General features: G+C 64.0%; 46 protein-coding genes and 3 pseudogenes (1 of these 49 running past the window's edge). 32 read left to right on the plus strand and 17 right to left on the minus strand.

Annotated features, from left to right (window positions below; translation table 11 throughout):
• From BLU17_RS33750 to mqo, 3 genes and pseudogenes are all read right to left on the minus strand, one after another.
• Positions 1-87, minus strand: a pseudogene (locus BLU17_RS33750) (succinate dehydrogenase, cytochrome b556 subunit); the annotation flags it as partial.
• 111 nt (positions 88-198) lie between these two features.
• The gene (locus tag BLU17_RS11770; protein WP_091997067.1) at positions 199-501 is read right to left on the minus strand and encodes a DUF3579 domain-containing protein; all 303 of its coding nucleotides are present in this window, start codon (positions 499-501) and stop codon (positions 199-201) included.
• Between the two features lie 98 nt (positions 502-599).
• Positions 600-2,171, minus strand: a pseudogene (mqo, locus tag BLU17_RS11775) (malate dehydrogenase (quinone)); the annotation flags it as partial.
• Between the two features lie 553 nt (positions 2,172-2,724).
• Here mqo and BLU17_RS11780 point away from each other — a divergent pair.
• Together BLU17_RS11780 and BLU17_RS11785 are read left to right on the plus strand one after the other, a co-directional pair.
• The gene (locus BLU17_RS11780; RefSeq protein WP_091996912.1) at positions 2,725-2,949 is read left to right on the plus strand and encodes a hypothetical protein; all 225 of its coding nucleotides are present in this window, start codon (positions 2,725-2,727) and stop codon (positions 2,947-2,949) included.
• Positions 2,950-3,488: 539 nt separating this feature from the next.
• The gene (locus tag BLU17_RS11785; RefSeq protein WP_091996913.1) at positions 3,489-4,277 is read left to right on the plus strand and encodes an MlaA family lipoprotein; all 789 of its coding nucleotides are present in this window, start codon (positions 3,489-3,491) and stop codon (positions 4,275-4,277) included.
• Between the two features lie 6 nt (positions 4,278-4,283).
• Here the strand turns inward: BLU17_RS11785 and BLU17_RS34725 are convergent, their stop codons facing one another.
• The gene (locus BLU17_RS34725; protein ID WP_483874359.1) at positions 4,284-4,796 is read right to left on the minus strand and encodes a four-helix bundle copper-binding protein; all 513 of its coding nucleotides are present in this window, start codon (positions 4,794-4,796) and stop codon (positions 4,284-4,286) included.
• Between BLU17_RS34725 and BLU17_RS32335 the strand changes: the two genes are divergently transcribed.
• Complete coding sequence (locus BLU17_RS32335) at positions 4,719-5,069, plus strand: ShlB/FhaC/HecB family hemolysin secretion/activation protein (RefSeq protein ID WP_143189234.1); 351 nt, start codon at positions 4,719-4,721, stop codon at positions 5,067-5,069. The two genes, BLU17_RS34725 and BLU17_RS32335, sit on opposite strands and share 78 nt — an antisense overlap.
• 88 nt (positions 5,070-5,157) lie before the next feature.
• Here BLU17_RS32335 and BLU17_RS11800 read toward each other — a convergent pair whose 3' ends face one another.
• Positions 5,158-6,741 carry an isocitrate lyase gene (locus BLU17_RS11800; protein WP_091996915.1) on the minus strand — a complete coding sequence of 528 codons (1,584 nt, stop codon included), beginning with the start codon at positions 6,739-6,741 and terminating at the stop codon, positions 5,158-5,160.
• 646 nt (positions 6,742-7,387) lie between these two features.
• A complete protein-coding gene (locus BLU17_RS11805) occupies positions 7,388-7,744 on the minus strand; it encodes a SpoIIAA family protein (RefSeq protein ID WP_091996916.1) in 357 nt (118 codons plus the stop codon).
• Positions 7,745-8,528: 784 nt separating this feature from the next.
• On the opposite strand from BLU17_RS11805, the gene groES reads away from it, so the two are divergent.
• Together groES and groL are read left to right on the plus strand one after the other, a co-directional pair.
• Positions 8,529-8,819 (plus strand): co-chaperone GroES, encoded by a 291-nt coding sequence (gene groES, locus BLU17_RS11810; RefSeq protein ID WP_091996917.1) that lies wholly within the window; start codon positions 8,529-8,531, stop codon positions 8,817-8,819.
• A gap of 43 nt (positions 8,820-8,862) precedes the next feature.
• Positions 8,863-10,503, plus strand: a complete 1,641-nt coding sequence (gene groL, locus BLU17_RS11815) for a chaperonin GroEL (RefSeq protein WP_091996918.1) — start codon at positions 8,863-8,865, stop codon at positions 10,501-10,503.
• Between the two features lie 131 nt (positions 10,504-10,634).
• On the opposite strand, the gene BLU17_RS11820 is transcribed toward groL, so the two are convergent.
• Positions 10,635-11,480, minus strand: a complete 846-nt coding sequence (locus BLU17_RS11820; protein ID WP_091996919.1) for a hydroxymethylpyrimidine/phosphomethylpyrimidine kinase — start codon at positions 11,478-11,480, stop codon at positions 10,635-10,637.
• Between the two features lie 283 nt (positions 11,481-11,763).
• On the opposite strand from BLU17_RS11820, the gene BLU17_RS11825 reads away from it, so the two are divergent.
• The 9 genes from BLU17_RS11825 to BLU17_RS11865 all read left to right on the plus strand — a co-directional run bounded on the left by BLU17_RS11825 (position 11,764) and on the right by BLU17_RS11865 (position 19,603).
• Positions 11,764-11,934: a rubredoxin gene (locus BLU17_RS11825; protein WP_091996920.1), complete on the plus strand. Its 171-nt coding sequence runs from the start codon at positions 11,764-11,766 to the stop codon at positions 11,932-11,934.
• A 235-nt stretch (positions 11,935-12,169) separates the two neighbouring features.
• Positions 12,170-13,672 (plus strand): hypothetical protein, encoded by a 1,503-nt coding sequence (locus BLU17_RS11830; RefSeq protein WP_091996921.1) that lies wholly within the window; start codon positions 12,170-12,172, stop codon positions 13,670-13,672.
• Positions 13,673-13,897: 225 nt separating this feature from the next.
• Entirely contained in the window at positions 13,898-14,476 is a 579-nt protein-coding gene (locus tag BLU17_RS11835; RefSeq protein WP_091996922.1) for a YqgE/AlgH family protein, read from the plus strand.
• Positions 14,473-14,907 (plus strand): Holliday junction resolvase RuvX, encoded by a 435-nt coding sequence (gene ruvX / locus BLU17_RS11840; RefSeq protein WP_091996923.1) that lies wholly within the window; start codon positions 14,473-14,475, stop codon positions 14,905-14,907. Before BLU17_RS11835 ends, ruvX begins: the two co-directional genes overlap by 4 nt.
• 41 nt (positions 14,908-14,948) lie before the next feature.
• Positions 14,949-15,470 (plus strand): bifunctional pyr operon transcriptional regulator/uracil phosphoribosyltransferase PyrR, encoded by a 522-nt coding sequence (gene pyrR / locus BLU17_RS11845; protein ID WP_091996924.1) that lies wholly within the window; start codon positions 14,949-14,951, stop codon positions 15,468-15,470.
• Positions 15,471-15,581: 111 nt separating this feature from the next.
• Positions 15,582-16,601, plus strand: coding sequence for an aspartate carbamoyltransferase catalytic subunit (locus BLU17_RS11850; protein ID WP_091996925.1), 1,020 nt, complete (start codon positions 15,582-15,584; stop codon positions 16,599-16,601).
• Positions 16,602-16,624: 23 nt separating this feature from the next.
• Positions 16,625-17,914 (plus strand): dihydroorotase, encoded by a 1,290-nt coding sequence (locus BLU17_RS11855; RefSeq protein ID WP_091996926.1) that lies wholly within the window; start codon positions 16,625-16,627, stop codon positions 17,912-17,914.
• A gap of 55 nt (positions 17,915-17,969) precedes the next feature.
• A complete protein-coding gene (locus BLU17_RS11860; protein ID WP_091996927.1) occupies positions 17,970-18,773 on the plus strand; it encodes a lysophospholipid acyltransferase family protein in 804 nt (267 codons plus the stop codon).
• Positions 18,774-18,787: 14 nt separating this feature from the next.
• Entirely contained in the window at positions 18,788-19,603 is an 816-nt protein-coding gene (locus BLU17_RS11865; RefSeq protein ID WP_091996928.1) for a 2OG-Fe(II) oxygenase, read from the plus strand.
• A 21-nt stretch (positions 19,604-19,624) separates the two neighbouring features.
• On the opposite strand, the gene BLU17_RS11870 is transcribed toward BLU17_RS11865, so the two are convergent.
• Positions 19,625-20,476 (minus strand): symmetrical bis(5'-nucleosyl)-tetraphosphatase, encoded by an 852-nt coding sequence (locus BLU17_RS11870; protein ID WP_091996929.1) that lies wholly within the window; start codon positions 20,474-20,476, stop codon positions 19,625-19,627.
• A 409-nt stretch (positions 20,477-20,885) separates the two neighbouring features.
• On the opposite strand from BLU17_RS11870, the gene rfbB reads away from it, so the two are divergent.
• The 4 genes from rfbB to rfbD are packed head-to-tail and all read left to right on the plus strand — an operon-like array spanning position 20,886 to position 24,277.
• Entirely contained in the window at positions 20,886-21,947 is a 1,062-nt protein-coding gene (gene rfbB, locus BLU17_RS11875; RefSeq protein ID WP_091996930.1) for a dTDP-glucose 4,6-dehydratase, read from the plus strand.
• A gap of 8 nt (positions 21,948-21,955) precedes the next feature.
• Positions 21,956-22,849, plus strand: coding sequence for a glucose-1-phosphate thymidylyltransferase RfbA (rfbA, locus tag BLU17_RS11880; protein ID WP_091996931.1), 894 nt, complete (start codon positions 21,956-21,958; stop codon positions 22,847-22,849).
• Positions 22,834-23,385, plus strand: coding sequence for a dTDP-4-dehydrorhamnose 3,5-epimerase (rfbC, locus tag BLU17_RS11885; RefSeq protein WP_091996932.1), 552 nt, complete (start codon positions 22,834-22,836; stop codon positions 23,383-23,385). The genes rfbA and rfbC overlap by 16 nt, the downstream gene beginning before the upstream one ends.
• A complete protein-coding gene (gene rfbD / locus BLU17_RS11890) occupies positions 23,378-24,277 on the plus strand; it encodes a dTDP-4-dehydrorhamnose reductase (protein ID WP_091996933.1) in 900 nt (299 codons plus the stop codon). The genes rfbC and rfbD overlap by 8 nt, the downstream gene beginning before the upstream one ends.
• A gap of 315 nt (positions 24,278-24,592) precedes the next feature.
• On the opposite strand, the gene BLU17_RS33500 is transcribed toward rfbD, so the two are convergent.
• Positions 24,593-25,186 (minus strand): hypothetical protein, encoded by a 594-nt coding sequence (locus tag BLU17_RS33500; RefSeq protein ID WP_218137002.1) that lies wholly within the window; start codon positions 25,184-25,186, stop codon positions 24,593-24,595.
• Between BLU17_RS33500 and BLU17_RS11895 the strand changes: the two genes are divergently transcribed.
• The 6 genes from BLU17_RS11895 (at position 25,160) to BLU17_RS11920 (ending at position 32,827) form a co-directional block, all read left to right on the plus strand.
• On the plus strand, positions 25,160-25,987 hold the full coding sequence (locus BLU17_RS11895; RefSeq protein WP_218137003.1) for a rhamnosyltransferase WsaF family glycosyltransferase: 828 nt from the start codon (positions 25,160-25,162) through the stop codon (positions 25,985-25,987). The two genes, BLU17_RS33500 and BLU17_RS11895, sit on opposite strands and share 27 nt — an antisense overlap.
• A 4-nt stretch (positions 25,988-25,991) precedes the next feature.
• Positions 25,992-28,040, plus strand: a complete 2,049-nt coding sequence (locus BLU17_RS11900) for an HAD family hydrolase (protein WP_091996935.1) — start codon at positions 25,992-25,994, stop codon at positions 28,038-28,040.
• Between the two features lie 68 nt (positions 28,041-28,108).
• Complete coding sequence (locus BLU17_RS11905; RefSeq protein ID WP_091997068.1) at positions 28,109-28,966, plus strand: glycosyltransferase; 858 nt, start codon at positions 28,109-28,111, stop codon at positions 28,964-28,966.
• Positions 28,963-29,946, plus strand: coding sequence for an NAD-dependent epimerase/dehydratase family protein (locus BLU17_RS11910; RefSeq protein WP_091996936.1), 984 nt, complete (start codon positions 28,963-28,965; stop codon positions 29,944-29,946). The genes BLU17_RS11905 and BLU17_RS11910 overlap by 4 nt, the downstream gene beginning before the upstream one ends.
• Before the next feature lie 61 nt (positions 29,947-30,007).
• Entirely contained in the window at positions 30,008-30,928 is a 921-nt protein-coding gene (locus BLU17_RS11915; protein WP_425434085.1) for an MraY family glycosyltransferase, read from the plus strand.
• Between the two features lie 24 nt (positions 30,929-30,952).
• Positions 30,953-32,827 (plus strand): polysaccharide biosynthesis protein, encoded by a 1,875-nt coding sequence (locus BLU17_RS11920; RefSeq protein WP_091996938.1) that lies wholly within the window; start codon positions 30,953-30,955, stop codon positions 32,825-32,827.
• A 137-nt stretch (positions 32,828-32,964) separates the two neighbouring features.
• On the opposite strand, the gene BLU17_RS11925 is transcribed toward BLU17_RS11920, so the two are convergent.
• Positions 32,965-34,368 carry an ABC transporter ATP-binding protein gene (locus BLU17_RS11925; RefSeq protein ID WP_091996939.1) on the minus strand — a complete coding sequence of 468 codons (1,404 nt, stop codon included), beginning with the start codon at positions 34,366-34,368 and terminating at the stop codon, positions 32,965-32,967.
• The gene (locus BLU17_RS11930) at positions 34,358-35,149 is read right to left on the minus strand and encodes an ABC transporter permease (RefSeq protein WP_091996940.1); all 792 of its coding nucleotides are present in this window, start codon (positions 35,147-35,149) and stop codon (positions 34,358-34,360) included. Before BLU17_RS11930 ends, BLU17_RS11925 begins: the two co-directional genes overlap by 11 nt.
• 664 nt (positions 35,150-35,813) lie before the next feature.
• On the opposite strand from BLU17_RS11930, the gene BLU17_RS11935 reads away from it, so the two are divergent.
• Genes BLU17_RS11935 through BLU17_RS11945 form a run of 3 tightly spaced genes read left to right on the plus strand, consistent with a single transcriptional unit; the run spans position 35,814 to position 41,913 of the window.
• Complete coding sequence (locus BLU17_RS11935) at positions 35,814-38,159, plus strand: class I SAM-dependent methyltransferase (protein WP_176929032.1); 2,346 nt, start codon at positions 35,814-35,816, stop codon at positions 38,157-38,159.
• A gap of 33 nt (positions 38,160-38,192) precedes the next feature.
• A complete protein-coding gene (locus BLU17_RS11940; RefSeq protein WP_091996942.1) occupies positions 38,193-39,446 on the plus strand; it encodes a glycosyltransferase in 1,254 nt (417 codons plus the stop codon).
• Positions 39,427-41,913 carry an HAD family hydrolase gene (locus BLU17_RS11945; protein WP_091996943.1) on the plus strand — a complete coding sequence of 829 codons (2,487 nt, stop codon included), beginning with the start codon at positions 39,427-39,429 and terminating at the stop codon, positions 41,911-41,913. The genes BLU17_RS11940 and BLU17_RS11945 overlap by 20 nt, the downstream gene beginning before the upstream one ends.
• A 57-nt stretch (positions 41,914-41,970) precedes the next feature.
• Here the strand turns inward: BLU17_RS11945 and BLU17_RS11950 are convergent, their stop codons facing one another.
• The 6 genes from BLU17_RS11950 to BLU17_RS11975 form a co-directional block, all read right to left on the minus strand.
• The gene (locus tag BLU17_RS11950) at positions 41,971-44,586 is read right to left on the minus strand and encodes a hypothetical protein (RefSeq protein WP_091996944.1); all 2,616 of its coding nucleotides are present in this window, start codon (positions 44,584-44,586) and stop codon (positions 41,971-41,973) included.
• 6 nt (positions 44,587-44,592) lie between these two features.
• Positions 44,593-45,534, minus strand: a complete 942-nt coding sequence (locus BLU17_RS11955; RefSeq protein ID WP_091996945.1) for a glycosyltransferase family 2 protein — start codon at positions 45,532-45,534, stop codon at positions 44,593-44,595.
• Positions 45,524-45,952 (minus strand): GtrA family protein, encoded by a 429-nt coding sequence (locus BLU17_RS11960; protein WP_176929034.1) that lies wholly within the window; start codon positions 45,950-45,952, stop codon positions 45,524-45,526. Before BLU17_RS11960 ends, BLU17_RS11955 begins: the two co-directional genes overlap by 11 nt.
• A 58-nt stretch (positions 45,953-46,010) precedes the next feature.
• Positions 46,011-46,727, minus strand: coding sequence for a class I SAM-dependent methyltransferase (locus BLU17_RS11965; protein ID WP_245746816.1), 717 nt, complete (start codon positions 46,725-46,727; stop codon positions 46,011-46,013).
• Between the two features lie 282 nt (positions 46,728-47,009).
• Positions 47,010-48,041, minus strand: a complete 1,032-nt coding sequence (gene galE / locus BLU17_RS11970) for a UDP-glucose 4-epimerase GalE (RefSeq protein WP_091996948.1) — start codon at positions 48,039-48,041, stop codon at positions 47,010-47,012.
• Positions 48,042-48,073: 32 nt separating this feature from the next.
• On the minus strand, positions 48,074-49,186 hold the full coding sequence (locus tag BLU17_RS11975) for a glycosyltransferase family 4 protein (RefSeq protein ID WP_245746831.1): 1,113 nt from the start codon (positions 49,184-49,186) through the stop codon (positions 48,074-48,076).
• 277 nt (positions 49,187-49,463) lie between these two features.
• Between BLU17_RS11975 and BLU17_RS11980 the strand changes: the two genes are divergently transcribed.
• The 5 genes and pseudogenes from BLU17_RS11980 to BLU17_RS12000 form a co-directional block, all read left to right on the plus strand.
• Positions 49,464-49,814 (plus strand): hypothetical protein, encoded by a 351-nt coding sequence (locus tag BLU17_RS11980; RefSeq protein WP_091996950.1) that lies wholly within the window; start codon positions 49,464-49,466, stop codon positions 49,812-49,814.
• A 205-nt stretch (positions 49,815-50,019) separates the two neighbouring features.
• Positions 50,020-50,275: pseudogene (locus BLU17_RS33755) on the plus strand (glutamine--fructose-6-phosphate transaminase (isomerizing)); the annotation flags it as partial.
• 1,169 nt (positions 50,276-51,444) lie between these two features.
• A complete protein-coding gene (locus BLU17_RS11990) occupies positions 51,445-52,230 on the plus strand; it encodes an SDR family NAD(P)-dependent oxidoreductase (RefSeq protein WP_091996952.1) in 786 nt (261 codons plus the stop codon).
• Between the two features lies 1 nt (position 52,231).
• On the plus strand, positions 52,232-53,764 hold the full coding sequence (locus BLU17_RS11995) for an LTA synthase family protein (RefSeq protein WP_245746817.1): 1,533 nt from the start codon (positions 52,232-52,234) through the stop codon (positions 53,762-53,764).
• Between the two features lie 2 nt (positions 53,765-53,766).
• On the plus strand, positions 53,767-57,671 hold the 5' portion of the coding sequence (locus BLU17_RS12000; RefSeq protein WP_091996953.1) for a type I polyketide synthase. 3,745 nt of this gene lie beyond the right edge of the window; only the first 3,905 of its 7,650 coding nucleotides appear in the window; its start codon is at positions 53,767-53,769; its stop codon lies beyond the right edge, outside the window.

Consider the following 57,671-nt stretch of genomic DNA (forward strand, 5'->3'; position numbering starts at 1 on the left):
GGCCAGAGGCAGGCGGTATGCGAACAATATCTGCCCAAGCCCGATGTTCCGGTATTCCGGCCTCGGTTTTTTTGCGGCTTCTGCCATGCTAGACCTCTCGCAGCATTAAAGCGACTTCAACGTTGAAAACACCAGAATTGCAGCGAATCCTGATAGGCGGAGTTTCTTTTGGACCAATCGGTGTGATATCGCCTGCGCTTATTCCCCGCCTTTCACCACGAGATCGTTGTCTTTGGCGAAATTCAGCACGAAATCGAAAGCGTAGGGCGCGACGTCGCGTAGCCGGGAGTCGAGCACGACGCACTTCAGGTTGTCGATGACCATGGGGCAGACGTAGGGCGAGTAGCCGAGATGCAGGTTTTCCCTTCTGACACCCTGCGCCGACGGCCCAAAGCTCGACATCGCGCCGGCCAGGCGTTCCGACCAGTCGCTGGGCCGAAACGTCTTTCCATTGTGGGTCACGCCTTGAATCACGTAGGTAGTGTGATTCGCGCTTTTCATCTGCAGATCTGTCATGGTCAAGGTGATCCAGGCCTCGATCAGGCGCGCGAATGGAGTGCCATCGCCATGCCGGGGGCGTCCTGTCCCGATGGATGCCACTTTGGCGGTGCGCTCAACTGCAGGATTTCGCTGGTAGCGCTTAGCGACTCGTAAGCCTTGCGCGGGTCCGATGCGAGTTGCGTGCCGTATCCAGGCACGATCTTGCGGATCGTCGCTTGCCACGCGGGCGTGCGAAGCTGGTCCTTGAAGGCCATTTCCAGCAGGTTGAGCATGATCGGCGCCGCCGTGGAAGCGCCGGGCGATGCGCCCAGCAACCCGGCGATGCTGCCGTCCTTCGCGCAGACGATTTCGGTACCGAGTTTGAGGACTCCGCCCTTGAGCTTGTCGCGCTTGATGATCTGAACGCGTTGACCTGCCTGCCACAGCCGCCAGTCTTCCTGGCGCGCGCGCGGCAGATATTCCTGCAGCGCATGCAGGCGATCGGCGTCCGATAGCATCAACTGACCGGCCAGATATTTGATCAGCGAGAACTCGGACAGCCCCACGCGCGCCATCGGCACGATGTTGTTCATCCTCGTGCTCGCAAGCAGATCGCTATACGACCCGTTCTTGAGAAACTTCGTCGAGAACGTCGCAAACGGTCCGAATAGCAGCGCTTTCTTTCCGTCGAGAATGCGCGTGTCCAGGTGCGGAACCGACATGGGCGGCGAGCCGACCGACGCCTTGCCATAGACCTTGGCAAAGTGGCGGCACGTAATGGCGCTGCTCTCGGTCACGAGGAACGAGCCGCCGACCGGAAACCCGCCGTACTCTTTCGCCTCGGGAATGCCCGACGCCTGCAGCAAGGGCAGCGAACCGCCACCGGCGCCGACGAACACGAACCGCGCATCGATGCGCCGGCTGTGGCCGTGGCGTCGCGTATCGCCTACCGTCACGCGCCACGAGCCGTTCTCGTTGCGCGCGATCTGCTGCACATCGCTATTCAGAAGGAGGTTGAAGTTGGACTGGCTGTCGAGATAGCGCACGAATTGATGCGTGATTTCGCCGAAATTCACGTCGGTGCCCATCGACGACCACGTCGCGGCGACCTTCTGGCGCGCGTCGCGACCCTCCATCATGAGGGGAACCCACTCGGCGATTTGCTTGTGCGACTCCGAATACTGCATGCTCTGGAAGAGCGAGTTGTTTCGCAGCGCTTCGTGGCGCGCTTTCAGGAAGCGGACGTTCTCGTCGCCCCAGACGAAGCTCATATGCGGCGTCGTATTGATGAACGATTTCGGCTGCTTCAATATTCCGCGGCTCACGCCCCACGCCCAGAATTGCCGCGAAATCTGAAAATCTTCGTTGATGCGTACGGCTTTGGAGATATCGATCTTGCCCGACGAGCTCTGCGGGGTGTAGTTGAGTTCGGCCAACGCGGTATGCCCGGTGCCCGCGTTGTTCCAGCCGTTCGAGCTTTCCGCGGCGACTTCATCGAGCCGCTCGACCATCGCCATCGACCATCCGGGTTCGAGTTCATGGAGCAGAACGCCAAGCGTCGCGCTCATGATGCCGCCCCCTATGAAGAGGACGTCGACCTTTTCGAAGTCGTTTCCGGATTCGCCGCGAGAGTGGAAGACATTCCCCCGCTCCGATAGTGCGTCTCGTTTTGCATTTTCCTGGATCGTCATTCGCCGCCGCTTACCCGCAAGATGGTTTTTCAATTGCCACACCGTCGTATTTATTCGCTGAAGCGTCACGTTGCCGGATTTCGTTGAGCCGATATTTCGCGGATCGGGGAACGACGGGCAAAACGACGTATTCAGCGAAAATCGCAGAAAATGGTGTGTGGAACCGATAGCCGGTTACTCTGTCAAGCCAGGTGCGAATGCTACGGCTTCGTCTCTGCTACATATAGCCGCAGTGTGGAAACGGACTTTTACCAGTTATCTGCAAATATGCGGCGCCCCCTTCGAAAGGCGCGTTTCGGCGAGATTCGCCCGCTTTCGGCGGCTCGGGCCCGCACCAGTCTTCGATAAACAGGGCTGTCGGCGGACGATTGCTCCCGCAGTCCGCGAATTTCTCCCTCGATCCGCCTGCGAAAAGGAACCACAGGATTCAAGTGCTTCGCCAGCGGGGCGCGTGGAATGGATACTTGCTTCGGCGGCGCTTAATCGGTAAGGAACAACGAACTATAGTTTGTGGTGTCGCGGCATTGTGACGCCGCGAGTAAGGAGATGAGTCGTGAAAGTATTGCACTGCCTCGTGATTGCCATGTCGCTTTGCGCAGCTAGCGCCTATGCACAGGGAAATCATGCCCACCCGTCGGCGGCAGACGAAAATGCCGTGACGAATCAGAATGCGCCGGAAAATCAGGGATTTGGCCGGGTCCAGCATGACAAGCCGGCCGACAAGAAGGATGAATGCGTTGGCCCGGTCTCGTTCTGCAATATCTATTTCGGAAGCTGATCGGCGCAGCACGTCGGCCCGGCACATCGGCGGCGCCGTGCTTCCGGACAGCGGGCTTTCGCCGGTTCGGAAAAGCAAGTCGGGCGACCTGGGTGCACACCGTGTCTGGGCACGCGTGGTGGCGATGCTCGAACAGATATCGTCCGCCGGGCGACGCGCCGGCACAAGACGACAGTCGGGAGTTGAGGAAGAGCAAGGCGCCAGCGCGTGATGGCGGCGCAGTGGATTCCGCAAGACGCTTGTCGATTGTGTTTCCGGGCGTGCAGATTCTGATCTGCCGACGCGATGCCGCTCTTGGGCGTTACGCGGATCAATCCTCGATGAAGAGCGTTGTGCGAATTGCGGGGACGTCGTGTCGGCCGTCGTGGTAGACGGCGCCGTGGCCGGTATCTGCTGGTGCCGACGTCCGACGTTTCCTTGTGCCGCTTTACGTTCGGCTGAATCGCGAGCCGGGCATCATCGGAATTTCCATAAAAAATGAAGGAAAGGGCTTGGGTGTTTGTCTCGCCGGCCTGAATCCCTGTGAGTAATCGAAGTATATGAAGTCGAAGTCCACGACGCGGCTGGCCGCGCGAGCGCTGAGTCTCGTAGCGGTGATCGCGTTGAGCGCCTGTGCCGCCGGAAATGATCGCAATGCGAATGATCCGCTTGAGCCAATGAATCGCGCGATCTTTTCGTTTAACGAAGGGCTTGACCGCACGGTGGCGAAGCCCGTTGCAACGGCTTACGTCGAAGTAATGCCGAAACCGTTGCAAACGGCGGTCGGTAATGTGTTTTCGAATCTTGGCGACATCGGCAATTTCGCCAATGAACTACTGCAGTTGAAAATCACGGCGGCCACGGAAGATCTGGTGCGTGTTGCATTCAACTCGGTATTCGGACTTGGCGGTTTGCTGGACTGGGCGACGGCCGCTGGCCTGCCAAAGCATCACGACGACTTCGGGCTGACGCTCGGTCATTACGGCGTGCCTTCCGGGCCTTACCTCGTTTTGCCGCTCTTTGGCCCGAGTTCCGCGCGCGATGCAGGCGGACTAATCGTGTCGAGCGCCATGAGCCCGACGACGTTTTTCCCGCTTGCTGCAAGCACGCCGCTCTTCGGAGTCAACGTCGTGAGCACGCGTTCGCGCATGCTCGGCGCAACCGATCTGCTGGAACTGGCCGCGCTGGACAAATACAGTTTCGTACGGGATGGCTATCTGCAGAGTCGCGCCAATGCGCTCGACGACGGCAAGGCATTGCCGGACTACGTCGACCCGTCGCGAGCCGACACCGCAGCGGTGGCGCAAGATGCCAGCGAGGCGCAGGCGCAGCCGCAAACGGCGAAATAGCTGAGATCATTCCCGTCGAACGCTTCGCGCTAGCCCGTTAGCGTCGCGACCCGGCGTTGTTATTGCGTGCGGCGCGCCGATGCATGTGCGAGCACGGTCTTCTTGTTGCGTCATAGTCTGACGTTCCTTCGCGCAGATTCGACAGACTTGCGCGCATTGCTTGCCGTGCTCATGCCGATGCTTTTCGCACTCGGCGCAGGCATCGCAGATCGACGCGCACAACGCACAAGCTTCTTTTGTGCGGCCGCTGGAGCGAGCCACAACCGCGGAAGGCCAGGCGGCAAATGTCGGTGCTGCCCATGTCCGACTTGATGCATTCGGCCGTTTCGGCAACGTCGCTTTGCCAAGGCATGCTGTTGCGCGACGCGGGCAAAACTTGTGACTGCACCGCGTTTTTGGGCGGCAGTGGCGCGACGGTCTGCTGGCCGTCGCGGCGAGCAGGTGGAGCGCGAGCTGGACATACGGCCACGTGAGCTTCAGCAAGACGCGGCGCAAGCAGCGGATGCGCTCGCGCGACACTCAGGGCGGCTTCTCAAAGTCAACCTGAGCGCGGCGCGGCTGCAGGAGTTCGGCGGCGACAACCAGCGGTTGGTCCCGGTCGCAGGGCAGGTCGCGTCGGGTAACCTCGATACCTCGCAGCAACTGATCGTAGGCGGCCCGACCTCGGTGCGCGCTTACGACATCAACGCGGTTTCGGGCGACAGCGGTGCGCTCTTCACGCTGGCGTTCCGTCATACGATTGGCTTGTTTTCCGCATCGACGACAAGTACGACGTTCTGTACAACCACGTAGTCGCTGTCCCTCGAACTATCTCGCCGGATAAAAAAAAACGCCAACCCGTATGGGTTGGCGTTTTACTGGCGTACTACCGGAACCAGAATTAGAACTGGTTCATCGTGTTGTCCTTACCCGCCGCCTTCAGCGCCGCTTCGCCGCTGAAATACTCCTTGTGGTCGTCGCCGATGTCCGAACCGGACATGTTCTGGTGCTTGACGCAGGCGATGCCCTCGCGGATTTCCTTGCGCTGCACGCCGGCCACATAACCGAGCATCCCCTGTTCGCCGAAGTATTCCTTGGCCAGGTTGTCGGTCGACAGCGCAGCCGTGTGGTAGGTCGGCAGCGTGATCAGGTGGTGGAAAATGCCGGCTTCGCGCGCCGCGTCGGCCTGGAAGGTGCGGATCTTTTCGTCGGCGGCGATCGCCAGTTCGGTCTGGTCGTATTCCGCGCTCATCAGCTGGCTGCGGTCGTATGCCGACACGTCCTTGCCCGCGGCCTTCATCGCGTCATACGCCTGTTGGCGGAAATTCAGCGTCCAGTTGAACGACGGGCTGTTGTTGTACACCAGCTTGGCGTTCGGGATGACCTTGCGAATCTCGTTGACCATGCCGCCGATCTGGCCGATGTGCGGCTTTTCGGTTTCGATCCACAGCAGGTCGGCGCCGTTTTGCAGCGAGGTGATGCAGTCCAGCACGCAGCGCGCTTCGCCCGTGCCGCTGCGGAACTGGAACAGGTTGCTCGGCAGGCGCTTCGGACGCAGCAGCTTGCCGTCGCGCTTGATGACGACGTCACCGTTGCCCAGCGCGTCGGCCGACAGCTCTTCGCAATCGAGGAACGAATTGTATTGGTCGCCCAGGTCGCCCGGCACGTTGGTCACGGCGATCTGCTTGGTCAGGCCGGCACCCAGCGAGTCGGTACGGGCCACGATGATGCCGTCGTCCACGCCCAGTTCGAGGAACGCATAGCGGACGGCGCGGATCTTGGCGAGGAAGTCCTCGTGCGGCACCGTGACCTTGCCGTCCTGGTGGCCGCACTGCTTCTCGTCGGACACCTGGTTTTCGATCTGGATACAGCACGCACCCGCTTCGATGAACTGCTTGGCCAGCAGGTAGGTGGCTTCGGCGTTGCCGAAACCCGCGTCGATGTCGGCGATGATGGGCACGACGTGGGTGACGTGGTTGTCGATCTTTTGCTGGATGGCGGCCTTGGCGGCGGGGTCGACGGCTGCGTCCAGTTCGCGGAACAGGCCGCCCAGTTCACGGGCGTCGGCCTGGCGCAGGAAGGTGTACAGCTCGCGGATCAACGAGCTGACGGCGGTCTTTTCGTGCATCGACTGGTCCGGCAGCGGGCCGAACTCGGAGCGCAGCGCGGCGACCATCCAGCCGGACAGGTACAGGTAGCGGCGTTCGGTGCTGTTGAAGTGCTTCTTGATGGAAATCATCTTCTGCTGGCCGATGAAGCCGTGCCAGCAACCGAGCGATTGCGTGTACTTCGACGGGTCGGCATCGTAGGCGGCCATGTCGGCGCGCATGATGGCGGCGGTGTAACGGGCGATGTCGAGGCCCGTCTTGAACTTGTTCTGGGCACGCATGCGTGCGGCATATTCGGGATTGATGGCATTCCATGCGCTGCCGTGCTTTTCCTTCAAACCGGCAACTGCCTTGATGTCGTCCTGATATTGGGCCATGTGAATCTCCTAAGAGCAAAGCGCGTTTGGGTAAATGGTTCACCGTGTCGCCCCGTATGCCGAAGCGAACTGCATGACTAGATAGTAGCGCCGTTTGGTTCGCTTCAGTGAAGTCTTATATAAGACATAAGACTAAATTTGTCGTTATATTTCAATAGGATAGGTTTTAGTTTTTGCAATGCAAAACACGTTTTCAAGCCGCGAAAAGATGAGGCTGCAGAAATTCCCGGTGAGTTCCGTAATGTGAAACGTGCTTTCGGTGGCTGGAAGCAGCACAAATGCGGATGGCTCGGGCAACGACAATTGCGGGACGATTCGGTAGATATCCGTTTCGGCGGACCCACGTTCCAGCGAGCGACAAACGCGCATGCGGACGCCGCCTGGCTGACCAGGCGGTCGACATCGCTCTTCATTTCATTCGTTTGAAAAACATCTTCCTGAATCGGGGACGGTGCAGGCGAGGTATCGGCTACGCGCTGCCTGCATCCGCTGAACTGCGGTAGATGTGGCGTCATTTCAGCCATTAACGCAATGAAGCGGGCTCCACGTTCAAAGGGCCGCTATTGGGGATCACCTGGATCGCCAGGTTGGCTCCAGGAACTGAGACTGACCGGCCTCTGGCAGAGGCGGCCGGCTGGAGACGACGTCAGGCGTTGATCCAGGCTCGCGCCTGTTCCAGCTCGTTGACGTGGAATGCCTTGATTTCAGCCTTCGTAAAGAACCGCGCCAAATGCATCGAGGCGCGAATCCAGCCCGCGTCGGCTACCACAGCGGCGCGCGTAACCTTGCGGGCGACGGAGACACCGAGCGTCATATCGGTCCACAGCGCCTTTGGCTCGATGCCGGTGAAATGCTCAATGCGTTCGAGCACACGGGTCTTACCATTCAGTTCAAGATCGCTGCGCATGCGCTCGATGGCTTCGCGCAGTTCCTGGTCGGTGATTTTGCCTTCGACGGAAATTTCGATGACCGACGAGTCGGGGACGGTGTGATAGTGGATCATGGCAGGACCTCTGAACTGGAGAGAACTGCACGCTCAGGCACGGATGAGCCTGGCGTTCGGCGGTTTTCTCATGGTATTCCTTTCCGCGCGCCCGGTAAGTTACGAGTACCGCGTTTCGTTCTGGCGCCTGTTGGCGCTCGTGCATCGCGAACGCCACTCTCGCTTTCATAGGGAGGCGCGGGGGCGTTCGATCCCACACGTCGGACGTTGCTTCGCGGCTGACTAGCGCCACGCGCGACTCGCCCGAACGATTCGGAATGGTCCCGACAACGAGGCCGCTCTGACCTTGCCGACCGCCCGCAATCGCGCCTGGCCGCGATTTGCGCGCCGTAAACAAACCAGCCCGAACTCTAAAATGAGGCGCACGTCGCGCCTCTGGCCCTGGAAATGAGCAGCGTGATCTTCCATAAAGGTTGGGGATTTCCCTCAGGAAGCGTCGCGATGCATCGGCGCACAGGCCTGGAGTTCACGAAATGTCGCAGCTTGCAGTTCCGTTCAATGGCTTGCAAGGACGGCGCCTCTATGGACCTATTGCCTTGATTTCATTGTAAAAATACGCGACTCGATAGTGCCTCCCGGCAAGCCGTAGTTCCAGCCCGACTGAATAAAATTCCAGGCTGAATGAATCTCGACATGCCTGATCGCCCCCTTCTTGAATTTGTCATTCCTCGTCCATATAATTAGCACTCACTGCACGAGAGTGCTAACAACATCTCTGGCTGGCGGTTGTCGGCAGCCAGGTTTTCTTGAGTCTCTTCAAGTCCCAATCAAGAGAGGAACATCCATGAACCTTCGTCCTTTGCATGATCGCGTGATCGTCAAGCGCCTGGATCAGGAAACCAAGACCGCATCGGGTATCGTGATCCCGGACGCAGCGGCAGAAAAGCCGGATCAAGGTGAAGTCCTGGCCATCGGCCCGGGCAAGCGCGATGACAAGGGCGCCCTGATCGCGCTCGACGTGAAGGTCGGCGATCGCGTCCTGTTCGGCAAGTACGCTGGCCAGACCGTCAAGGTAGACGGCCAGGAACTGCTCGTGATGCGCGAAGAAGACATCATGGCCGTGGTGAACAAGTAAGTTCGATCCACCGCTTACATTCAAGAATTCAAGGAGTTAGAAGATGGCAGCTAAAGACGTCGTGTTCGGCGATTCCGCCCGTTCCAAGATGGTTGAAGGCGTGAACATTCTCGCCAACGCAGTGAAGGTCACGCTGGGTCCGAAGGGCCGCAACGTCGTCCTCGAGCGCTCGTTCGGCGGCCCGACGGTCACCAAGGACGGTGTCTCGGTCGCGAAGGAAATCGAGCTGAAGGACAAGCTCCAGAACATGGGCGCGCAAATGGTCAAGGAAGTCGCTTCCAAGACCAGCGACAACGCCGGCGACGGCACGACGACGGCTACGGTGCTGGCCCAGTCGATCGTCCGCGAAGGCATGAAGTACGTCGCATCGGGCATGAACCCGATGGACCTGAAGCGCGGCATCGACAAGGCCGTCGCCGCAGCGATCGAAGAACTGCGCAAGATCAGCAAGCCCTGCACGACCAACAAGGAAATCGCACAAGTCGGCTCGATCTCGGCGAACAGCGATTCGTCGATCGGCGACCGCATCGCCGAAGCGATGGACAAGGTCGGCAAGGAAGGCGTCATCACCGTCGAAGACGGCAAGTCGCTGCAAGACGAACTCGAAGTCGTCGAAGGTATGCAGTTCGACCGCGGCTACCTCTCGCCGTACTTCATCAACAACCCGGACAAGCAAGTCGCCGTTCTGGAAAACCCGTTCGTGCTGCTGCACGACAAGAAGGTCTCGAACATTCGCGACCTCCTGCCGGTTCTGGAACAGGTCGCGAAGGCTGGCCGTCCGCTGCTGATCATCGCTGAAGACGTCGAAGGCGAAGCGCTCGCCACGCTCGTCGTCAACAACATCCGCGGCATCCTGAAGACCGTCGCCGTCAAGGCTCCGGGCTTCGGCGACCGTCGCAAGGCCATGCTGGAAGACATCGCGATCCTGACCGGCGGCCAGGTCATCGCGGAAGAAACCGGCCTGACGCTCGAAAAGGCCACGCTGCAAGAGCTGGGTCAAGCCAAGCGCATCGAAGTGGGCAAGGAAAACACGACGATCATCGACGGCGCAGGCGAAGCCGCGAGCATCGAAGCGCGCGTCAAGCAAATCCGCACGCAGATCGAAGAAGCGACGTCGGACTACGACCGTGAAAAGCTGCAGGAACGCGTGGCCAAGCTGGCCGGCGGCGTGGCAGTGATCAAGGTCGGCGCCGCGACCGAAGTCGAAATGAAGGAAAAGAAGGCACGCGTGGAAGACGCGCTGCACGCAACCCGCGCTGCCGTCGAAGAAGGCATCGTCCCGGGCGGCGGCGTCGCGCTGATCCGTGCACGTACGGCGGTTTCGGGCCTGAAGGGCGCCAACGCCGATCAGGACGCCGGCATCAAGATCGTCCTGCGCGCCATGGAAGAGCCGCTGCGCCAGATCGTCACGAACGGCGGCGAAGAAGCGTCGGTGGTCGTGGCGGCGGTGGCAGCCGGTAACGGCAACTACGGCTACAACGCAGCGACCGGCGAGTACGGCGACCTGGTGGAAGCCGGCGTGGTCGACCCGACGAAGGTCACGCGCACGGCGCTGCAAAACGCAGCTTCGGTGGCCGGCCTGCTGCTGACGACGGACGCAGCCGTCGCCGAAGTGCCGAAGGAAGATGCCCCGATGCCTGGCGGCATGCCCGGCGGCATGGGCGGCATGGGCATGGACATGTAATTTCGGCTTTACGCCGCGATTACATCGAAGTGCAGGGGAACGCGCTGTCAGGCGCGTTCTTCGCCCAAAGAAAAAAACCCGCAGCGATGCGGGTTTTTTTTCGTCTGCGCGGCGTCGGGACAAAAGCCGCCTTATTGCTGCGCCTCGCCCGGCGAGGGCTCGCCTGCGTCCGTGTCGTTGCTGCGCGCCCAGAAGAACCGGTCCGGCAGCCACGCGCCCATGCCCGGCCGGAACGCGTTCTGCACGGCCTGGTACACATACTCCTGTGCTTCGCGCACGGCCTCGGGCGGTTCCTGCCCGTTCGCGAGTAGCGCGGCGATGGCTGCGCCGAGTGTGTCGGTCAGCCCCATCATCGGTTGCGTGGCCCGATCCCACAGATCCTGGCGTAGCTGCCCGTCTTCGCAATAGAGCGTGTTGACCACGCGGTGCGTGCCCGTTTCCATCGCGAGGATGTACTCGCAACCCGTGGCGAGCAGATGCGCGATGGCGGCGTCGACGCTCGGCGCCTCCGCGTCGCCGTCCGGCTGCGCGAGCGCGATCAGCACGGAAGCATCGGCGACGAGCAGCGTGGTCTGCGGCACGAGGAGGTCGGCCATGGCTTCGCGCAATTCGTCGGCGGCGAGCACGTGTTCGTCGTCGAGCGTGAAGTCGGGGGCCAGGATGAGCGGCAGGTCGTCGTAGTCGGCGACCACCTCGGCGATCGCGCTCACGACCTCGGCGCGCGCGCCGGCGCCCACCTTGAAGGCCGCGATCGGCATGTCCTCGAGCAGCATGCGCGCCTGGGTGGCCACGGTTTCGGGATCGAGGCCGGTCACTTCGTCGCAGCCTGCGGAGTCGCGCACGGTGTAGCCGGTCAGCGCGGTCACGCCATGGCAGCCCATGCTGGCGAGCGTGAGCAGGTCGGCTTGCAAACCGCCGCCGCCCGTCGGGTCGGAAAGGCCGAAGGTGAGGACGATGGGAGGGGTGTCGCTGGGCATGAACGTGGCGAGATGGGGTGGACTTCGGGCGCGGCGTGCCGTGCCGTCATATGAGAATGCTTTAATTATGCGGCTTATCTGCGTATCCGGGGGCCGGATGACACTGGCGGGCGCGGTTTTTTGCGCGCCTCGCGGGCGGTTCGTGGCGATGCGTCCCGCTTGCGATCGTGCAGGCCAAAATCTCCTCTTGCTAGGCATGGAAACGGCAACAAGGTACCATCATGGGTCTCGTTTCCCTGAATTTTTCTCCGACTGGTTTCGGACTTTTCGACGCGGCATAAGAATGAAATATAGAAGCTGGATGTGCCTGATCTGCGGCTGGATTTATGACGAAGAAGCCGGTTTGCCAGACGAAGGCATTGCCCCCGGCACGCGCTGGGAGGATGTCCCGATCAACTGGACCTGCCCCGAGTGCGGCGCGCGCAAGGAAGACTTCGAGATGGTCCAGATCTGAGGGCGCGCTCGCGTTGCTTTGCGCCTCTCAGGTTGCCGGCGCGCAGTCTGGCGGCAGATCCCCGAAGTATCGTGGGCATTGATGGCGATGCGGCTTGCACTGGCATCGTATTTGCCTGCGCCGTGAGGCGGCGGGGCGGCCGCGCTGCAACGTTGTGCTCCGCCTGCCGTTGCGCTGGTCGCTGTCGTCGGTATTGTCAGTCTGGTCGGCCCGTACCCGTTTTCGGCGCTGCCCCATGAATCTTCGTTCAACCTCTGTTGCCCGATTCGAGGCGTTGCCCAATCCGCGCGGCGGCCAGGTGCCGTTCGCGCAGGGCGCGCTCGCCCAGGCGCTTGCCGCGCTCGACCAACAGCGCGATGTCGCCCGGCCGCTGCGCCAGGCGGCCCGCACGCTGCGCGACGCCGGCTGGCTCGCGGCCGCGCGATTCGCCGACACGCTGCTTCTCGCTTCGCCGCTGGCGCTTGCCGCGCCGGTCGCCGTGGCGCCGCCGCCGGGCTTGCCAGCGCGTCCGCTTCAAGCACCCGAGGAGCCGGAGGGCGCCGAAATCCGCGCCTTGTTCCGCGAGGCGCTGGAAGACCTCGCCGCCGCGCTCGAGCGCCGCAATCTGCGCGAGCAGGCGTGCTCGCCCGCGCTTTTTGCGCGTCAGCACGCGCTCGTGGCCGCGCTCGCGGAGCATGTGCCGGGCGTCACGCTCGCCTACGAGGACGTGGCGTTGCAGGGCCGGCCGCTTGCGCCCGCAACGCTGCAGCCGCAGCCGGCGCAGCGCTTCGGCCAGGTGCGCGCGCGCTACGAGGCGGCGCTTTTGCATGCGCTGAAGTCGCGCGCCGGCAGCGGTAGCCGCGCGGCCAACGCGCTCTCGCTTGCGGCATTCGACGAAATGGACGCCTGCATGGCCGAACTCGCGGGTCCCGATCCCTACGACTTCTGGCGTCTTGCGGCGGCGTGCGGACGCACGCTGCGGCGCGGCGTGCCGTCGTGGGGCGACGAGGGCGTGCGGCGTCTCTACGCGCGCTGCAATCTGCTGATCGGCGAACACGCGCGCGGACTGCGCTTCGCGCCGCAAACGCTCGTGCGTATGACGCTGGCCTTGCTGTGGCGCGACTACGCGCTCTTCGGCGCCGCCGCGGAAGACACCGCCGACGTCGAACTGCTGCACGACTACGGCTTGACGGTCGACTGGCACGTTGCCGGTACGCAGGCCTCCGAGGCGCTCTGGGAAGCCGGCAGCGCGCAGGCCGGCGCGCTCGCGGCGCGCGTCGCGCCCGTGCGCGAACTGGGGGCGCTCGTCGTGAACGGCAACGCGTATGAGGATTTCCTGCAGACCGCCGACGCGTCGATGATCGCGCTCGGCACGCATTCGCGCACGCTGACCCTGCGCGGCGAGGGCGCGGTGCCCGAACCGGCCGACGCGCTGGTCGCTGCCGAGGCGGCGTACCGGATCGGGGCCGCCGCCTGGGCGCTGGGCCTCGGCCACGTCGGCCAGCTTGCGGACGCGCTGGGTCTCGCCTGGCGTCGCACCGCGCACGCGGCGTCGCCTGGCACGCCTGCTTCGCGGGGCGTGCCGTGTGTGATGCCTGTCGCGCCGCCTGGCGCCGAAGCGATCGAGCACGCGAGCGAAGCGTTGCGCGCCATGTTGCACAAGGTCGCGGCGGGTGTCGCGCAGCCCGATGCGACGCCCGCCGTGCGCGCGCTCGGTGCGGCGATCGTCGGCGGCGCGGCGCCGGGCGTTGCGCACTGAGCCGCGGGATTCGCGCCGCCAGCCATGCCGCGCGGGCGCCGGGCACCGTGCTTGCGCTGCCCGCCCATGCCTTGCAAGAGCACTGCGCGCGCGTGTTAGAGTGAGCCATTCCGTGCAATGCGCAACGCGCAGCCGCCGGCAGGGCGCGTGGCGGCTGTCATGTGCGCGCCTGGTCGGCCCGGCAACGCGGCGCCATTGCGCATCGTCTTTGCTAGAATTCAAACCATGTCCAAGAGTACCGATCGCATCAATCTGACCAACCAGTTCCTGATCGCCATGCCGAACATGGCGGACCCCACGTTTTCAGGAACGGTGGTCTACCTTTGCGATCATTCGGAGCGCGGCGCGCTCGGCCTCGTCATCAATCGGCCCACCGACATCGATCTCGAAGCGCTCTTTTCCCGCATCGACCTGAAGCTCGAAATCGAGCCGCTGCTGCACGTGCCCGTCTATTTCGGCGGCCCGGTGCAGACCGAGCGCGGCTTCGTGCTGCACGCGCCCGCGGAGGGCACGAGCTATACGTCGTCGATGTCGGTGCCCGGCGGGCTCGAGATGACCACGTCGAAAGACGTGCTCGAAGCCGTCGCCAACGGCAACGGGCCCGAGCGCTTCCTGCTCACGCTCGGCCATGCCGGGTGGGGCGCGGGCCAGCTCGAGGACGAAATCTCGAAGAACGGCTGGCTCACGGTCGAGGCCGACCCCAAGATCGTTTTCGACGTGCCTGCCGAAGAGCGCTTCGAAGCCGCGCTCGCGTTGCTCGGCATCTCTTCGTCGATGCTCTCGGGCGAGGCGGGCCACGCATGAGCGTGGCCGCCGGGCGAGGGGCTGCCGAGGCCACCTTGCTTGCGTTCGATTACGGTGAAAGGCGCATCGGCGTGGCGCTCGGCAATGCGCTCACGCGCAGTGCGCGCGCGCTCACCGTCATTCCGAACAAGAGTCGGGACTACCGTTTCGAGGCTGTCGCGGCGCTGCTGCGCGAGTGGCAGCCCGATGTGCTCGTGGTCGGCCTGCCAAGCCATCCGGACGGCACGCCGCACATCATGACGCAGCAGGCGAAACGCTTCGGTAACCAGCTCAACGGCCGCTTCGGTCTGCCCGTGGTGTGGGTGGACGAGCGTTACTCGTCAGTGGACGCCGAAGCCCGGCTGCGCGAGCGCGGCGAACGCGCCGGACACGTCGACGCCGAAGCGGCTTGCGTGATTCTCCAGCAGTATCTCGACGAACTTCCGCTCTGACTTGCCCGCGAGCTGGACGCGAATTGCACGCCAATCGACCCATGACCACGCCCGACGCCGAAGCGCTGTATTACACCGTTCTCGACGAAATCCGCGCGGCGTACCCCGCCGATGCGTTCGGCGCGCCCGGCGGCGTGGCGATCGTCGGCATTCATAGCGGCGGCGCGTGGGTCGCCGAGCGGCTCGCGCACGATCTCGGCGCGCTCGAGTACGGCGTGGTGAACGTCGCGCTGCATCGCGACGACTACGCGAAAAAGGGCTTGCACAGCAAGGCGAGCCCGACGGTGCTGCCGTTTGCCGTGGACGGCCGCCACATTCTGCTCGTCGACGATGTGCTGTACACGGGCCGCACCGTGCGCGCCGCGATCAACGAGCTGTACGACTACGGGCGGCCGGCTTCCGTCGAACTCGCGGTGCTCGCCGGGCGCGGCGGGCGCGAGCTGCCGGTGAGCGCGCGTTTCACCGGCGGCGCGGTGAGCGTGGGCGCGCGCGAGACGCTCGTGCTCGTCCATGGCGACGACGGCCGCTTCGCCTTTCACGTCGAGCCGGGCGACCGCGCTTGAGCTAGCGCGTCGAAACCATCGGGCGCATCGGGCGCATCGGGTCCATCGTCGCGCAAGCCCGCTGCGCGCGTCGCTCCGTTCCAACCGGCCATCACATCCAGGATTCACGCGATGAACACACAGCCCACGCCAGAAGCATCCGCAGCGGACGACAAGCGTTTTCGCTACGGCTTCCTCAAGGGCAATCCGCAGCTCACGAAAAACGGCGAGCTCAAGCACCTGCTGACGATCGAAGGCTTGCCGCGCGCGATCCTCACCCATGTCCTCGACACGGCCACGCAGTTCGTAAGCGTGACCGACCGCGACGTGAAGAAGGTGCCGCTGCTGCACGGCAAGTCGGTGTTCAACCTGTTCTTCGAGAACTCCACGCGCACGCGCACCACGTTCGAGATCGCCGCGAAGCGCCTTTCGGCGGACGTGCTGAACCTGAACATCAACGCTTCGTCCACGAGCAAGGGCGAGACGCTGCTCGACACCATCGGCAACCTCTCGGCCATGCACGCCGACATGTTCGTCGTGCGCCACGCGTCGAGCGGCGCGCCGTATCTGATCGCCGGGCACTGCGCGCCGCACGTGCACGTCATCAACGCCGGCGACGGCCGCCACGCGCATCCCACGCAGGGGCTGCTCGACATGTACACGATCCGCCACTACAAGCGCGACTTCACGAACCTGCGCGTGGCGATCGTCGGCGACATCCTGCATTCGCGCGTGGCGCGCTCGGACATTCACGCGCTCACCACGCTCGGCGTGCCCGAGGTGCGCGCGATCGGCCCGCGCACGCTGCTGCCTGGCGGCCTCGAACAGATGGGCGTGCGCGTGTTCCACAACCTCGACGAAGGCCTGAAGGACGTCGACGTCGTCATCATGCTGCGCCTGCAGAACGAGCGCATGAGCGGCGCGCTGCTGCCTTCGGCGCAGGAGTACTTCAAGAGCTGGGGCCTGACGCCCGAGCGCCTCGCGCTCGCCGCGCCCGACGCGATCGTGATGCATCCGGGGCCGATGAACCGGGGCGTCGAAATCGACTCGCAGGTCGCCGATGGGCCGCAGTCCGTGATCCTCGACCAGGTGAGCTTCGGCATTGCGGTGCGCATGGCGGTGATGGGTATCGTCGCCGGTAACAACGATTGAGCGCGGAGAACAAAAGGCAGCGCATGAAGATCCATATTCAAGGCGGCACGCTGATCGATCCGGCGGCCGGAACCGAGCAGCAGCAGGACGTATATATCGAAGCGGGCAAGATCGCCGCACTGGGCGCGGCGCCCACGGGCTTTCACGCGGAGAAAACCATCGATGCGCGCGGCCTCGTGGTCGCGCCGGGGCTCGTCGACCTGAGCGCGCGGCTGCGCGAGCCGGGCTACGAGCACAAGGCCACGCTCGACTCGGAGATGAGCGCGGCGCTGGCTGGCGGCGTGACGAGCCTCGTGTGCCCGCCCGATACCGATCCCGTGCTCGACGAGGCGGGGCTCGTCGAGATGCTCAAGTACCGCGCGGGCAAGCTCGCGCGCGCACACGTGCATCCGCTGGGCGCGCTTACGGTGGGCCTGAAAGGACAGGTGATCACCGAAATGGTGTCGCTGACCGAGGCGGGCTGCATCGGCTTCACGCAGGCCGACTCGCCCATTGCCGATACTCAGGTCCTGCTGCGCGCGCTGCAATACGCGAGCACCTATGGCTATGCCGTATGGCTGCGGCCGCAGGACGCGTATCTCTCGAAGGGCGGCGTGGCCGCGAGCGGCGCGCTGGCTTCGCGCCTCGGCCTTTCCGGCGTGCCGGTGAGCGCCGAGACGATCGCGTTGCATACGTTCTTCGAACTCGTGCGCGTGACGGGCGCGCGCGTGCACGTGCAGCATCTTTCGTCGGCGGCGGGCGTGGCGCTCGTGCGCGCCGCGAAGGCCGAGGGCCTGCCCGTGACCTGCGACGTGACGGTCAACCATCTGCATCTGATCGACATGGACATCGGCTATTTCGACGCGCAGTTCCGGCTCGATCCGCCGCTGCGCCAGCAGCGCGACCGCGACGCGATTCGCGCGGGCCTTGCCGACGGCACGATCGACGCGATCTGTTCGCAGCACACGCCCGTGGACGACGACGAAAAACTCCTGCCGTTCGCCGAAGCGACGCCGGGCGCGACGGGCCTGGAGCTGTTCCTCTCGCTCACGGTGAAATGGGCGCAGGAAGCGCGCCTGCCGCTTGCGAAAGCGCTTGCCCATGTGACGTCGGCGCCCGCTGCCGTGATGCGGCGCGATCCAGGGTGTCAGGCGGGACGACTCGCCGTGGGTGCGCGCGCCGATCTCTGTGTGTTCGATCCGCGCGCGCACTGGCGTGTCGAGCCGCGCGCGCTCAAGAGCCAGGGGCACAATACGCCGTTCCTCGGCTACGAATTGCCCGCCGTGGTGCGCGCAACGCTCGTGGCGGGACGCGTCGGCTTCGAGCCTGCATGACAGATTTGTGTCATGCGCATCTGCTAGCATGCTGCGATTCAGCCTATCGTCGAATATGAGTCTTTTCATCCGCAAGACCCGCCTGCTCGCGCATCTGCTGCGCGGCGCCTGCACTGTCGCGATGCGGTTCCCGCGCGCGAGCGCCGATCAGCGCCACGCCATGAACCGCGCATGGTCCCTCAAGATGCTCGAGCTGTGCGGCATGAAGCTCGTCGTGCACAACGACGCCGCACGGCTCGACGCGGGCGCGCTCGTCGTGAGCAATCACATTTCGTGGATCGACATCTACGTGATCAATGCGTGGCGGCCCACGCCGTTCGTCTCGAAGGCGGAGATCCGCAACTGGCCGCTGATCGGCTGGTTCGCGCAGAACCTCGACACCGTGTTCATCGAGCGCGAGAAGCGCAGCGACGCGCGCCGCATCATGCACGAACTGGCCGGGCGTCTGGAGCGCGGCGAACTGATGTGCGTGTTTCCCGAAGGCACGACTTCCGATGGCCTCGGGCTCAAGCCGTTTCACTCGAACATGTTTCAGGCAGCGGTCTCGGCGGGCAGACCCGTGCAGCCGCTGTGCATTCGCTACGAGGACGCGCAGGGCCGGCAGTCGGTGGCGCCGGCCTATATCGACGACGTGTCGCTCAAGCAGTCGCTCGACGCGATGCTCAAGGCCGGCCCGCTGACCGCGCACATCTACGTGGGCGCGGCGATCGAGGCCGGCGGCGACCGGCGCAAGCTGGCGGCGCAGGCGCAGGAAGCGGTGGGGCAGGCGCTGGAGACGATGCGCGCCTTGCCGGCCCCTGCGCGCGGTGGCGCAGGCGTCGTCGTGACGCCTCGCGGCATTATCGAAGGCAAATCATAAAAAGCAGGACGGCCATGGATCGTACGGAGCTGGGCGCGCGCATCGCGGAGCGCCTCGAAGCAGAAGGCGCGCGCCTGCGCGAACAATGGGCGCGGACGGCGCCGATCAACCACTTCCATATCGACGACGTCTTGCCGGAAGACGCCGCGCGCGCGATTCGCGCGGCGTTTCCCGACACGTCCCGGATGATGCTGCGCAAGAGCCTGCGCGAACTGAAGTACGTGTCGGCACAAATGGACGCGCACGCGCCGCTGCTCGAAGAGAGCATCTTCGCGTTCCAGATGCCGAATGTGGTCGAAATCATCAAGGAGATCACGGGCCTGCGCTCGCTTTATCCGGACGAGCATCTCTACGCGGGCGGCATCTCGATGATGGGGCCGGGCCACTTCCTGAACCCGCACCTCGACAACTCGCACGACAAGGACCGCGAACGTTATCGTGTGCTGAATCTGCTCTATTACGTTTCGCCGGAGTGGTCGCTGGAGAAGGGCGGCAACCTCGAAGTGTGGCCGCGCGGCACGAAGGCCGAGCCCACGACGATCGTGAGCCGCTTCAACCGCCTCGCCGTGATGGTGACCAACCAGCACTCGTGGCATTCGGTGTCGAAGAACACTAGCGCGGAACAGCGCTGCTGCGTGTCGAACTATTACTTCTCGGATCACCCGGTGGGCGCCGCCGACTATTTCCACCCGACGTCGTTTCGCGGACGCCCCGACGAGCCCGTGCGCGACGTCGTGCTGCAGGCGGATGCCGCGGCGCGCGGACTCGTGCGCCGCGTGTTTCCCAAAGGCGTGAAAAGCACGACGCACGTGTACAACAAGAAGCGCTGAACACGAGCGGCGGTCCGGCGTTCAGCCGGAGCTCGCGCGGCAGCTCGTGCATGGTACCTGGGTGAGCACGCGCTCGGCCGGGTCGGATTCGAGCCGCACGGCCGAGAGCTTTTCTCCCCACACGCAGCCCGAATCGAGCCCGATCAGGTTCTCGCGCAAGGTGAGGCCGAGCGCGGCCCAGTGGCCGAACACCACTGTGATGTCGGCCGTTTTGCGCTCGGGCACGTCGAACCAGGGCATGAATCCGGGCGGCGCCGAATCGAGGCCACCGCTCGACGAAAAGTCCATCACGCCGTCGCGATTGCAGAAACGCATGCGCGTGAGCGCGCTGCAGGTCACGCGCAGCCGGTCGATCCCTTTCAAGTCCTTCGACCAGCGGTTCGGCTCGTTGCCGTAGAGGCCCGCGAGCGTTTCCTTCCAGTTCTCGCGGCGTAATGCCTTTTCAAGATCGTATGCGAGTTCCATCGTGAGATCGAGGTCCCATTGCGGCAACACGCCCGCATGCACCATCAGCATGCCGTTGTCGTAGTGCGCGATCGGACGGTGGCGCACCCAGTGCAGAAGGTCTTCCGCGTCCGGCGCGTTCAGGATGTCGTCGATGGTGTCGCCTTTCTTCGACTTGCGAATGCCGGCCGACACGGACAGCAGATGCAGGTCATGGTTGCCCAGCACGGCCACGCCGCGCTCGCCGAGCGCGATCACTTCGCGCAGCGTCTCGAGCGATTCGGGGCCGCGATTGATCAGGTCGCCCGCGAACCACAGCGGCGTGCTCGGGGAGGGCGCGGCCTTGGCGAGCAGTTCGCGAAACGGTGTGAGGCAACCTTGGAGATCGCCGAAGGCGAGAGGGGGCAGAAGCGGCTCGTGCGTGGTCATTGAAACGAAAACAGGTGCGAATCGGGCTTGAGGCGGCCTGGCAGGGTGCCGGAGAAGGAAGTGACGGTATCACAGGACAACGACTGCGGTGTGATTGGCCGTGTGAATCTGGCCGTCTGATTTCCGGTGACCGGGCGGGTTTGCGCAAGCAAATCGAGGCGATGCGAGTTCGCGAATTGTCGCGCCGGGGCGAACGCAGCGGAAATTGTCAAGCTGTTTCAAGATGTTAGGGGTATGGCTTTCGTTGGGCCGGTCCGTATAATTGCCCGGTACAAAATCAGAGTCGGAGTCTGCAGAAAGGGCGAAAATGGCCGTTATCCCGCCAATAGTCCCTTTTCAGCATTTTTCTGATCGTGTGGAGATGGCGGCCGCTGGGCGCGCCCCAATCTCGCGCCAAAAAAGGAGTTCCATGATCCTGGTAACGGGCGGCGCCGGTTTTATCGGCGCCAACTTTGTGCTTGACTGGTTGCGTCAATCGGACGAAGCCGTTCTGAACGTCGACAAGCTGACCTACGCGGGCAATCTTGGAACGTTGAAATCGCTGCAGGGCAATCCGATGCACGTTTTCGCCCGCGTGGACATTTGCGACAGCGCGGCGCTCGACGCCCTGTTCGCGCAACACAAGCCGCGCGCGGTGCTGCATTTCGCAGCGGAGAGCCATGTCGACCGCTCCATTCACGGCCCGGCGGACTTTGTCCAGACCAACGTGGTCGGCACCTTTACCTTGCTGGAGGCGGCGCGCCGGTACTGGGGCAGCCTGCCCGACGTCGAAAAGGCCGCATTCCGCTTCCTGCACGTTTCGACGGACGAAGTCTTCGGTTCGCTTTCACCGACCGACCCGCAATTCTCCGAAACGACCCCCTATGCGCCGAACAGCCCATATTCGGCGACCAAGGCCGGCTCGGATCATCTCGTGCGCGCGTATCACCACACGTACGGGTTGCCGACGCTCACCACAAACTGCTCGAACAACTACGGTCCGTACCAGTTTCCCGAAAAGCTCATTCCGCTGATGATCGCCAGCGCGCTCGGCGGCAAGCCGCTGCCCGTGTACGGCGATGGCCAGAACGTGCGCGACTGGCTCTACGTGGGCGATCACTGCAGCGCGATTCGCGAAGTGCTCGCGCGCGGCAAGGTCGGCGAAACGTATAACGTCGGCGGCTGGAACGAAAAGAAGAACCTCGACGTCGTGCATACGCTGTGCGACCTGCTCGACGAACTGCGCCCCAGGGCTGGCGGGTCGTATCGCGAGCAGATCACCTATGTGAAGGACCGACCCGGTCATGATCGCCGTTACGCGATCGACGCGCGCAAGCTCGAGCGCGAACTGGGCTGGAAGCCGGCCGAGACGTTCGAAACCGGTCTTGCGAAGACGGTGCGCTGGTATCTCGAGAACCAGGCATGGGTCGACGATGTCGCCTCGGGCGACTATCGCAAGTGGGTCGAAACGAACTACGCGCAACGCGCATAAGGGCGGCGATGGCACGCAAAGGCATTATCCTGGCCGGGGGCTCCGGCACACGGCTCTATCCGATCACGCGGGCAGTCTCGAAGCAACTGCTGCCGGTGTACGACAAGCCGATGATTTATTACCCGCTGGCGACGTTGATGGTGGCCGGTATCCGTGACGTGCTCGTCATCTCCACGCCGCAGGACACGCCGCGTTTCGAAGAGATGCTGGGTGACGGCAGCCAGTGGGGCATGAACATACAGTACGCCGTTCAGCCTTCGCCGGACGGCCTCGCGCAGGCGTTCATCATCGGCCGCGATTTCGTCGGCAACGATCCGTCGGCGCTCATTCTCGGCGACAACATTTTCTACGGCCACGATCTCGCAAAGCAGCTCGAACATGCCGACGCCCAGCGCGCGGGCGCGACGGTGTTCGCCTATCACGTGCACGATCCCGAGCGCTACGGCGTGGTGGAGTTCGACAAGGACTTTCGCGCACTGTCGATCGAAGAGAAGCCCGCGATGCCGCGCTCGAACTACGCGGTCACCGGACTCTACTTCTACGACAACCGCGTGTGCGACATCGCTGCCGACATCAAGCCCTCGGCGCGCGGCGAGCTCGAGATCACCGACGTCAATTCGTGCTACCTGCGCGACGACGCGCTCAACGTCGAGATCCTGGGGCGCGGCTACGCGTGGCTCGATACCGGCACGCACGATTCGCTGATCGACGCGGCGACGTTCATCGCGACGCTGCAAAAGCGTCAGGGGCTCGTCGTCGCGTGTCCGGAAGAGATCGCGTTCCGCCGCAAATGGATCGACGCGGAGCAACTGCAAAAGCTTGCCACGCCGCTCGCGAAGAACGGTTACGGCAAGTACCTCCTGAACATTCTTACGGACAAGGTCGCATGGTCATCGCGGTAACGGCTACGTCGCTTCCTGAAGTCAAGATCATCGAGCCGAAGGTGTTCGGCGATGCGCGCGGCTTCTTTTACGAGAGCTTCAACGCCCGCGAATTCGCGGAGCAGGTCGAGGCGAACGTCGAGTTCGTCCAGGACAATCACTCGCGCTCGGCGAAGGGCGTATTGCGCGGCCTCCACTATCAGATCGAGCATGCGCAGGGCAAGCTCGTGCGTGTGGTCGAGGGCGAAGTGTTCGACGTCGCCGTTGATGTCCGCCGCCTCTCGCCGAACTTCGGCAAGTGGGTCGGCGTCAGGCTCTCGTCCGATAATCATCGTCAGCTTTGGGTGCCGCCGGGCTTCGCACACGGTTTCGTGGTGCTTTCCGGTTCGGCGCAATTCCTCTACAAGACGACCGACTACTGGTTCCCCGAGCACGAGCGCTGCATCGTCTGGAACGATCCGGAAATCGGCATTGACTGGCCGATCGATTTCGAGCCGGTGCTGGCGGCGAAGGATGCGGCTGGCAGCTTCTTGCGGGAGGCCGAAGTCTATGACTGATCAGCGCGCAGACCGCGTCATTTTGCTCACGGGCGGCACGGGACAGGTTGGTTTTGAGCTGCGCCGCAGTTTGCAGGGGCTCGGTAAAGTGGTTGCGCCTGCACATGGCGAGCTCGATCTGGAAAATCCCGCGCAATTGCGCGAATGCGTGCGCGCGCTGCGGCCGGCGCTGATCGTGAACCCGGCTGCCTATACCGCGGTGGATCGCGCGGAGGGCGACGTCGAACGCGCTCGCCGCATCAACGCCGAGGCGCCGCGCGTGCTGGCGGAGGAGGCCGCGCGGATCGCAGCGCCGTTCATCCACTATTCGACCGATTACGTGTTCGACGGCAAGTCGGAGCGTCCCTATGTCGAAGACGACGCGACGGCCCCGCTCAACACGTATGGCGCCACCAAGCTCGAGGGCGAGCAGGCGGTCGCGGCCGTTGGCGGCGCGCATTTGATTTTTCGCACGAGCTGGGTCTATGGCACGCGCGGCCACAATTTCCTGCTCACGATGCTCAAGCTTGCCGCCGAACGCGACACGCTGCGTATCGTGGCCGATCAGGTCGGCGCGCCCACGTGGTCGTCGACGATCGCGTCGTTGAGTGCCGCGATCGCCGCGCAGGCGCTCGCGGCTGGCGATCCCAAGGGATGGTGGGCAAGTCGATCGGGCGTCTATCATCTGACGGCGGCGGGCGCCACGTCGTGGGCCGGCTTCGCCGAGGCGATTTTCGCCGATGCGCAGCTCGCACATGTGCCGGCGGTGACACCGATTTCGTCTGCGGAATACCCGACTCCCGCAGCCCGTCCGCTCAATTCACGCTTGAATAACGAAAAGCTTGCGCGGACATTCGATCTGCGCGCACCGGACTGGCGGGAAGCTTTGCGACTTTGTATTGCTGCGCGGTGAATGCTTTCGGAAATGTTTTAGATGCATCAAAGTGAAAAACATATTGCTGTTTAGTTAATTCACCACATTTAAGCGAAAATTTGAAACGATTGGCATCTTTTGTTGCCAATCGTTTCCAGCATGAATTGGCCAGCCGTTGATTGTTGGCCTTTCGGGTACAATCCTCGCTGCGCCAGATTCTGGATCATCCAGTTTGAGCACCTCAATGCGCGGGCTACGCGCGCCGCTCAACTATCGTGTTGTCCCCATGTTCCGCGGGTTTCGACGCCGACAACTTTGGTGGCGGGGCAGCAGGCGGTGCGAAACTCGCAATAGTCAGTCGATAGAGATGTATGGCGCTAGCTTCGGTGAACAGGCCCCATTGCGTTGGAAATACATTATGTAATTGTTGCTGCGTGCATGGTGCAGTGCAGTAAGATCGCCCGGAAACAGGCGATTGGCATCTGAAAGTACCTGAATACGCGTCTGCTTGAGAGCGGAACGAGAGAGGAACGTTGAATGGCTGAAATCGCGTGGCTCATTCCGAGATTGATTGATGGGTCGGGCGGACATCGAACCATGTTGCAACACGCGCATGCGCTCGAGAAAAAAGGTCATCGCTGCCATCTCTATATCGAAGGCACTGGCGCGCCTGGCGAAACGCCGCCGGAACATGTCGAAAAACGCTTCGGTTACCGTTTCGAGAATGTTCGCTTCGGTTGGGGCGATGTGCGTCGAGCGGATCTCGTCGTTGCCACTGTCTGGTATTCGGCGCCCGTTGTCGCGAATTTGCCGTTCCCGTGCGAGAAGATATATTTTGTTCAGGATTTCGAAGCTTGCTTCTTTCCGATGGGCGACGCGTTTCTTCTCGCCGAGAATTCCTATACGCACGGACTCACGCCGGTGACCATCGGTCGCTGGTTGCGCCATGAGCTGCAAAGCCGTTTCGGCACGGCGGGCTGGCATTTCGACTTCGGCGCCGACACAGCCGTATACCGGCCGTTGCCCGATGCGACTCGCGAGCGCTCGGTGTGCTTCATCCACAAGCCGGAAAAGCCGCGTCGTTGCGCGCGCATCGGTCTGCAGGCGCTCTCCATCGTCAAGCACCGCATGCCCGATGTGAAGATTCAGCTTTACGGCTCGCAGGAAAAGCCTCGCGTGGATTTTCCCGTCGAACATCTCGGGCTGCTCGACTACGAAGCCTGCAACGCGCTCTACAATCGCGCGGCTGTGGGGCTGTGCCTGAGTTCGTCGAATCCCTCCCGTATTCCGTTCGAAATGATGGCGGCCGGCCTGCCTGTCGTCGAGCTGTGGCGCGGCAACACCGTCCACGATTTTCCGGACGACGCCATGCGCCTGTGTCATCAGACGCCCGAAGCGATCGCTGAAGGGCTGCTCGACGTGCTCGCCGATCCCGCGCTCGCCGCGCGCATGAGCGAGGCGGCGAGGGCTTTCATGCGCGATCGTGCCATTGCCATCGAAACCGAACAGTTCTGCCACGCGGTCGAGCGTGTGCTGGCAGGCGAGCGCGCCGCGCCGCTGGAGGATCGCGAGCGCCTCTATCGCGCCGGTCCGGTATTCGCCGGCGAGCGCGTTGGCGTGCTGCCCGCCGCGCTGCGCGCGCGCCTCGCGGAGCCGCCGAACGCTCGCCTCAATGAACTGCCGCCGCATCTGCGCAAGTTCGTCGCGTGGGGTGCACGCACCGCACGGCGCCTGCTCGAATACAGGTAGGGCCATGTACAAGCTACGGACGATCGACGTCTGGGATACGCTGCTGCGGCGCGAATGTCATCCCGATCTGATCAAGCTCGCCACCGCGCGTCATCTGCTGATTGCTGCGCGCGCCGCGCTCAAGCCCGATCTGCAAGATCATCATCTGCTTCTGCGCGAGCGTCAGCACGCCGAGCGCCGCCTCGCCGTGCGCGCGAGGGAGAGCGGACGCGACGACGAATACACGCTGGACGAAGTGCTGCGCGCATGGCTGCCCGCCGTGCTCGCGGACGGCACCGAAGGCGAGATCGAACGTCTGGTGGCCGAGCTCGCCGCTTACGAATTCGAGCACGAACTTCGGCACACCTACGCCGATCCCGACATCGGCGAGTTTCTGGCGCGCTATCCCGCGGAGCGCACGCTGTTCCTTTCCGACTTCTATATGCCTGCCGCCGATATCGCGCGGCTGCTGCATGCGCATGGTCTGGCCGCACTCGTGCCGGGAGGCGTGAGCTCGTGCGACGTCGGGCTGAACAAGCGCTCGGGCCGGCTCTTCGACTATGTGCACGAGCAGTGCGGCGTCGCGCCGTCCGAGCACGTGCATATCGGCGACAACGCGCAGTCCGACGTTGCCGTGCCGGGCAGGCGCGGCATCGAAGCCGTGCTCTATCAGCCCGAGTCGGAGCACCGGTTGCGCGAGGCGCGCGAGCGCCTCTTTCCCGGCCGTGCGGCGCTGTTCGCGCAGATCGACGAAGCGGCCTCCGAGGCGTCGCAGGATGCGCTGGCGCAACTCGACCCCGCTGCGCGCGGCGCGTTCCGGCTCGGACTCAAGGCCGCGCCGCTGCTGGTCGGCTATGCGCTTTTCATCGCCGAGACGGTGGCCCGCGAGCGTCCCGACGCGTTGTACTTCTTCACGCGCGAAGGCGAGTTCTTGATCGAGGTGTACCGGCTGTTCGCCGCCGAAGCGCGCCGCGCGGGTTACGCGTGCCCCGATGGCGATCTGCTCGAGACGAGCCGCATCGCCACGTTCTGCGCGTCCCTGCGCGCGGTCGATACGCAGGAGATGATGCGCCTGTGGAGCACCTACACGACGCAATCGCTCTCGGCGATGGCGAAGACGCTGCGCATCGAGCCCGCGCTGATCGAGCCGATGGCCGCGCGTCACGGGCTCGACATCGACCAGAAGATCATTCGTCCGTGGACCGACGAGCGCGTGCAGCAGCTTTTCGCCGATCCTGAATTTGTCGAGCTCGTGGCGGGGCGCTGTGCGGCGGACCGCGAACATGCGCTCGCCTGGTTCGCGCAGCACGGACTGTCGCCGCGAAGCGGACGCGTTTGCACCGTCGACGTAGGCTGGCGGGGCACGATTCAGGACAACATCGCGCTGATGTTGCCGACGGTCGAGTTCACGGGCCTCTATCTCGGACTGCAGCGTTTCCTGAACCCGCAGCCGGGCAACTGCGCGAAGCTCGCCTATGGTCCGAACGCGAATCTTTCTCTCGATCACGTGCGTCTGCTGGACGCGGTTTCGCCGGTCGAGATGCTCATGAATTCGGCGTCAGGCAGCGTGACGGGCTATGCTGCCGATGCCGACCGCCAGATGCGCGCGCTCAAATACGTCGATGAAGGCGAGAACGCCGTTCACCACGACTTCGTGCAGCACTTTCAGGCCGGCGTGCTGTCCGCCGCGCGCACATGGTCCCGTTACGTCGGACCTCACGCGATTGCGAGCGGCGAGCTTCGCGAGCTCGCGTGCAGCATCTGGGCCGACCTTGTCATCCGCTCGCCGGCGCAGCTTGCCGAGGCGTATTCGTCGCTGAACCACAACGAGTTCTTCGGCGTCGGCGGTTTCGTCGACAAGGGCGCCGTGCCGAGCCGCCGCGATCTCGTCGCGGCGCTTTACGACGTGCACGTGCGCGAGGACGTGATCCTGTATCTGCGGCAGACGCAATGGGCCGCAGGCGTATGGCGCCGCAAGGATCTCGGGCTCGTCCACAAGTGCATGCTGGCCGGCGCGCTTACGGGCGGGCGCATCGTCAAGCAGTTGCGCCAGCGTTACCGGGCGCGCCGATGACGACGCTTCCGATGCCAGACGCGCCCGCATCGCCGGCAAACGGTGAACTCGCGCAGGTGGGCGGCACGATGGGTGCGCCGCGCGTCCAACTCGACGATCTGTCGGTTTCCGTCGTGATTTATCGACCCGACGTGGATGTGCTCACGCGCACGTTCGAGTGCCTCGGCGCCGCGGCGCGCGCGTTTGTCGCCGCGCGGCGCGGCAGGACCGTGAGCCTGAGCGTCGTCGACAACGGCGACGCTCCGGGCGGCGACGGCGTCTCCTCCGGGCTCGCGCCTGCGTTCGCGGCGCTGCGCGCCCACGGTGTTCCGTACCGCGTGATTGGCGGCCACGGCAACGTCGGCTATGGGCGCGGCCACAATCTCGCGCTGGAAGGCGTGGGCAGCGCGTGCCATCTCGTGCTCAATCCCGATATCGACATGGAGCCCGAAGCGCTCGTCGAGGCAGTCGGATTCCTGGAGCGTCACCCGGAGGTGGGCTTGCTCACGCCGTGGGTCGGTGACGCCGACGGCCGCACGCAGTATCTCTGCCGACGCTTCCCCGCCGTGCTCGACCTGCTGGTGCGCGGCTTTCTGCCGGCAAGTCTGCGAAGCGCGTTCGCGAGCCGCCTCGCGCGCTACGAAATGCGCGAAGCCATCAACGTCCGCGACGTGGTATGGGAGCCGCCGATCGTGAGCGGCTGCTTCATGTTGTTTCGCACCACCGTGCTCAAGCAGTTGGGCGGATTCGATCCGCGCTACTTCCTCTATTTCGAGGACTACGACCTGAGCCTGCGCACCCATGCGCTAGCACAGGTCGCCTACGTTCCCGCGGTGTGCGTCGTGCACCATGGCGGCGGCGCCTCGCGCAAGGGCTTTGCGCACATCCGCATGTTCGGTGTGTCGCTCGTGAAGTTCTACAACCGCTTTGGATGGAAACTCGTATGAGCCGCATTCTCGTGACGGGGGCGACCGGCTTCGTCGGGCGCGCGGTCGGAAAGGCGCTCGCGCAAGCCGGGCACCACGCCATCGGGCTCGTGCGGCCGCCGCAGGGCCGTAGCGCCTGCGCCGAGGAATGGCTCGACGCGTCTGTCGACTTCGGTGGCCTCGCGCAGGCGGTGCCGCAGGGCGCGGCGCTCGACGCCGTCATCCATTGCGCGGCCCGCGTCCATGTGATGGCGCAGGCCGGTTCGCTGGCGGCGCTCGACGCGTTTCGCGCGACGAACGTCAAGGGCGCGGTGCGGGTAGCGGAGCTGGCGCATTCGCTGGGCGCGCGGCGCATGGTGTTCGTTAGCAGCATCAAGGCGATCGCGGAAGCGGAGCCGGGCCGGCCCTTACGCGAGGACGACAGCGCGCATCCGCAGGACGCCTATGGCGTTTCGAAGCGCGAAGCCGAACTTGCGCTTGCGGCATTCGGGCGCGAGACCGGCATGGAAATCGTCATCGTGCGGCCGCCGCTTGTCTATGGGCCACAAGTGCGCGCGAATTTCCTGCGACTGCTCGACGCCGTGGCGAAGGGCTGGCCGCTGCCGCTCGGCGCAGTGCGCGCACGACGCAGTCTCATTTACGTCGACAATCTCGCCGACGCGCTGGTCCATTGCGCGATGGATGCGCGCGCGGCAAATCTATGCTTCCACGTGGCCGACAGCGAGGATATCGAGGTAGCCGCACTCGTACGCGCGCTGGCTGCCGGGCTGGGCCGTCCGGCGCGGCTCGTGCCGGTTTCGCCGGGACTGCTGCGCGTTGCGGGGCGCCTGAGCGGCAAGGATGCCGCTGTGGCGCGGCTGGTGGGCGCGCTGCGGCTCGATACGTCCCGCATTCGTGCGACGCTCGGGTGGCGCGCGCCCTGGACGACCGAGGCGGGCCTTGCGCAAACGGTGCGCTGGTATCGGGCGGAGCGTGGGATGGGGGCCAGGCGCAATGACTGACATTATTCTTGCGGCGGCATATTTCTGCGCGAGTGCCGCGCTCTGCGCGGGCATCGTGTTCATGATGCTCAAATCGGGGCTCGCGTGGCGGCTCGCCACCGACATCCCCAACGAGCGCTCGCTGCACGTGCTGCCGACGCCGCGCGTGGGCGGGCTCGCCATCGTGCCGGTCGCTGTCGTTCTGATGCTGGTCGCAGCGCCGGCGCTATGGCCGGCAGCGGCGGGCGCGCTGTTTTTGGCGCTGGTGTCGCAGATCGATGACCGCCGCGGGCTCTCCGCGCGGACGCGTTTCGCGGCGCACCTCGCCGCCATCATCGGCTTTTTGCTGATCGAGCGCGGCGCGCTTGCATGGCTGTGGTTTCCCGTGCTGGCGGTCGCCATGGCGTGGCTCGTCAACCTGTACAACTTCATGGACGGCGCCGACGGGCTGGCCGGCGGCATGGCCGTATTCGGGTTCGGCGGCTACGCCGCGGCGGCGCTGTTCGGCCCGCATCCCGAGCCGCAGTTCGGCATGGCGGCCGCAGCGGTGGCCGGCGCCGCGCTCGGTTTTCTCGTGTTCAACTTCTCGCCGGCGCGCATCTTCCTGGGCGACGCGGGATCGATTCCCCTTGGATTTCTGGCCGGCGCATTTGGCTACTGGGGATGGCGCCACGATGTCTGGCCGATCGCGTTCGCGCCGCTGGTGTTCGCTCCGTTCATTGCCGACGCCAGCGTCACGCTGGCGCGCCGCCTCCTGCAGGGCAAGAAATTTTGGGAGGCTCATCGGGAGCACTATTATCAACGCATGATCCGTAGCGGAGCAGGGCATCGAACGACGGCCATACTTTGGTATGGCGTTATGTTGATTGGTACGATGCTTGCTTTCTTTCTGCTCTCTCTGCCATTGCTGTCCCAGTGTCTGTTGCTCGGCATATGGGCTGTCGTGCTGGCGGCGCTAGCGCTGGCGATCGACCGGCGCTGGCGGCGCTCGATCGCTGGCTGACCAGATGGAGATGTAATTTTTTCCATGTTTCCTCAAAAAGCATCCTGGCTGTCACTCAGCGCATTCGGCTTCGACCTGTTCGCGGTATTCGCGACGTGGCTCGTCGCCTACGTGATCCGCTTCAATGGCGCCGTGCCGGCGGAGTTCTGGGTGGGCGCCATGCACGCGCTCATCTGGGTGTTGCCGATCTACGGGCTCATGTTCCATCTGTTCGGCCTCTATCGCGGCATGTGGGTGTTCGCGAGCCTGCCGGACCTGATGCGCATCTCGAAGGCCGTCGCCTCGAGCGGGCTGATGGTCATGATCGGCGCCGTCATGCTTCAGCCGTCGCCCATCATTCCGCGCTCGGTGCTGGTCATTTCGCCTCTGCTGCTGTTTCTCGGCATGGGCGGCGCGCGCGCGCTCTATCGCGCACTCAAGGAGTTTTATCTCTACGGCGGCCTGATCGGGCAGGGCAAGCCGGTCATCGTCATCGGCGCGGGCACGGCGGGGGCGAGCCTCGCGCGCGAACTCTCGCGCTCGAGCGAATGGCGCCTCGCGGGCCTGCTCGACGACGACCCCGCCAAGCAGGGGCGGGAAATTTATGGCTACAAGGTCTATGGACCCATCGCCGATATCGCGCAGCTGGCCGGCAAGCTCAAGGCCGAATTCGCCATCATCGCGATCCCGTCGGCTTCCGTCGAGGTGCAACGGCGCGTCGCCACGCTCTGCCTGCGCGCGGGCATCAAGGCGATGGTCCTGCCCGCGCTCACGTCGATGAGTCCGGGACAGGCCTACCTCTCTCACGTGCGCCAGATCGACCTCGAAGACCTGCTCGGGCGCGAGGCCGTGCACATCGACACGTCGCATGTCGAAGCCTTGCTCAACGGCAAGGTGGTGATGGTGACGGGGGCGGGCGGATCGATCGGCTCGGAAATGTGCCGGCAGATCCTCCGTTTTCAGCCCGCGCAACTCGTCGCGCTCGACTTGTCCGAATATGCGATGTACCAGCTCGTCGAGGAACTGTCGGAGCGCGCGCCCGAGCTTTCGCTCGTGCCCGTGGTCGGCGACGCCAAGGATTCGCTGCTGCTCGATCAGGTCATGTCCCGCTACACGCCGAGCATCGTGTTCCATGCGGCCGCCTACAAGCATGTGCCGTTGATGGAGGAGCTCAACGCGTGGCAAGCCGTGCGCAACAACGTTCTCGGCACTTATCGTGTCGCGCGGGCGGCGATCCAGCATCGCGCCACGCATTTCGTTCTCATCTCGACCGACAAGGCCGTCAACCCGAGCAACGTCATGGGCGCGAGCAAGCGCCTCGCCGAAATGGTGTGCCAGTCGCTCCAGCAGACGAGCACGCGTACCCAGTTCGAGACGGTACGCTTCGGCAATGTGCTCGGCAGCGCGGGCAGCGTGATTCCGAAGTTCCAGAAGCAGATCGCCAAGGGCGGCCCGGTCACGGTGACTCACCCCGAGATCACGCGTTTCTTCATGACGATCTCGGAGGCCTCGCAACTGGTCTTGCAGGCGTCGAGCATGGGCCGCGGCGGCGAGATCTTCATTCTCGACATGGGCGAGCCGGTCAAGATCGTCGATCTCGCGCGCGACCTGATCCGCATTTACGGCTTCAATGACGACCACATACGCATCGAGTTCAGCGGCCTGCGTCCCGGCGAGAAGCTCTACGAGGAACTGCTCGCCTGCGACGAAACCACGACCCGCACGCCTCACCCCAAGCTGCGCACCGCGAAGGCGCGCGGCGTGCCGCAGCACTTCCTCGACGAGCTGTTGCCGTGGCTCATGCAATGGCGCGTGATGTCCGACGCAGAGGTGCGCCGTGACTTGCGCCGCTGGGTACCGGAGTACCAGTCGCGCGGCGCGGCGCAGCTCGAAGAGGTGCGCCGCGTTTCGAACAATTGAACCGGGGGATGGGGGGCGGGCGGCCGATGCCGGCGCGGCACGCTTCTTTCAGCCGATGAATTGTCGTCGCGTCCCTGGACCCCGAGCTCACGGACGCGCACGCCGACACCTGCCGGCCGCGCCCCCGCGCCGCGTGCTCAGACCGGCGCTTCGAGTGGCCAGCGCGCCTGCATGCGCAGGTCTGCGACGCCGCCGAAGAAGTACTTCTCCCGCTCCATCATGACGTGGAAGAACGCCGCCTCGTCACGCCAGTGCAACAGACGCTGCGCCGCGTAGTCGGGCGTCTCTTCCCACGAAACCGATGCCTGGATTTCGTAGAGATTGGTCCCAAGATCCGCATTGAACTCGAAATCGACGTAAAACGCCTCGTCGGCCCCGAATGTGCGTTCCCAGAAGCGCGGCCCTTCGCGCAGTCCCGCGCCGATCGCCATGTCCTGATTGAGCGTGCCCCACGAGTACATCTTCACGCCTTCCTTGTTGCGGATGCGCACGGCGACGTTCAGGCGGTCCGTCGCGCTGCGCGTGACGCAGTGCACACGGATCGTGATCGGCTCGCCGGGGTGGAACACGCTGGACGGCGCGCCGTGCCGGTCGAAGGTCTCGACGCGCTCGACGAGCGCCGCGCCCGTGCCGAACGACATCGTTTCGCTGCGCGAGGTCGTCGTGCTGACCGGCGCCGCGTCCGGTTCGCTGCGCGCCTGCTGCGCGCCGACGATCGCGTTCGCGCGCGCGCGGTCGGCGAGGTCCTCGGTGACCGCGCGGAAATAGGCGCTTTCCTCGTCATGGAGCTGGCGGCGGTATTCGAGCAGCACGTCGGACGACACGCCGCGCGCCATCGTGACGCCGTTTTTTAGCAGCAACGCGCTATTGGTCAACGTACGCACCGATTCCTGGTCGTGCGAGACGAAGAGCAGGGTGACGCCTTCGCTCACGAGACGCTCGATGCGCTGGAAGCAGCGTTTCTGGAATAGTGCGTCGCCGACGGCGAGCGCCTCGTCGACGATCAGGATGTCCGGCTCGAGCTGGACCTGCACCGCGAATGCGAGGCGCACCATCATGCCGCTCGAATACGTTTTGACGGGTTGGTCCAGATGCAAGCCGATGTCCGCAAAGCTCGCGATCTTGTCGAAATTCGCTTCGATCTGCGCGGTGCTCAGCCCCAGCACCGCGCCGTTCAGAAAGATGTTTTCGCGGCCCGTGAATTCCGGGTTGAAACCCGAGCCGAGTTCGAGCAGCGCCGCGATGCGGCCGTGCGTCGTCACCGAGCCGCTGGTGGGCGTGAGCGTGCCGGTGATGATCTGCAAGAGCGTGCTCTTGCCCGATCCGTTACGGCCGATGATGCCGGCGGCCTCGCCCTTCTTCACTTCGAACGAGACGTCCCGGAGCGCCCAGAACTCCTCGTAGTAGCGGCGCGGCTCGCGCCCCATCGCGCGCTGCAGGCGAGGGTAGACGAACTGCTTGAGGCGGTCGCGCGGGTTCCCGTAGATGTGATAGCACTTGCTGACGTTTTCGATCTTGATGGCGACGTTATCAGAGGACATCGGCGAAACCCTTGCGCGTTTTTTGGAACCACCAGAAACCGACCAGCGCACACAGCGCCGCGAGCGCGCAATGCGCGGCAAGCCCGGTCCAGTTCGGCCATGCGCCGAAGAGCAGGACCTGACGAGCCTGCTCGATGATGAACGCAAGCGGATTGGCGAGCACGAGCGGCTGCAGACGCTGCGGCAGCGACGCCACCGGATAGAAGATCGGCGACAGGAACATCAGCACCGAAATCAGGATGCCGATGGTCTGCGATACGTCGCGGACGAACACGCCGAGCGAAGCGAGAATCCAGCTCGCTCCGAGCACGCCGAGCACGAGCGGCACGAGCAGGAGCGGGAACGCGACCATCGTCGCGTGAAACGGCGTGCCGAGCGCGATCATGGCGGCGATCAGCACAACGAGGCTCACGCCCATATGGAACATGGCTGCGAGCACCGAGACGGCGGGCAGGATCTCGATCGGAAAAACGACCTTCTTCACGTAGTTCACGTTGCCCGTGATGAGCGCAGGCGCTCGTCCGATGCACTCGGAAAACAGATTGAAGATGATCAGGCCCGTGAAAAGGATCACGGCGAAGCTCGCATGATCGTTTTCCGGTGTGCCGGCCCAGCGCGACTTGAACACGACCGAGAACACGAACGTGTAGACCGTCAGCATCAGGATCGGGTTGAAGAGCGACCACGCGAGACCGAGGAAAGAACCCTTGTAGCGTCCTACGACTTCGCGGCGCGTCATCTGGAGAATGAGTTGCCGGTGTTTGATCAGGGGTAACGTCATAAAGCGTGAACAGGCAGGCGTTCGGAAGGAACGGTATGGATCGGCCGCGGTGCGCTTCGCCGGAACAGCCGCCGGCCTGCAATCGGCGGCTGCGGGGATTCCGGGGACTGGCTCGGGTGGCAGCGCGGTGCGCTATTATACGTCTTGGTCCGGGCAGCCGACGGTGCGGGCCAAGGCGCAAGACGCTCCGGCCATGTTCGCGCCGAACCGGCGATTATGGCCCAGGCCGCGCCTTGCGGTGTTCGCGGTAACAAAGGGTTACCGAAGCGCGCGCTCTGTTACGTCGTGCGCGCGCTCCCGCATTTAGTATGTCCGTTTTCGCGCCGGGTGCCCGGTGTGTCGTCGCTGGCCCAGCGCCGTGCGTCTTTCGAAATTGTTCAGAATTCACCGCAGCCCGAGGCGCGCTCGCAAGGCGATCGTCTCCGGTCGCCGTTTCCTCCTTTTGCGCCCGGCTGGCGTGGCGGAACGGCGGTAGAAAACGGATACAATTGAGCGCTTTTGGGCCGTGCGGCAGCGTGTTCCCCGCGTAGCCGCGAACTTGCCACCGGATGACGGCCGCCTGGCCGCCGATGCCCGCGCGAGGCGCAACGTCCCACACGCATGGCATTTGCGCGCAATGTACGCGCATTGATTTGAAATGAATCCAAAAGATACTTTGCCCGGTTTGACTAACTCCCGCGAGGTCTCGTCGTTCCTCGCCAGCGTGCGCGAGCATCAGGGACTCGGCTCGCTGCTGTGCATCGGCAATATGGCGCAGATCATGGCGGCACGGTTGCGCCAGAAGGGGGCCGACGCAGGCGCGCTCGTGTTCGATCCGCAGGCCGGCGAAGGGGCTGTCGTGCGCGAGATCGAGGCGCTGGCGGCAGCGGGGAAGACATACGCTCACGTGGCTGTGGCCGGACTGCTCGAATTCGTGCCGGCGGAGCGCGTCGCCGCGTTGCTCGGCGCGATCCGCCGTATCGCGCGCCGTTCGGTGTTCCTGCTCGTCGATACGATCCGTCGGCACGACCTGGACTATGCCTGCGTCGAAGGGCGCGACTGGTGGGAAACCGCATGCTACAACGCGGGCTTTCGCAAGCATTCGGCGTACTACAAGGTCGTGCCGTATGCGGGCATCGACACCGAGGCCGCTCGCCTCGCGATTCCCCTCGAAGTCATCGGCGACGCGCTGCTCGAGCAATTCCCTTTCGAGGCGCTGCTTGCCGACCGCGATCTGCACATGGACATGCTGCGCGAGAGCGGACGACGCTCGGACGGCCATGTGTTCCGCTATCACTTCGCGGCACAGTACGTTCCGCCCAACGCGCGCGTAGTCGATATCGCGTGCGGCATGGGCTACGGCTCGCATCTGCTCGGGACGCAGACGTTTGCCCGTGAAGTGCTCGGGCTCGACGTCAACGAGGAAGGGCTGCGCTACGCACAGTCGATGTACGGCGACGAGGTCGTGCATTTCGCGCGCGCCGATGCCGGGAACATCGCGGGCATCGCGACCGATTCCGTGGATGTGGTCTGCAGCTTCGAGACGCTCGAACACCTGCCCAATCCGCATCTCTTCCTTGCCGAGGCGCATCGTATCCTCAAGCCGGGCGGCCGGCTCGTGATCAGCGTACCGAACGACTGGAGCGACGAGACCGGCAAGGACCCCAATCCCTATCATTTCCACGTCTATACGTGGCAGTCGCTCATCACGGAACTGCGCGGCGCCTTCGTCGTCGACGAAGCGTTCGACCAGACCGCCGGTGGCGGCTTCAAGCTGTATCACGCGCCGCGTTCGTTCGCGCCGCATGACACGGCCGCCGCAACAAGCGAGGACAGCGAGTGGGCCATCGTGGTCGCCATGAAGCCGCTCACGGGCGCCGCGCTGCCGCGTTACGAAGAAGCGATTTATCCGTACAGCGAGCCCCCCGCGAACCTGCTCGAATTCGCCAGGTATTACGACAACGCGTGGCTCGTGCACGGCATCGTGGAAAGCGCCTTCCGGCTGCGCCAGTCGGAGGCGCTGCTCGGGGTGTGCCGCGACGTTCTCGCGAACGCGCGTCCGGCATCGGCCGATTGCGGCGCGGCGCTGTGCGTGACCGGTTACCGGCTGCTCGACGGCGCGACGGACGGCACCCATGCCGAAGACCTGATCGCGCGCATCGACGCTTATGTCGCGCAGGCTTCGGACAATCCCCACGTCATACGCTGGCAGGTCTCGCTCAGCTATCTCAAGGGCGAGATCGCGCTCGCGGCGGGGCGCCGCGAAGAGGCGGCGCAGGCTTATGCGCGGGTACTGGAAACCGGCTTCGAGCGCTTCCACCCGATGCTCGGTTCGAAAACGATCGCCGCGGCGCGCCGCCTCGCCGTCATGTCGCTCGACGCCGGCGACGTGGAGGGCGCGAAGCGCCATTTCGCGAAGGCCGTCGATGAAATGCGCAAGGTGCTCGGCGCGCCGTTCGAGTCGCTCGCTGGCCGGCCCGAACAACCGCTCGCGTGCAACTACTTCGACCTCGTATCGATTGTCGACACGGGCTACCACAGCGCAGTCGCGCTCTCTTTGCTCGAGTCGGGACTTGCGTGGCGCGGCCAGTTCGGCACGTTCCTCGTTGACGGCGGCTATCGCGACGCGTTGACGCGTGAGCGCGGCGAGCTATACACGAACGCCGAGGCGTATCTCGCGGACCTTCGCCGCGTCGCAGGCGAGCGGGCGGATCTCTACGACACGGCGGAAGCGCGGCTCGCCGAAATCGAGCGTCTAGGCGGCATCAACCGCGAGCTTTACGACACGGCCGAATCGCGGCTCGCCGAACTGCGCGCGCTCTACGACACGGCCGAGTCGAGGCTGGCCGATCTTCGGCGCCTGCAGACCGAGCGCGACGACCTTTACAGCATCGCCGAAACGCGCCTCGCCGAAATGAACCGGCTCGCGCTCGAACTCGACGGCATGAAACACCGCCTGGCCGAACTGGGCACCTTGGGCGGCCAGTGGCGCTGGTTGATGACACGGTTCAAGGGCGACAAGCGGCCGTGAGCCGTTTGCGAAGAATCACGGCTAAAGAGTCCTATGAAAATCTGTCAGATCAGCAAGGCCGATTCATTCGGCGGCGGCGCGAGCCGAGTAGCGGAAGAGCTCACGCTGTTGTTGCGGGGTGAGGGTTATGGCGCACAGCATTGGGTGAGCTGGAGCGGCAAACCCGTCGACTTCGTCGTGCGCCAGCCGCTTTACGGACGTTTCGAGCGCAGGATCCGCTCGGCGCACTACGTGCTCAAGCGGCTCGGTTTTCCGGAGTACTTGCCGCTGGAGCTTCCCATTGTCTCGCGCAAGGGCCGCGTGCCCGAGTTCGACATCGCGCATTTCCACGACCTGTCCTCGGCGATTTCGCCGTACACGCTTGCGCATCTATCGAGGCGCATGCCGGTCGTGTGGACGATACACGACTGCTCGCCGTTCACGGGCGGCTGCCTTTACCCGATGGGCTGCGAGCGTTTCATGTCGGGATGCGGTTCATGTCCCCAGTCGGGTACCTGGCCGATCGATTCGATGATCGACACCACCCGCATGGGCTGGAAGATCAAGCGGCGCGTCCATCGGGAGCCGAACCTGCACTGCATCACGCCTTCGCAGTGGATGGCCGACATGGCGATGAAAAGCGGCATGTTCGAGCGCCCGCCGCTCGTGTTGCCCAACGGCATCGATACGGCGCTGTACCGCAACCACGACAAGCAGACGATTCGCCGCGAACTCGGCATCGCCGCGCATGGACCCGTGGTGCTGCTGTCGGCGGGGCATGTCGGCGACGAGCGCAAGGGCGTGCGCTATTCGCTTGGCGCGCTGCGCACGATCGCCGATCTCAAGCCCTTCGTGGTCGTGCTCGGCGCGGCTGATCCTGCGTTCCACGAGCAGCTTGCGGGCTTCGAGTACCTCGCGCCCGGCTATGTGAGCGACCCTGCGGATCTCGCGCGCTACTACAGCGCCGCCGACGTGCTCCTCTTCTGTTCGCTTGCAGACAACCAGCCGCTGTCGATCATCGAGGCAATGAGCGCGGGCACGCCGCTCGTGGGCTTCGCGACCGGAGGCATCCCCGAAATGGTGGTGCAGGACGAAACCGGGTTTCTCGTGGCGCAGAAGGACGAGCCGGCGCTTGCGGCGGCGCTGCGCCGCGGCGTCGAGCCCGCGCGCGCGGCACGCTGGTCGGAGAACGGCCGCCGTCACGCCGTCGAGCATTACTCGCACGAGGCGCTGCTGGAGCGCCACCTGAATCTCTATAACTCACTGATTGAAGACTGGTATCTGCGCCATGAGCGTTCGCACATTTGATTCGTTCGTCACGGCGAGCGCGTACATCGAATCCGCACTCACGGACGGCAAGATCAAGCTGCTGTCATTCGATGTCTTCGACACGGTCATTTTTCGCCGCTGCAGCCCGGACGCGGTGCTCCACGCGGTCGCAGCCTTCCTCGATCGCGAGCTGCGCGCGCGCAACATCGCGGTGCGTCACGGCGGCTCGCTAGGCGCGTATCACGCCGCGTACGCGACGCTCGCGCATCGCAACGCCGCCGCCGGTTTTGACGACGAGGCATCCACCAGCGCCCTCTACGGCGAGTGGGTGCGCGAAGCCGCCGGCCACGAAGATGCCGCGCTTGCCGAACGCGTGCGCGAGCATATGCGCGAGCGGGAAACGTCGGTGTGCGAAGCGAACGCCTATCTGCGCCCGCTGCTCGAAAAAGCGCGCGGCTACGGCGTACGCATGATCTATGTCTCGGACATGTACATCGGCAACGAGTGCGTGTCGGCGATCCTCGAACAGGCAGGCATTGCGCAGTACTTCGACCACGGCTACGTATCGAGCGACCATGCTTTGCTCAAGCGTACCGGGCGGCTGTTCGGCGCCGTGCTCGAGGCCGAGGGCGTTGCCGCCGGCGATGTCCTGCATTGCGGCGACAACGTCCGGTCGGACGGAGAGCGTGCCGCCGAGGCCGGGCTCAATGCCGTCGTGATCCGCGACGCCGGCTGCATCGAACGCTACGAGTCGCTCCATTACCGGTTCCTGCGCTGGCTCGCCCAGCCGGAGAGCGCGGCGGCGGGCTCGCTTTGCGCGTCGTTTGCGCAGGCGCTGCCGGGTACGTGGACAACGGGGCCCGAAGCGTACGGCGTGCGCGTGCTGGGGCCGATCTACGCGTCGTTCATGCACCGCGTGGTGGAAAGCTGCCTTGAACGCAACGTCGAGCATGTCTATTTTCTCGCGCGCGAGGGTTACTTCCTCAAGCAGATCTTCGACGAAATCGCGCGCCGCCGTTACGGCGGCCGGCCCTTGCCGCAGACGACCTATCTCGGCGTCTCGCGTTTGACGGCGCTCTTTCTCGGCAGTCGCCATTTTGGCCTGCGCGAGATTTCGCTGGCGCTTTCGAATGGGCCGCGCAATCTGCTGAATCTCTTTTCGGCGCTCCAGATAGAGCGCAAGAGGCTCGGCGAGATCGGCGCACGCCATGGCATTGCGGACGTGGAAGCCATCCTGCCCGACTATTTCATGTCGTGGGGACCGTTCCTCGCGCTGCTCGACGATCCCGAAATCAGCGAGATCGCTTCGGGCCGGCATATGGGCTCGCAGGAGTTGCTCAACGACTATCTGGCGCAGGAAGGGTTCTTCGATCACCAGCGCGTGGCGATCGTCGACGTGGGCTGGGCCGGGCAGATCCAGGACAGCCTGTTCCGCGGCGTGCGCTACCGGGCCGACTGTCCGCAGATGTTCGGTTTCTATCTCGGGATGAACCTGTCGGGACATCATCGAAAGACGCCAGGCAACTGGATGGACTGGGTGATCTGCGACCAGGCGCATCTCGAGTGGAATGGCATCGCCGCGCTGCAATTCCCGCAAAGCTTCGAGGCGATCACGCGCTCGCCGCATGGCACGGTGGTCGGCTATCAGCGCGCAAGCGAGACGATCGAGCCGGTACTCAAATCGGACGACGTGCCGAGCCGGCAGGCGGAAATGCTCGACGACGGCTTGATCGCGCTGTTCCAGTCGAGTGTGCGCGAATACGTGCGCCACTACACCACGGCCATCTCGATGCTTTCGTTGCACGCCGCGCAGACGCTGCCCTACGGCAAGCAGATGACGGGCCGCATGATCCGTTTTCCGACCGCAACGGAAGCCGGCTACCTGCTGCGCCTGAACAACGTCTCGGATCTCGGCGCGGCGGAGATGTACCGCATGGGCAATCTCGAGCGACTTTCGGTGCTGCGCACGAAACGTCTTGCGCAGAGTTTGAGGTCGTCGTTCTGGAAGTACGGCACGCTCGCACTGACGGGGCGCGCCGCGGTCTTGCTGCAGATGATCTGGAACGTGCGCACGGACGCACGCCACGTGCCGGTGATACCCGCGTCGCTCGATCACGGCATTGTGTTTCATTTGCCGCACGATCGCGCCATTGTCGTCGAGGACGAGCGGGAGCCGGCGGCGCAAGGCACGCTTGCGCGCGTGCGCGCAAGCTTCGGCGCGGGCATTGCCGAGGTGTCGGCGCAGCTCGTCGAACGCGAACGCCGCGGCTATCGTTTCGTCGATGCCTATGGCGCCACGCAGCCGCTCACGCTTCGCGAAGCGACGCGACTCTACGTCGCCTGGCGTCTCGCCGTGCTCTACTGCCGCTTGACGAAGCGCCGCATCCCGGCCGTGAGTGCGGAGCCCATCGGCGCTTTCCTTCGCCAGCACTTCCTCGCCCAGCCGCACGCGCGCCGCGTCGCCGCAAGACTGCGGCACGCGTTGCATCGTGTGCGCCGCCGCTGATCCGCGCGTCCGCGTCCGCGCATCGGGCGCGTCGCCGGCATTCCTGGCACAGGTATTTCAGTGCTGGATGCCCGTGCGGGTCTTGAAGCGCTGAACGAGGTCGTCGTACTGGGCGTCGGTGAGCGGTTGCTTGCGGCGATAGACGGCGATCCAGTTCTTCTGGTCCAGTTCGAAGCGCTGCGGGGTCGCCTCGAAGTTGGCGCCGACCCCGGTGCCGCTCAGCAGATCGTCGCGAATGATCTGCTGCGTGTATTGCTGGTCGGGCGCGATATGCGTCTGGAACGGCATCCCGACGAGCGCGATCTCGCAGTCCCTGAAGGACCGCCAGGGCGCTCCGTCGCGGCTGTCGACGTCGCCGAGCCAGGCCAGTTGCTGCTCCAGCGCGCCCTTGTGGATTCGTTTGTCGATTTGCCAGACGTTGGTGAAGATCGACTGGTTGAGCATGCCGCTCGATGCGACGAGACATAGGCGTTTGTCGCGAATGGCGGGGGACTGCGCCCATTCAGCGGCCTGCTCGAGTCCCACCAGACCATACTGGCTTGCAGGCGCCCATGCCGAATAGTTCGGCACCGCGCGCGCGAGCGCGCGAGGCAGCACCGTGCGCGTTGCGGTGGCGTTCAGCGCCACGCACGCGATGGTGACGAGCGCGGCAACCCAAAGACCGCGCGCGCGGGCGAGCGCGATTGCGCCGCCGCACAGCACGGCGCCGAACAGCGGCATCAGCAGGTAGTAGTGCTGCGGACCGGGGCTCTGGACCTTGACGAAGAGCACGCTCGCGATAACCGAGGTCGTGCCCAGCACGAAGGCGAGGCGGTGGTTGGTGAACACGCGGGGCAGCGCGACCAGCAGGCCGGCGATCAGAATCAGATAGAGCCAGCCGAAGCTGCTCAGAAGATCGGCGAAACTTTGTGCGAGCGGCTTCGCATAAGACGCATAGAGATTCGCGTAGTCGTGGGTTGCCGGATCGGCGAGCCAGTCGAAGGCGACCCAGCCGAGCAGCGCGAGTCCCGCCATCGCCATTAACCAGACGATCAGCACGGTGCGAAGGAGCACGCCGACACGCGGCCCACGCACGAGCTGCCAGGCGATGGATAGTCCGCACATGCCGATCAGGCCTGCGGAGAAGAATACGTACCACCGCCGGAACAGGAACATCGACGCGATCAGCGTGCCGAGTGCGAGCGCCGGGATGACGACTTCGCGCGAGAAGCGTGCGCTGCGCAGATCGGGCAGCGGTTCGCGCAGCGTGCCGAGCAGCGTACTGGCGACCACTGCGGCGAGCGCGCAGAAAATGACGCCGGCGATGTCGGGCAGCATGTGCAGCACCGTCCCGAAATAGACGGGCGAGGCGGCAAAAAGCACCAGCGCGGCGAGAGGCCAGCCGTGCGCCGCGCGCTCGGTCCGGGTTGCGCCGACCAGCAGCTTGCCCAGCCACGCGCAGACGAGAAAGCTCGGCACGGCGTAGAGTGCCGTCACGAGCAGCAGGTATTGCGCATGGCCCGGGTAGCCGCGCGCAAGCGAGAGAAGGGCGAGCGGGAAGGCCGGCAGATCGGAGTAGTCGGCGGAATAGTTGGCACCGAGGGCAGAAAAAAGTTGCGCCCAGCTCTGCGCGCTCATGAGCTCGTAAAGCTGTTCCGTTTTCTGCCAATAATTGCGGCTGTCCCAGAAGTAAATGAGGTGCGTGTGCGCGAGAAACCACAGCACGTATCCGAGGATCACCCCGGCCACGACGGCCATCGCGCCGAAGGTGCGCCAGGGGAACCGGCTGCGCGCGTGTGCCGACCCGTAGCTTCGACGCGGCGAAGCCGCCAGCAGGGCGAAGCCGATCACGAGACCGCCGATGCCGCCGAGCAGCGCCTCGCCCAATTCGTGCAGCCGTGCATGCAGGGTGGTGTTGCGTAACGCGATCAGCGTTGCATCGTAGGCCGGGGTGCTCCCCGGCGGTCCTGGCGTGATGCGGATGGTCAGCTCGTGAATGTTCACGGGGCCCGTGATGCGTTTTACGATCCAGCGCGAATCGATGAATGCCCGCTCCGGCACGTAGATCGTCTTGACCGGCGCCTGTTCGCCTGCCGGGCCAGTGATCGAGACTTCGAGCCCGATGCCGTCGCTTGGCGTGAGGTCGCCGTTCGGATAGTAGATCGCCTCGCGCGGTTTGGCGATCCAGAGCTCGATCGCGTGCGGATTGGTGTCGAACATCGCGTGCAGGACGTTGGGTACGCGCGCGTTGTCGTAGGCCGGATGCATGGACCACGTGTTTTCACGCCGCTCCCAGATTCGCTGGGCGAACGGCGGCAGATTGAGGTCCGCGGACCCGTCGCTGTAGTGCACATCGACGCGATTGGCCCCCGGCGTGGCGACGCCGATCCAGCTCACCAGCGCGAGGCCGCCTGCCGCGCAAAACACCACCACCGCTTTTTCGATTGCGCCCAGATGGCGCAGCGCGCCAAGAACGAGCGCGAGGCCGCCGCAGACCAGCACCCACGTGACGGCGAGCACCGGCGCGAACGCGTGCGGCCGGCTCGCGACGTTATCGGCGACGAACACCGACGTTGGCGTCGCCACCGCGAGCGAGATCGCAGCGAGCAGGAATACCGCATGGCGCGGCATCTTGACGGGATCGTGTTGACGGTTTGCCACGTCCGGATTCGCGAATTCGATGAGGCCGCCCATGCCGGTCTAGTTGAGCGTGGTCTGTTCGACGAAGTAGCGCGGGCGCCGCTTCACTTCCAGATAGATGCAGCCGACATATTCGCCGACCACGCCCAGCGCAAGGAGCTGCACACCGCCGATGAACACGATGCTCAAGGTGGTCGACGCCCACCCCGGCGAAGTGTTGCCGAGCAGCTTGGCGAAGATGACCCACACGGCCAGCAGCGCGGCGAGCAGCGAAATGAGCAACCCCGTCACCGAGATCACGCGCAGCGGAACGACAGAAAACGAGGTGATGCCTCGCACCGCGAGCGACAGCATCTTGCTCAGCGTGTATTTGGACTCGCCGGCGACGCGTTCCACGCGTCGGTATTGCACGCACGCTGTCTTGTAGCCGACGAGCGGCACGAGACCACGGATATAGGCGTTGACCTCGCTGAACGAAAGCAGTGCCGCCAGGGCGTCGCGGCTCATCAAGCGGAAGTCGGCGTGGTGTTCGACCGACTCGACGCCGAGCCATGACATCGACCGGTAGAACAGATGCGCCGTCGTGCGCTTGAAGAACGTGTCGGAATTTCGCTCCGCGCGCACGCCATAGACGATCTGGAAACCCTGGTGGTAGAGATCGACCATCTCGTCGATCGCGTTGACGTCGTCCTGGAGGTCTGCGTCGATGCTGATGCAGATATCCGATTTGACATGCTGAAGCCCCGCGAGCAGCGCATTCTGGTGCCCGCAATTACGCGAAAGTTTGACGCCGGAAACGGCGGGGTGCGTCGCGGCATACTCGGCGATGATGCGCCACGTCTCGTCTTTGCTGCCGTCATCGACGAAAAGAATCTTGCTGGCATCGCCGATCTTGTCCTCGCCAACGAGCTGCGCGAGCTTTTGTGTGAGCACTTCGATGGTATGCGGGAGCGCTTCCCGCTCGTTGTAGCACGGCACGACAATCGTCAGTTCAGGTCTCATTGGTCTCGACTCTTCGGAAAGCCCACAATTTATTGCCTGCAAATCCGGCCAGCGTGTACACCGCCACGCCGCAAAGCTGGGCCGCGTAGGCGTGCCCGGTCAGCTGCAGCGCCGCCAGCATCGTCCCCAGATTGAGCAGCCAGCAAACCCCGGCGACGACGAGAAAGCGCAGCATTGCCGCGCCGCTCGCCGGCGAACGGAACGTGAACGTGCTGTTGAGGAGAAAACTGATGAGAATGCCCGCGCCGTAGCCAATCACGTTGGCGATGACGGGGGGCGCGCTCAGCGCCTGGGCGGCGAAAATGATCGACGTGGCGATCACGGTATTGATGCCGCCCACGAACAGATATTTGACCAGTTGCCGATGAGTTGTCACGCTCGCGAGATCCTGGAATCCGACTGGCGGCATGCGCATCATCGGCTCGTGTTCGAAAAGGTGATGCGCGCGACGCGTCGCGGCAGGCATGCGCAGCGTCTTACTGACGGTAAGCGTAAATTGCGTACTGGGCGCCGAACGGCACGCCAATGAGGTACTTCTCGAATCTGCGCAGCGCGGCGAGCGCATGCGGGAAAAAGATGCGATAGCGGATCTCGACCCGCCTGAAGCCTGCGTCGAGACACGTTTGCCTGAGCTGCCGCGCGGTAATCAGCTTTGCGTTGACGTCGAATTCGCAGTCGTTGACCGCTTTCACGGTGAGCGGATTAAGCGGGTTGTGTTCGTAGATCACGAGCGCGCCATCGTGGCGCAGCGTACGCGCCAGCTCCTGCAGCAGACGCACGTGCTCGGAGAACGGAATATGGTGGAACACGCACATTGCGAACGCCAGGTCGAAGCTATCGTCCGTGAATGGCAGGCGCTCGCCGTCAAACGGGACGTAGTTCGCGAGGCCCGGAAAGCGATCCGAGGCCACCTGCAGCGACTTCTCCGAAACGTCGACGCAAGTCAGCGACGCATCGGGCATATGCTTGCGCACCCAGGGGACCGAATTGCCCACGCCGGCTCCGAAGTCGAGCAATTGGCGCGCATGCGCGCCCACTCGCTCTAAATGCCCGGCAATGTCCCTGATTTTGTACTCTGCAAAAAATTCGGGATTTTCGCCAGAAGCTGCAATATTGCGCGCATGAAGTGCACGATATTCGTCTGCAAAACTGTCAAACTCAGCCTTATCCATTACGCGTGTTGCTCCTGTCACGAGAGAACTTCGGGCGGGCGCGGCTCGGTTTGCTTAGGGGGTAGAGCCAGAGAATAGCGTACTCTTTCGGCGATATTCAACCTTGTGTTAGCAGCCTGTTGAAAACATTTTGCGGGCACGCGGCACGAGCGCCGGAATGGCGCTGCGCTGCGTTGGCTTGTTTCGCATTCGCGTGGGGCGGCTTTGGCCTGGCACGAGCCCATGGCATGGCCTCGCCATTCGTTTCCGCCAGCCGCTTGCGCGGCTAGCCGTTGCAAACTGGCCGCCTTTGTGGGGTGTGATTTACTCGAATCCTCGCGGATTCTTTTCCTGCCAGCGCCAGTGATCGACGCACATGCGCTCGATGCCGAACCGGGCTTTCCAGCCAATGAGCTGTTCCGCCGTGGCCGGATTCGCATAGCATTCGGCGATGTCGCCGGGCCGGCGCGCCACGATCTCATACGGCACCGCGCGACCCGACGCCGCTTCGAATGCCTTCACGACTTCCAGCACGCTATAACCGCGGCCCGTGCCGAGATTCACGACGAAGCCTTCGCCGCGCGTGGCGAGCGCGTCGAGCGCCTTGAGGTGGCCCTGCGCCAGATCGACCACGTGAATATAGTCGCGCACGCCGGTGCCGTCCGGCGTCGGGTAGTCGCCGCCGAACACGCGCAGTGTTTCGAGCTTGCCCACGGCCACTTGCGCGACGTATGGCATCAGATTGTTCGGAATGCCCGCCGGGTCCTCGCCGATCAGCCCGCTTTCATGCGCGCCCACCGGATTGAAATAGCGCAGCACGGCAATGCGCCACGACGGGTCCGAGATCGCGACGTCGCGCAGGATCTGCTCGGCGATGAGCTTCGACTGGCCGTACGGGTTGGTCGCGGAGAGCGGAAACGATTCGTCGACCGGCGAGCGCTCGGGCACGCCGTACACCGTGGCCGACGAGCTGAACACGAACTGCTTCACGCCATGCTGGCGCATGACGTCGAGCACGACGAGCAGGCCGTCGAGGTTGTTGCGGTAATACTCGATCGGTTTGGCCACCGACTCGCCCACGGCCTTGAGCGCCGCGAAATGAATCACGCCGGTGATGCGGTGCGCCTCGAAGATGCGCGATAGGGCGGCGGCGTCGCGCACGTCGGCTTCGTAGAACGCGACCGGCTTGCCGGTGATCTGCCGGACCCGCTCGAGCGATTCGGCGCGGCTGTTCACGAGATTGTCGACCGCGACCACGTCATAGCCGCCATTGAGCAGTTCGACGCAGGTGTGCGAGCCGATATAGCCCGCGCCGCCAGTGACGAGGATCGTACCCTTTGCATTCGTCGCAGTCATGCCGTGTTCATTCCCGTGAAAGCCAGATTCGTTCAAAACGTCGACCCGGTGATTTCCCGGATCAGTTCCCGGTAGCGTTGTACCACAACGCGCTCGTCGAATTCTTTTTCGATTTTTTTGCGGCCGCGCGCTGCCATGGCGGCGCGCGCAGCGTCGTCGAGATCGAGCATGCGCGCGAGCGTGGCGGCGAGGGCGCCCGCGTTGCGCGCCTCGCAGAGCAGGCCGTTTTCGCCGTCGGCGACGACTTCGCGGCAGCCGGGCACGCGCGTGGCCACGATCGGGCGGCCCATCGCGCTCGCCTCCATCAGCGTGCGCGGCACGCCCTCGCGGTACGAGGGCAGCACGACGCAGTCCGCGTCGGCGATATAGGGGCGCACGTCGGCGGTTTCGCCGAGATATTCGATGATGCCTTCACGTTCCCAAGCGGCCACTTCGTCGCGCGAGATGGCGCTCGGGTTGTCTACGCCCACTGGACCGAGCAGCCGGAAGCGCGCGTGCGGATAGCGCGTGCATAGCTGGCGCGCGGCCTCGACGTATTCGCCGACGCCCTTGTCCCAGAGCAGCCGGCCGATCAGCACGAAGGCAAATTCCGCGCGCGCGGGCAGCGGCGTGAAGGGGAAGTCGTCGAGATCGACGCCTTCGCCGTGCAGGAGCCTGGCGCGCTCGGGATGCGCGAGCAAGTTGCCTTCCTTGAAGGCGGCCTCGTCGTCCTGGTTGAGGAACCAGACTTCGCGGGGGAAACGGAACGCGAAACGATAGAGGCGCTTGGCGACTTCGGCCGCGCGGCTTTTCTGAATGAAGACGTAGCCGAGCCCTGTCGTCACGGCCACCGAGGGCGTGCATGCAAGCCAGGCGGCGATCGAGCCGTAGATGTTCGGCTTGATCGTGTAGTGGAAAACGACGTCGGGTTTGAGCGCGCGGTAATGCTTGAACAGTGCGAGGAGCGTGCGCAGGTCGTGGAACGGGTTCGTGCCTTTTGAGGCGACCGGTAGTTCGACGCAGCGGCAACCCATCTCGGTCAGCGGCTCGAAGGTGCGGTCACGCGGGGCGATCACCGTGACCTGCGCGCCGCTTTGCGTCAATGCGCGCAGGAAGCCCCGGCGGTACGTGTAGATCGCCCATGCGGTGTTGCAGACGAGGGCGATGTGGAGGGAGCGGGTGCGGTCGGCGGGGCAAGCCGCAGCCGCCGGCTTGTCGTTGGATTTCACGATACAAAAAGCTGGGAGCCCGATTGAGTTTCAACGGGCGATGCCCGAAAGCCGGGAGTTTACCGGGAAATATCCGTCGCGGGCGCGTAAGGCGCGTGGGTTAGATTCCGGTAGCCGGCGCCTTAAGGCAAGAGCGGACGGCTGGACCAGTCGGATAAGATGAGTCCTGTGCCATATGGAAGATGGGCATGATGGTACAAGGAGAATATTTCCAATGACTGCTCTACTTGACTGGTTTGCGGCGGCAAGATGGCGCATGTCCCTGTCTCATTGCTTTGAGGGATTGCTCGTCCAGATGCCGATCGGGCTGTTATTCAATTTTCGAATTGGAGCGCTTGCCGTAGTCGTTTGGTATTGGTCACGCAAGAAACTCGAGTGCGAGTTCGAAACGCTGGACGCTGAGGAAGCGCTAGCTTTCGAGTCACATGCTTATACATGGGCGATCGGATGGTTCCCGTGGCACTGGGACGCCTACAAGGTGCTAGACGTGCTGTTGCCGGCGCTGTCCGCAATGCTGATCGCCATGACCATGCATGGCTACGGAGGACCGCTCTGGACATTTTAGCGGCGGCCTTATGCGTGTAATAGTGAAAGTGAAGAGGAAGTTGGTGCTGTAAGGCTTTATCGCCCATGCGTAAGCGGTGAGGGAAATTTTCGAGCGAGCCTTGTGAGCCTTGTCGGCTAAAACGTTGGCGAGGTGTTCGACGGTATCGACAGCATCCTGATTCTCGCGTGCGGCATGAGTGCAACGCAGGCCTCGCAGCGAAGTATTAGCCGAGCTGCGCGGGCACATAAGCGAGGCGCAGGAGGCGGCATATCTGAAGCTGCTGCGTCAACCAGCTAGCGGCGCTTGGCAGCGTGCCCGGAAGATTTCGCGCGCAAGGAAAACGTATTGTACCTCGGGCGTGTTGCACTACCTGATCGCGCTCGAAGGCTTGCTTGATGTCAGAGAAGTTCCGCGCATCTACGCCGAACGACGCGTTGTTCGAGAAGCTCAAGTCGAACATGCAGGAGGGGTGCGCGCGGCAACGATGTGGGCAAGCCGCGCAATCTCGCGAAGTCGGTGACGGTGGAGTGAGCGTTTGTGTTTAGGATGGTGTGTGGCCGGCAAATGTACCGACACACCGCTTGATCCATGACTTACACCGTCGCCGAGCACCTCCGCTTCGACCGCTTTTCCGAATCACGGGGCGTCCAGGCCGGCTACTTCTTCGCGTGTGAAAGTGCAAGTTGTCCGCAGCCAACCGGATGAGTCACCGAAAGCGTGCGTAACTGGAGCGCGCGGCGTTGCTGGGCGTGGATGTCACGCGTTAGCGGCTGCTCCAGTCACGTCGTTGCTTGGGGCGCGTAAACGGGCTGGCGACTCATGGGGCGGCGGGTGCCATTCTATCCGAAGTATGCGCGCGTTAGCGCAACGATACGACGCTCGCGATCGAATGCTGTTTGGCACAGATAGATCGTCTCCCAAGTGGGATGGCGATGTCAGCAAAAGAAGCGGCTGCGCGCACTGAATCGGGAAAATATCGCTCGCCACAAATTGGCTCGATTTGAGCTATTTTCCGCTTATTTTTGAATGGTAAAACGTTTGCGAGGCGAGACTGGCCAAAAAAATATCAGGCGCAATCCAAAGGAAACCTTCTAACAGCATCCATCCGCCTGCAGTAGAAAAGGCACGTAAGCGATCCACCCGTATCGCGCTTTTTTAAGAGGCATGTATTCGGCATATAACTGGCAGCAAGGCGTCTTTGCCTCAGGGCGATGGCGGCGATCGGGCTTGCTGTAATAACTGGTAATTCCTGCCTGTTGCGAAGGTGCGACTCTTACGGAAGGATTGTCAATCTTAATGGCGCGAAAGAATTCCCTTACGGTATCATTGCGATCGCGCGCTAAAGTTTTGCTATTTTGCCTTTTTCGGCGTGTCTGTTCACTCGGTGCTAGTGGAGCGGAGTTGCTTCGAATTGATTGTTCCTCACGTTCATCGGTGACGGCGCGAGGGAGCAGCGCTGCAAGCGCTGACATCACGACTTCCAGGCTCTGATTGGCGCAAACCGATGTTAGCGGTAGCAGCAGGTGCTCCGCCCAAGGATGTTTTCAGTGGCAGTCTGCGCATCTTATTCCGCGTATGCCTGCTACTAAAGAAGTAAATATTTAAAGACCATGGCAAAACAATATTCCTTGCAACCGGGGTTGGGCGAGTGAGTACGGATGGGCCGCGTGTAATCGTTATCACTGGCGGTAGTGCCGGACTCGGGCGTGCGTTGGCTTTAAGCTATTGTGCGCCCGGTATGACGCTGGGATTAATCGGAAGAAACGCCGAACGCCTCGAGGCCGTTGCTGCGGAGTGCCGCGCTCGCGGCGCGGAAGTCGTGATCGGCGTCACGGACGTCCGTGACGCCGCAGCGCTAGAGGCGTGGATCTTCGATTTCGACGCACGCCACGCAATTGATCTGTTGATCGCCAATGCCGGCGTTGCCAGCACGCTTCGCTCATCTGATGACTGGGAAGGCGCCAATCGCACAGCCGAGGTCGTCGATACCAATCTCTACGGTGCCTTGCACGCGGTGCTGCCTGCGATCGAGCGCATGCGCACTCGGCGCCGCGGCCAGATCGCGATCGTCAGCTCGCTCGCCGGACTGCGGGGGATGGCAATTTCACCAGCCTATTGTGTGAGCAAGGCTGCGCTCGTGGCGTACTGCGATTCCGTGCGCCCGGTTCTCGCGCGCGACCAAATCGGCATTTCAGTCGTCATGCCGGGCTTCGTGCGAACAGCGATGAGCGACGTTTTTCCTGGCAGCAAACCGTTCATGTGGAGCGCCGAAAAGGCCGCCCTGTTCATCAAGACGCGCCTGGCGCGGCGTCGCGCGGAAATCGCTTTTCCCTTCAGTTTGACGCTCGGCCTCAAGTTGCTGCGCCTGTTGCCGGCAATTGTCGCCGACGCAATCCTCGGTTTTCTGTTTCAGATCCCTCGTCGGAATATGTGAAGTGCTGCCCGGTTTTGCAATCGCGGCCGCCCTGGCCGTATCGTCCTTCGCCGTTGAAGCGATCGCTGTAACAAGATCGTCACTCCGTCGACCGCCAGTTGCGCTGATGCTGCATCTGGCGGCGCTTGCTGTCGTGGCGGCGGGTTGCGTCGCATTGACGGGGCGGCCGTTATTTTCGGCGGGCCTCGCACTCGTATTGATTGGCTTGCTTGCGGTCGTCGGCAACGCCAAATATGCATCACTGCGCGAACCGTTGGTCTTCAGCGATCTGAGCCTTTTCAGTCAGGTCTTTTCCCATCCGCGCCTGTATTTGCCGTTTCTCGGTTTCGGCAAACTCACCGTCGTCCTCGTCGGCATAGCGGCAGCGGTGGGGGCGTTCGTTGCTGAAAGTCCGGCACCACCGGGGCAGCGATGGACCGCTGCCGTCGTTACGTCGATCTGTTTACTAGCGTGCATCGCGCTTTCCCGGCGCTTGCCGCTCACGCTACAGCCCTTTTCGGACCAATGCCGATTCGGCTTTTTCTCCGCGTTCGCTGCCTATTTGATCAACGGATTGAGCGGCGCGCAACGGCGGGCGTTCATTCGCGCCGCGCGTACCAGCCCGTTTTCGGTCGGTCGTCCGGACGTCCATCCGGACGTCATTGTCATTCAGAGCGAATCGTATTTCGACGCACGCCGCCTCGGCGAATGCGTGTCCGATGCGCCCTATGCGCATTTCGATCGCGCGAAACGCGAGTCGTTCGAGCAAGGCGAACTGACAGTGCCGGCCTGGGGTGCGAATACGATGCGCAGCGAATTCGCGATGCTTACGGGATTGACGTCTCCCGAACTCGGTTACGCGCGCTTTTATCCGTATATGTTCGTGCGCCGGGCGTGTGCATCGCTAGCGGGTTATTTCAGCCGGGGCGGTTATCGCACGGCGGCGGTGCATCCCTACTACGCGAACTTTTTTGGCCGTCGCCGGGCATTCGCACACATGTATTTCGACCGCTTTCTGGACATTGAAGATTTCAAAAGCGCGTCTCGTGTGGGGCCGTACGTTGGAGACCTTGCGGTGGCGGACAAACTCATCGCCCTCCTGCAGGACAGTGATGACAAACCGGTATTTGCGTTTGCGATCACGATGGAAAATCACGGTCCTCTGCATCTGGAGAGGGTTGCCGCAGGGGAATCCACATCGCGGCACACGCTGGGAGAAGACGCGCGCTGGCGCGATCTGACCGCCTACCTGCGGCATGTGGAAAACGCAGACGCAATGATCGGCAGATTGACCGGTTATCTGCGCGACCGCGATCGGCCGACTGTCCTGTGCTTTTATGGCGACCACGTTCCCGCGTTGTCTTCCGTATTCGATGCGCTCGAAACGGAGCCGACTCACAGTGATTACTTTATCTGGCGCAATTTTGCGAGCGACATCGGCACGCAGCGCGACATTGGCGTCGAGACGCTCGGTTCCACAATACAGCGCGCGATGAGGCATGCGGATCGTGTCACCCCCGATCCGCGAAACGAGTTGCAGCAGATGTCGGCATGATGATGGAAAGAAAAATCGCAATTATCGGGATGGCATGCCGCTTTCCTGGCGGAGTGGCCGGGCCCGAAGACTTCTGGCAACTGCTATGCGACGAGCGCGACGCCGTGAGCGTCGTGCCCCACGATCGTTTCGGCACGGCGTTCTATCAACATCCGTCCAGGAAGGAGCCGGGTAAGAGCTACACGTTCTCGGCGGGCGTGCTCGATGACGTGGCCGGTTTCGATGCCGCGTTCTTCGGCGTTTCGCCGCGCGAGGCAAGCCAGATGGACCCGCAGCAGCGCCTCCTGCTCGAACTCGCGTGGGAAGCCTTTGAGGACGCCGGCGTACGTCCGGCCGAGATGCGCGGCCGTGACTGCGGTGTGTACGTCGGCGCCGCGAGCATGGACTACGGCAATCGCAGCATGGACGACCTGAACTGGATCGATCCGTACTCGGCCACCGGCAACGCGCTCAGTGTGGCGTCCAATCGCGTTTCGTATCTGTTCGACCTGCGCGGTCCGAGCATGTCGGTCGACACCGCGTGCTCGTCGTCGCTTGTCGCGCTGCATCAGGCCGTGCAGGCAATCCAGTCGGGCGAGACTGAAATGGCGCTCGCGGGCGGCGTGAATATGCTGCTCCATCCGTTTGGCTTCGTGAGCTTCTCGAAGGCGTCGATGCTGTCTCCGCGCGGCCGCTGCCGCGCATTCGACGCGGCCGGCGACGGTTACGTGCGCGCCGAGGGCGGCGCTTTCGTGCTGCTGAAGGCGCTCGAGCGCGCGCTCGCGGACGGCGATACCATTCACGCGGTCATCGCTGGCTCGGGCGTGAACTCCAACGGCCATTCGCACGGCGGCATCAGCGTGCCGACCACGGCCATGCAGGCCGAACTGCTGCGCTCGGTCTACCGCCGCGCGGGCGTCGACCCGCGCACGCTTTCCTATCTGGAGGCGCACGGCACGGGCACCGCGGTTGGCGACCCCATCGAGGCGCGCGCGCTGATCGAAGCGGTTGCGCTCGGCCGCTCGGCCGACGATCCGCTCCTGATCGGCTCGGTCAAGACCAACATCGGGCACCTCGAAACCGCTTCGGGTATGGCCGGCCTCTTCAAGGCGATTCTCTGCCTGAAGCACGGCGCGGTGCCGCGTTCTCTGCATTTCGAAACGCCCAATCCGGCCATCGATTTCGAAGGCGGCCGCCTGCGCGTCGTCGATCGCCTCACGCCGCTCGCACGCCGCGAAGGCGGCCCGTTGATGATCGGCGTCAACTCGTTCGGCTTCGGCGGCACCAATGCCCACGTCGTGCTCGCCGAGGCGGTGAGCCCGGCCGCGCCCGCAGCGGCAGTCACGGCCGGCGCGCCCGCTTCGGACGCAGCGTTGCCGCCGCTCGTGCTCACGGCGCGCTCGCCAGCGTCGCTCGCCGCACTCGCCGGGCGCTACCATGCACGCTTGCAGAGCGGCGCCGATTGGGCGGCGCTCGCGGCTAGCGCCGCGCGACGCCGCGAGTGGCTCGAACAGCGTGCGGTCATTGCGCCGCCCGATGCGAAAGCAGGCCGCGCCGCACTTCTCATGCTTGCCGATTCGACCGATCAGGCGTTGCCGGCGTACGTCGCGCGCGGCCAGGCTGTATCTGCCGGCAAGGTGGCATTCGTCTACGCGGGCAACGGCTGCCAGTGGGCCGGCATGGGCAAGCAACTCTATGCGGAAGACGCTGTTTTCCGCGCGGCGCTCGACGAAGTCGACGCGCTCTGGTGCGCCGGCGGCAGCGACTCGCTTGTCGACGTGCTGCGCGCCGGCGCGAGCGCCGAATGGCTCGCCGCGACGGAAAACGCGCAACCTCTGTTGTTCGCGATCCAGGTTGGCATCACGCGCGCACTTGAAGCCCGTGGTATCGAATTCGATGCGGTGGTCGGTCATAGCGTCGGCGAAATCGCGGCCGCGTGGGCGTCGGGTGCGCTGACGCTTGCCGAGGCCGTACACGTGATCCGCATTCGCAGCAGCGCGCAGGGCCTGACGCGCGGTACCGGCAAGATGGCTGCGGCGGGTATCGGCGAAGTCGAGGCGCGCGAGCTGATCGCACGCCTCGGTCTCGCTCAGGCGGTGGAACTGGCCGGCACCAACAGCCCCGAAGCCGTTACGCTCGCCGGGTCGCCCGAAGGGCTCGAAGCGATCGGCGCCGCGCTCGCGGCGAACGGCAGCTTCTTCCAGTTGCTCGATCTCGACTACGCGTTCCACAGCAGCCGCATGGACGCCATCGAGCCGGTCGTGCGCGTCGGTCTCGCCGATCTTGCGCCGCGCGAAGGCACGAAGCGCTACGTCTCGACCGTCACCGGCGACACGCTTTCCGGCACCGCGCTCGACGCGGGCTACTGGTGGCGCAACATTCGCGAGCCGGTGCGTTTCGGTGAAGCGCTCGCGCGTCTCGCCGATTCCGGTGTGCGCGTGTTCATCGAAATCGCGCCGCACTCGATTCTGCGCCACTACGTCAAGCAGACGCTCGCGAGCCTGAATCTCGCTGGCGCTGTCGTGCCCACGCTCAAGCGTCATCACGACAGTGCGCAGATGCTCGCGCATTCGATGCTCTCGGCGGTCGCGCACGGCGCGCGCGTCGATCTCGACGGCTTCGTGCCGATGCTGCGGCAGGGCGCAGATGCGGCACTGCCGACCTATCCCTGGCAGCGCGAGCGCCACTGGCAGACGGCCACCATCGAGGGCTACAACCTTGTGAATCGCCGTGTCGATCATCCGTTGCTCGGCTACCGTCTGCACGAACATGCGTTCGCGTGGGAAAACCAGCTCGATCCGCAGCGCGTGCCGATGCTGGCCGACCACGTCGTCGATGGCGGCGTCGCGTTTCCGGGCGCGGGCTATGTGGAAATGGCGCTGGCCGCTGCGCGCGTGTTTTTCCGCACGTCCGATGTCGCGCTCGAGAATCTCGAGATCCGCATGCCGGTCGTGTTTCAGCCGCAGCACGCGAAGCTGTTCCGCTTCGTGATCGACGCGCGCACCGCGTCGTTTACGATCGAAACGCGCGAGCGCATGACCGATGGGCCGTGGAATCTCAACGTGACGGGTCGCCTGCTCGAAAGCGGCAGCACACTAGGCGCGCACAGCGCGGCCGACGAGTCGGTGCTGGCGCGCCTCGAAGCGAGCCCCGCGATGCGCGGCGACGCACTGTACGCAAGCGCCACGGCGATCGGCCTGAGCTACGGTCCGGCGTTCCGCTGGGTTCGCACCGTGCAGGTGCAAGGCGACCACGCGCTCGCAAGCTTCGAAGTGCCGCAGGCGCTTGACGGCGAGCAGGCGCTGGTCGGCTGGCTGCTGCATCCCGCGCTGATGGACAGCGGCTTTCATCCGCTCTTCGCCGTGCTCGGCCAGGCCGGCGCCGCGCCTGGGGAGGCGCGCGCGGCCTTCGTGCCGGTGCAGGTCGGCCGCGTCGATTTTCTACGCGGCGATTCGGTGCGCCGCGTGCTCGCGCGCGTGCAGCGCCGCAGCCCGCATTCGATCGTCGCGTCGTTCGAATTTCTCGATGCCGACAACGCGATCGTCGCGCGTCTTTCGGCGTGCCGGTTCCGCCGCGTCGATCTCATGGGCCGCTGTCACGCCGCGCCGGCGCGGTTTGCCTACGCGCTCGAGGCACGTCCGCTGCCCGGCGGCTTCACGGCCGCCGCGCTGCCCGCGCCGGTCGCGCTCGTCGAACGGGCGTGCGCACGTCTCGCCTCGCATGAGGACAGCACGCAGCGTACTCATCACCTGACCGAAAACTTGCCGCTGCTGGACGTGCTCGCAGGCCTGTACGCTTTGAACGCACTCGATGCGATTGGCGCATTCGCACAGCCCAGGCTGCCCGCGCTCGCCAACGCAGCGCTGCTCATGCGCCTTGCGCAAATCGTTGTGGAAGACGGTCTTGCCAGTTTCGAAGGCGAGCGTCT

Origin of the sequence: Paraburkholderia lycopersici, assembly GCF_900096975.1 — a bacterium.
Classification (GTDB): domain Bacteria; phylum Pseudomonadota; class Gammaproteobacteria; order Burkholderiales; family Burkholderiaceae; genus Paraburkholderia; species Paraburkholderia lycopersici.

Bases quoted from the DNA above. Each gene is read 5' to 3' on its own strand.
- pyrR (WP_091996924.1), top strand. From the start codon at position 14,949: ATGACCACGCCCGACGCCGAAGCGCTGTATTACACCGTTCTCGACGAA.
- BLU17_RS11945 (WP_091996943.1), top strand. From the start codon at position 39,427: ATGAGCGTTCGCACATTTGATTCGTTCGTCACGGCGAGCGCGTACATC.
- groES (WP_091996917.1), top strand. From the start codon at position 8,529: ATGAACCTTCGTCCTTTGCATGATCGCGTGATCGTCAAGCGCCTGGAT.
- BLU17_RS11860 (WP_091996927.1), top strand. From the start codon at position 17,970: ATGAGTCTTTTCATCCGCAAGACCCGCCTGCTCGCGCATCTGCTGCGC.
- BLU17_RS11940 (WP_091996942.1), top strand. From the start codon at position 38,193: ATGAAAATCTGTCAGATCAGCAAGGCCGATTCATTCGGCGGCGGCGCG.
- BLU17_RS11825 (WP_091996920.1), top strand. From the start codon at position 11,764: ATGAAATATAGAAGCTGGATGTGCCTGATCTGCGGCTGGATTTATGAC.
- BLU17_RS11770 (WP_091997067.1), bottom strand. From the start codon at position 501: ATGAAAAGCGCGAATCACACTACCTACGTGATTCAAGGCGTGACCCAC.
- BLU17_RS11950 (WP_091996944.1), bottom strand. From the start codon at position 44,586: ATGGGCGGCCTCATCGAATTCGCGAATCCGGACGTGGCAAACCGTCAA.
- BLU17_RS11955 (WP_091996945.1), bottom strand. From the start codon at position 45,534: ATGAGACCTGAACTGACGATTGTCGTGCCGTGCTACAACGAGCGGGAA.
- ruvX (WP_091996923.1), top strand. From the start codon at position 14,473: ATGAGCGTGGCCGCCGGGCGAGGGGCTGCCGAGGCCACCTTGCTTGCG.
- rfbD (WP_091996933.1), top strand. From the start codon at position 23,378: ATGACTGATCAGCGCGCAGACCGCGTCATTTTGCTCACGGGCGGCACG.
- BLU17_RS33500 (WP_218137002.1), bottom strand. From the start codon at position 25,186: ATGGCGCAACCAGCGACCGATGGTCACCGGCGTGAGTCCGTGCGTATA.
- rfbC (WP_091996932.1), top strand. From the start codon at position 22,834: ATGGTCATCGCGGTAACGGCTACGTCGCTTCCTGAAGTCAAGATCATC.
- groL (WP_091996918.1), top strand. From the start codon at position 8,863: ATGGCAGCTAAAGACGTCGTGTTCGGCGATTCCGCCCGTTCCAAGATG.
- BLU17_RS11830 (WP_091996921.1), top strand. From the start codon at position 12,170: ATGAATCTTCGTTCAACCTCTGTTGCCCGATTCGAGGCGTTGCCCAAT.
- BLU17_RS11960 (WP_176929034.1), bottom strand. From the start codon at position 45,952: ATGATGCGCATGCCGCCAGTCGGATTCCAGGATCTCGCGAGCGTGACA.
- galE (WP_091996948.1), bottom strand. From the start codon at position 48,041: ATGACTGCGACGAATGCAAAGGGTACGATCCTCGTCACTGGCGGCGCG.
- BLU17_RS11915 (WP_425434085.1), top strand. From the start codon at position 30,008: ATGATGCTCAAATCGGGGCTCGCGTGGCGGCTCGCCACCGACATCCCC.
- BLU17_RS11805 (WP_091996916.1), bottom strand. From the start codon at position 7,744: ATGATCCACTATCACACCGTCCCCGACTCGTCGGTCATCGAAATTTCC.
- BLU17_RS11855 (WP_091996926.1), top strand. From the start codon at position 16,625: ATGAAGATCCATATTCAAGGCGGCACGCTGATCGATCCGGCGGCCGGA.
- BLU17_RS11925 (WP_091996939.1), bottom strand. From the start codon at position 34,368: ATGTCCTCTGATAACGTCGCCATCAAGATCGAAAACGTCAGCAAGTGC.
- rfbA (WP_091996931.1), top strand. From the start codon at position 21,956: ATGGCACGCAAAGGCATTATCCTGGCCGGGGGCTCCGGCACACGGCTC.
- BLU17_RS11785 (WP_091996913.1), top strand. From the start codon at position 3,489: ATGAAGTCGAAGTCCACGACGCGGCTGGCCGCGCGAGCGCTGAGTCTC.
- BLU17_RS11910 (WP_091996936.1), top strand. From the start codon at position 28,963: ATGAGCCGCATTCTCGTGACGGGGGCGACCGGCTTCGTCGGGCGCGCG.
- BLU17_RS11850 (WP_091996925.1), top strand. From the start codon at position 15,582: ATGAACACACAGCCCACGCCAGAAGCATCCGCAGCGGACGACAAGCGT.
- BLU17_RS11820 (WP_091996919.1), bottom strand. From the start codon at position 11,480: ATGCCCAGCGACACCCCTCCCATCGTCCTCACCTTCGGCCTTTCCGAC.
- BLU17_RS11835 (WP_091996922.1), top strand. From the start codon at position 13,898: ATGTCCAAGAGTACCGATCGCATCAATCTGACCAACCAGTTCCTGATC.
- BLU17_RS11900 (WP_091996935.1), top strand. From the start codon at position 25,992: ATGTACAAGCTACGGACGATCGACGTCTGGGATACGCTGCTGCGGCGC.
- BLU17_RS11980 (WP_091996950.1), top strand. From the start codon at position 49,464: ATGACTGCTCTACTTGACTGGTTTGCGGCGGCAAGATGGCGCATGTCC.
- BLU17_RS11930 (WP_091996940.1), bottom strand. From the start codon at position 35,149: ATGACGTTACCCCTGATCAAACACCGGCAACTCATTCTCCAGATGACG.
- BLU17_RS11865 (WP_091996928.1), top strand. From the start codon at position 18,788: ATGGATCGTACGGAGCTGGGCGCGCGCATCGCGGAGCGCCTCGAAGCA.
- BLU17_RS11800 (WP_091996915.1), bottom strand. From the start codon at position 6,741: ATGGCCCAATATCAGGACGACATCAAGGCAGTTGCCGGTTTGAAGGAA.
- BLU17_RS11905 (WP_091997068.1), top strand. From the start codon at position 28,109: ATGGGTGCGCCGCGCGTCCAACTCGACGATCTGTCGGTTTCCGTCGTG.
- rfbB (WP_091996930.1), top strand. From the start codon at position 20,886: ATGATCCTGGTAACGGGCGGCGCCGGTTTTATCGGCGCCAACTTTGTG.
- BLU17_RS11920 (WP_091996938.1), top strand. From the start codon at position 30,953: ATGTTTCCTCAAAAAGCATCCTGGCTGTCACTCAGCGCATTCGGCTTC.
- BLU17_RS11870 (WP_091996929.1), bottom strand. From the start codon at position 20,476: ATGACCACGCACGAGCCGCTTCTGCCCCCTCTCGCCTTCGGCGATCTC.